Here is a 57,671-nt window from a genome sequence, read left to right on the forward strand (position 1 = left end):
TCCAGCATGGAAAGACTAACAGAAAGTAATAAACTAAAAGAACAACGAAAAATGAAGAAAACAATGAAACAGCATTCATTCGCATCACGTTTAAATTCTTTGGCACTCGTATTTGGTATCACCTTGGCTTTTGCTTCTTGTGCCAATGAAGAAATAGCGCAGAACTCAAATGGCAAAGATTACGATGTAAGCCTAACAACTTTCTCAACAGGCGACCCAGCAACCCGTACATCTATGGAAAGCAATGGTACGTTCTATTGGGAATCTGGCGATAAGATTTGGGTTAAAGATGATAATGGTGCATGGCAGCAAAGCAGCAATGCTCCAACAGAAAAGACAGCCTACTTTAAGTTTAAAGTGCCTGGCAAGTTTACTAAAGACAACACCTATAAGGTTTATTATCCTGGTAAGAATGGTAATCAAGATCAAGTCTCAATCGTTGCTAACCAGAGTCAAGCAGAGCCAAACACTACAGCTCATTTTGGTACAGCAGGCGATTGTGGTATGGCAGATGCTGCATGGTCAAATGCAAAGAATGGTTTTGCTTTTACACTCGACCATAAGGCAGCTTACCTTCTCTTCTTGCCACGTACCAGCAACACAATTTTACAGGGCTGCTACTTGACTAAGGTAGAGGTTAATTCTGACAACGACATTACCAGTACTTACACACTCAACCCAACAACAGGCGAACTAACGGGCACAGGGACAGGCAAACAGATTATCGTTTCAACAGGTGGTAGCGGAACTTACGCTAATGGCTTTCCTTTAAGCGCAGCTACCAACGGTGCATACGTCGTAATAAAGCCAGGTACGCACATACTCAAGATCCGTTATTGGCTGAAGGACGTTGCAACTGGTATAGAGGGAACTATAACGAAGACATTACCATCAGCTACCTACGACCAAAATAAGTATTACAATATCACTGCTAACCTTGACGTACGTGTTTACGATGGCGACCATTATTATATGTGGGACGCACAGGAACAGTACTGGAAGGGGCACGAATGGAGCCTTGGTGGTAGCCAGCCAACACTCAGCCAAGGTCTTACAGGCGCAACAACCTCAAATGATTACGCTAAGAGTAACGCAGACTCACGTTACTACAACGAATCATTTACTTACGGTGCAGATAATAAAGCTACCCACACATCATGTAAAGACCTTCCCAACGTTAACGAGATGACATGGTACGTCGCAAAGGGCGAACCACGTTGGGACGCAGACGAATTATGGACAACAATGGGTCGCTTATATAAAGGTGGCATGTGGTTTAAGAAGAAAGCAAATATAAGCGGATACAATCCTAACACCGCAGTAGACGGAAACGATTGGCGAACAGATATAGTATCAGGAAACATCGGGTCTATCTCTTATACTCTTCCTTCCGCAGCCGATGCTGGTAATTACTTCTATCTGCCCGCCTTGGGTGCCTACGTCTCTGGTCAGCTGCACAATGTTGGCAACGTTGGCCGATATTGGTTGTCGAGTGCTCCTACGCGCTACAGAAACAATGCGTACATCCTGTACTTCGGAAGTGGTATCCTCTTCGTGGGCGCAACCGACCGCACCACCGGGTTATGGGCGGAGGCGTTATTCGAGTAGTCCTTGCGATTGCTTTTTGCAGGTATCGCCCTCTAAAAGGCGATACCTTAAGCACCGCTGTAAGGCGTTCGACGAAAAAGGACCTCTGCCCAACTTTCCTCGAAGGGAGGGAGTGCCTAACGGACAAGGCTTCTGCTAAATGCGTATTCCGTCGCTGCGCTCACCGTATCTGCGTGTTGGCGGATGCGTATTTAGCTACTCGTAGATACGCATTGCGCAGCTGTTAGATGCGTATCTAACAGCAGCGCTCACCGCATTCAGCAGCAGCGCTCACCGTATCTAACGGCATGTAGATACGCATTGTGCAGCAAGGGAATACGTATTTAGCAGGAGAAGGATGCAGAAAGGAGGAAAGAAGAGACGATGAAAGGCAGGAAACAAACCAAGAAAATAGAATGGGGCAGCATGAAGATGCATGAAGAAAGCTGCAGAGGTGTGCTGTCCTACGCTATGATAAACAACAATAGTATTAATAAATTAAAGTCGAAAGAATCATGAAAATTCGTTTAGTACCAAAGAAAAATCCGCAGAAGCGGGAGGAAGTAAAGTTTTATGCTAACCCAGTTAACCTTGGGCATAAGTCGCTCGACGACATTGCACGTGACATTGCGGGGCGTTCGTCCTTGACTCGTGGTGATGTGTCGAACGTGTTGTATAACTTTATTGATTGTCTGCCCCATTATCTCCGTGATGGTTTCAGCATTCAGTTGGGCGAGTTTGGCTCGATGCGTGTCACACTGTCGAGCAAAGGAGCCGAGAAGGAAGAGGATTTTAAGACTGCAACCATTAAGCCTCGTGTTGTCTTCACGCCAGGCGGAGAATTGAAGCGAGAACTTGCCGCAAACTCCTACGAGTCGGTGAGGAAGAAAGAGGAAGCAGACAAGGATAAGAAAAAGGAGGATAAGAAAAAGAACGGAGGAGGAAGTGGCCCAGTAGCAGGCCAAGGATAGTAAAGGATATTGGCCTAATGGGCCTAATAGGGCTAATAAGGCCTAATAGGGCCAATAGGGCCAATAAGGCTAATAAGGCTAATGAGCCTAATAAGGCCAATATTCAAGAAAGAAAAAAGTTCGGTTTTAATAATACTGAATTGATTAATTTAGTTTTAATTATGTTTCCAGCGGGAAGGCATTGATGTGATATCAATGACGATACATCGGTAATTTAATTTTCGTTTCTTGCCCCTGTCACCATGGTTGGTGTCATGGGGCAAGTTTTTTTGGTGGTAGCTCGTTGGGAATTTTATCTCTCACCGATTTTCACAGATGAACAGAAGTCTTTCTGCGAACAGGGAGAGCCCACAAACGCCGGCAAGCGACGATAGATAACACAGAGCCTTTCTGCTAATCATCAACACCTAACAATTAACACCCAACACCCAGCAATAGCTGAAATGCTCTGTGTTATCGGTTGACTTAATGTCTCTGTGCCCCCTGTTATTCTGTTCTTCTGTGCAACTCTGTGAGAGAAAGAATACAAGGGGCTCGTTGGGAGTTTTATTTCTCACAGATTTTCACAGATGAACAGAAGCCTTTCTGCTCACAGGGAGAACCCACAAACGCCAGCAAGCGGCGACAGATATCACAGAGCCTTTCTGCTAATTTTGGTTATATCGTTCTGTGTTATCGGTTGACTTAATGTCTCTGTGTGCCTTTGTGAAGTCTGTTCTTCTGTGTAGTTCTGTGAGAGAAAAAGGAGAACATGAGAGAGAGCGGCCCCTCCCCCAACCCCTTCCCTGCGGGGGAGGGGTTGGGGGAGGGGCCGCTTCCTTTAACGTTAGCTGAAATGCTCTGTGTTATCGGTTGACTTAATGTCTCTGTGTACCTTTGTAAAATCTGTTCTTCTGTGTAACTCTGTGAGAAAAAGAAGACTCTTCAGATGTTTTGAGTGATAAGGGCATCCCTTTCCGTATTTCTGTATGCTTTATAATATAGGAGCTTTAACAAATAACCCCATATTTCGGGAAAACCTTTCTTTCCTACAGAAAAAGGAAGAGTTATGCCTTTGTGAGCGACCTCCCCGTATCCCACAGTAGTCTTTTAGCCCAGCGAAGAACGACCAACGCACTTATTACTGCTACTGCCGAGTCTATCCATGTTATATGCCAAAACATAGCGCAGAGTATTCCTATGATAGCTCCAATCTCTGTTAACGCATCTGAGAGGACATGGAGATAAGCTGCATGACTGTTGTAATCCGTTGTACCGTCGTGACCATGAAGTACAGAAGCACTAATCGTATTTGCCACTAAGCCTATGCCAGCTGTGATAAGTGCAAGTTCATAGTTGAGAATCTCCCTCTCAGCAGTGAATCGTTCTACTGCTTCTACGATTATAAAGATAGCCATAAGAATCAATAGAATACCACTTGTAAAAGCCGATAGGTTCAGTATTTTCTCTGTGTCATAATGAGTTGTTCCCTTGTTCTTCAATCTTCGTACGAGTATGTAAGCGGCCCAGTTAAGTCCGATAACCAATACGTGTGACCCCATGTGTACACCATCTGCGAAGAGTGCCATAGAATGGGAAGATAGTCCCACGATTACTTCAGCAATCATTACACAGAAGGCAAAGATTACCACAAAGGCTGTACGCTTCTCTTGTGAAGAACGTTCTATGTTATTTGACATTACTTTCTTTATTTCCTATGTTTAGAATTTGTTTACATCAATACTGACGTCTGAATGTTATAAGCTTTGTTTATGAATTATTGATGACACCAAAATGAGTAAAGGCATTGCGTATTCCATCATTGTCAACACTTGTTGTTATATAATCAGCCACAGCCTTTACGCTGTCATTCGCATTTCCCATTGCTACTCCGATACCTGCTGTTTGTAGGATACTGATGTCGTTCCCACCATCACCGAAGGCAATACATTCTTCCAAACTCAGTCCAAGATGCTTTGCCATTTGCCTTAAAGCATTCCCCTTGTCAGCTCCTTGTAAGGTTATGTCAGTAAAACTTGGATGCCAACGTGCTGATGTGCAATGTGGCATGAAAGGTAAAATACCTTTCTCTTCTTCCTCACTGAAGAAAGGGGTAAGTTGTAAGACTGGTTGATAGAGAAGCGGTTCTACAGGTTTCTGAATGTCTATATTATTCACATTCAAGTCTTGGACGAATACCTCATCAAAGATGCGTTTATGATTGTAAAGCGCCACATTAGTTCTACCACATACCAAAACAGAATAGTCACGTCGACTTGCATCGTCAAGCATAGCTCTCACCTCGTTTTCTGGGATGGGCATAAGCGTAATGTCCTTGTCGCCAACGAAAGTCCTTGCCCCATTGAAAGTGATATATCCGTCGATGAGATGACGAATAGAGTCGATATTATTTATAATCGCTACAGGGCGACCTGTAGAAATGAATATCTTCACACCTTGTTCCTTTGCTTGTTTGATAGCCTGTATTGTGGAGGCTGGAATCTGATGCGATTGGAAGGATACTAATGTTCCGTCTATATCGAAGAATGCTGCTTTTATAGCCATGATGAATCTATTTTGGTGTACAAAGATACAAAAATATCTTGTAATGAGATAAAATAATGGTTATACAGTCAGTCTAAATAAATTAAATCCTACTCCTTACAGCCTGTTCCTTATTTTTGTTGTACCTTTGCACTATGAGTAAAGGTAAGTTACAGAAATTTGCAGAAATGGAAACGTTTAAGAACGTTTTCCAATACCCTTATAGCGTTGTCAGTGAAGTTCCGTTTGAGATGCGGGGACATTGGCGAGAGCAGTATTTCCATAATGACAACCCGATTGTCCTCGAATTAGGATGTGGTAAAGGTGAATATACTGTTGGATTAGCACGTGTCTATCCAAATATTAATTTCATCGGTGTTGATATTAAAGGTGCTCGTATTTATACGGGAGCAAAGCAGGCTTTGAATGAAGGATTGGATAATGTAGCCTTTCTACGTACAAGTATCGAAATTATCGACCGCTTTTTCAGTGAAGATGAAGTGCAGGAGATATGGCTTACTTTCTCAGATCCACAGATGAAGAATGTAAATAAGCGTCTTACTTCTACTTTCTTCATGAATCGTTATCGTCGGTTCTTGGTTGATGGCGGGTTGGTCCATCTGAAGACAGATTCTAATTTCCTTTTTACATACACCACATACATGGTCAATGTGAACAAACTACCTGTCTTATATCGTACGGAAGATTTGTATAACAATGAATTAGGTGAAAAGGGTGTGACTGATTCTCAGATGGACGAGAAGACACGTGAGATTCTTGGTATTCATACTTATTATGAGAATCAATGGATTGAGCGTGGATTGAATATTAAGTATATGAAATTCCAGCTACCGAGAGAAGGAGAACTGGTAGAACCAGATGTTGAAATAGAACTTGACGATTATCGCTCGTTTAAGCGTACGAAACGTAGTAGCTTATCTACGAGTAAATAATAAGAAGGTTTCCTTTTGACTACCAATGGCGTCTTGTCCTACATGCCTTAGGAGCTGATGATATTTCTTGGTATATGTTTATTTTCCATGTTTTATCAATGTCAGGACATGCAGAGTAAAGAGTGATAAATCTTTCTGAAACAAGATAGAAACGATACTCTATATAACAAGAAAAGTTTAAATTCATTTTGCTGTCATATTTAACATTTCGCTTATTTACTCTGTAAACGAGATAGTTATGAGCCTATGAATGATGACAGATATGACAGCAAAATTATTTTTAAGAATTTTGTCGGTTAGTGATAAAACACTTATTCAGGTGTAGAATAATTGTTTTTCATAAGGGATAAAAGATATAATCCCTAATCTTTTTTCTTTTGTATATTACCTCTCGTGTGTTTTCTTTAGTGGACAAGTTTCCTGCTAACAAACTATATCTTGTTTGTCTGTCGTAGAACTCTTTTTTGCAGAATATATTCTAATTTCAGCTTAATCATTTGTCACAAAAGAATTGACCTTTTCGTAGATGATATTCGGGGGAAATGACATTGTGTAAAAGGGTGGGGGAATGTGCGATCTTAAAATCTTCTTCAAGAAATTGGTGTGTAATAAGAGGTTACTTTTACGCAATGGACTTACTTTGAGTAAACATTAATAGCCTCTTGCATACAGTTGATTATGGGATCAATAAACTAAAAGACACCAACTCCTATCTGTGCTGAAGCAGTAGATTGAAGCTGATGTCTTTTATATGTATAAAAGTTTTTAGATTAAACTTATAATGTGTGTCCGTCAAGATAATCTTGAAGGATTGTCTTATAGCTATCAGAGATTGGTAGAATAGCATCACCGATAACAATACGGAAACGGTCGATTCCATCAATCTTCTTCATGTGCACGATATAAGAACGATGAATGCGCATAAACTCTGGCTTAGGGAGTGACTCCTCTATCTTCTTCATGTTCATCAGTGTCATGATAGGCTTATGGTCATTATTAAGATAAATCTTAACATAATCTTTTACTCCTTCTATATAGAGAATGTCATCAAACATAATCTTAACCAGCTTATATTCGCTCTTTACAAATATAAAGCGGTCTGTCGAGGCGTTCTCTGCCTGATGTGTAGTCTGGAACCAATCCAATGCTCTGTTAGACGCATCTAAGAAATCATCATAGCTGATAGGCTTCATCAGATAGTCTATAGCATTTGCTTTGTAACCATCAATCGCATACTGACTAAATGCAGTTGTGAAAATAATCTTAGTTTCCTTAGGTAGAATCTTAGCAAATTCAAGTCCACTAAGTTCAGGCATCTGAATATCTAAGAATATGAGGTCAACCCTATTCTCACGGATGGCTTTTACGCCTTCTACAGCACTATTGAAAACGCCAATAAGGTTTAGGAATAGTGTTTTCTTTGCATAGCTCGCAAGCAAATCCGCTGCTAAAGGTTCGTCGTCAATGATTATACAGTTTAGTGTCATAAATGATTATTTTTGTTGAATATATTTTTCTGTTACTATCATATCCTTTTTCCCATTTGTATTTACCCGGATAGGCAAGTTCAAGGCGTCGTTCTACTTGTTTTAGACCTATTCCGTGGCCGTTTCTTTCGGCTTCTTCCTTAGGGTAATTACTGTTTTCTATAGAGAAAACAATCTTTTCATTATTTGCATCTAACCTTATATGGATAAAGTTCTTGTGCTCTGGACTAATTCCATGTTTAAAGGCATTCTCCAAGAGTGAGATAAATATCATCGGAGCAACATGTATGTTACAGTTAGAAGGAATGTTACACTGACGTTTAATCTCCACATTCTCTGGTATACGTATCATCATTAAATCAACGTAGTTGTGTAAGAACTCTACCTCTTCTTTTAAGCATACGTATGGTTGTTGATTGTCGTAGAGAATATGCCTTAACATCTTTGATAGGTCTATAATCGCCTTTTGTGCCTTTTCGGTGTCAAAGGCTGTTAGCGCATAGATATTATTCATTGTGTTAAGCAAGAAATGAGGATTGACTTGTTGACGTAGGTTTACCAACTCGGCTTTTGTCATTGCGGTCTCTGCCTCACGCTTCTCCTTTTCAGCTTTCGACCATCTTTGTGCCATCTGTATTGAGGTGGCAACACCAGCACAGATGCTTAAATTGAAGATGTTACGGATGATGAAGAACAAGTGTGGGTATAATTCCTTGTTTTCTACATATATCTGATATGGATAACTCAGTAAGTCTTGCTCGCTTGAGGTATAGTACAACAATCCATGTTGCATGACAGACAAGGATACAATGAGTAGAGTATTAATTATCCAAAATTCCTTTTTACGTCCTTTCAGTAAGATGGGGGCAAGTACAAAGTAGTTGATATATGCGACAACCATCATGGATAGTGGGATTATATATAATGAAAGGTCGTTCTGCCAAGATGTATGTCCACTCGGTGCATACAAGATGGGGATGAGGAAAAGTGGAACCCAAATAATTATTTGGCCCCAAAAGCTTTTGAATATGTTTATTTGTTTCCTCATTTACTACCTTTGTTTGTCTATATAATCTATATCTGCAAACAAAGGTAATAAAACTTTTTGTAAAATAAAATGTATTGATAGATTATATGAGAAATATTTACATTAACCTATGATAATGTATATACAAAAGCCCACTAATTAACTTATTTTTTGTAATCTAACTACCCTAAAAGACACTTAATAGCTCCTCTTCTATATTAGTTTTTCATCTTTTAGGGTAGTCTAATCGTATTCTAATAAAAATGTTTACAATACCTATTGTGATAAACGGTTTAATCTTGCAATATATTTGCCGAGTATATCGAACTCAATGTTTACGATTGACCCAATAGAAATGTCTGCAAAATTTGTGTTTTCACGTGTGTAAGGGATGATTGCAACCTTAAAGCTATCTTCTGTTGGTTCACAAACGGTGAGTGAAACACCATTCACTGTAACCGAGCCTTTGTCTACTGTAAAATAGCCACGTTGTGCCATCTCTCGTTTGTAAGGATATTTAAAGGTGAAATAGGTGCTTCCGTCTGCATCTTCCATGTTGATACATTCGGCTGTCTGGTCTACATGACCTTGTACGATGTGCCCGTCTAATCTGCCATTCATAATCATAGAACGCTCTATGTTTACACGATCTCCCACCTTAAGCAATCCTAAGTTCGAACGTTCAAGAGTCTCTTTCATTGCGGTAACCGTATAAGTGTCGTCTTGAAAACGGACTACCGTGAGGCACACGCCATTGTGAGCAATACTTTGATCAATCTTCAATTCTTTCGTAAACGAACATTTGAAAGTGAAGTGGATATTCTCTTGTTCATGTTCAATTCCTGTAAGAATTGCCATTTCTTCTACTATTCCTGAGAACATAGCTAAAGTTTTTTTTATTTCCTGTAAGATGTTTGTAAACCCGTATATACGTATTATTTGAAGGTTTTTATTGATTCACAGGCTCCTTATAGGAAATTAAGTTGTACATATATCTTTACTTTGAAAATTGAAAAAGGTGAGGTACCACTTTGGAACCCCACCTCAATCCCTCTTCTTATCAGAAATGGGAAATAGAAAAGTCGTATCGACGATGTGATGAAAAGTCCGAGTATCAATGATAAGAGAGCTCCTCGTCTTTGTAATCCACTGGCCTTGCGGCTTAGTCGCTAAGATGCGTTTTATGTGGCCCGCCATTAACAAAAGAAGTCATCTCGGGTTTTCTAATTTATTTGATGACTATCCCGATCGAATCGATACGACTAAGTCTGTATCCTTTCTGCCTGCAAAGTTAGTATAAAGATTTTTATCTTCCAAACATTTTATACTTAAAAGTAATTACTTTATTGATAGCAAATCACAGTCGTTTATACCGATGATGATCTCTGTCATGAGCGGAGAATTGTTAGATAATAGAACGGATTGAACACCATAATGATGCTTTTAGTCTTTCTTGTTTATTGTTTGTTTGATACTAACTGTTTGATTATTATTTCTTTATATTTAGTTGTTTCTTGTACGGTTTACGCTTCTGATATTGAAAGTGGTGTACGAGTTTTGTCTTATGTTTGCGCCTGTTCTTGTGTGGTTTTCGTTTCTGATATTAGAAGAGGTTGTTCCGTTATATGTGATGTAATAGCTTATAAATGTAAAAAAGGATAGTAATTCCTTTACTTTTCCACTGATGGTTTCACTATTCACTCAACTTGTTCTTTCTCTTTCTCTTTCCTCGCAAGGGTAATTTGATTAGTGAGGTTTGTCCTTTAAAAGCTGCCTTACTCCTCTATCCGAACTGACGGCCGCTGATTGGAAGGGTGTGATGAAGATTGGAGTAGTATGCGAGGTTAGCCCTATAAAACTTTTGGTAAATGGGCAATTAACGCTAACCAGGGAGACTGAATTTGTAGAGATTTTTCGGTAATCACTCTCTTCTTATTTCGGAAAGGGGCTGGAGACGATGATAGAAGAGGCCTTTCTCTGTTCAAGAATATGCCCTTCTTGCATATAGAAGACGCCCTTCTTGAGGCAAGAAGGGCGTCTTCTTTAACGCTGTATGTAAAGCATTGAATATCTGTAGATTATATTTTTCCTTATAGAGGATGTTTTATCCGTATTTTGAGATGGTTTAGAATGATACTGTGTAAAGGTATTTTACTGCTATAATGATTCCTACAAAGTGTGGAGTAGTTACCAAAATTATCATGTGAAGAGGTTGACGAAAGTAGTAGGATACTTTCGTCTCACACAGTGAAATATTACATTTTGCACACGTGTAGAGCCACAGACAAGTACCCTCAACCCCTCTCTGAGTCAATGAGCATTAATCGAAGAGGAGTAAGGATGGGGAAAGTGGCTACTAAGTTACCCCTATAAGATGCTGATAAAAGGTTAATACTAACCATACAGCTCCTCTTATAGGGGTTAGCTCATTAGTTATAAGATTGTCGGAAATATCTGAACTATTGCTTGAAAGTCCCGATGAACCTTAAATAAGTGCATCTTGAAGAATCTCACCTAATGTAGGATGAATGTGAATGATGTCACGTATCTGTTCCAACTTAGCGTTACAATTCATCAATGCCGCAACCTCCTGAATAAGATCAGCAGAGTGTGCACCAAAGCAATGAGCCCCGAGAATAGTACCGTCTTCAGCAAAGAGAATCTTTATCATACCTTCAGTCTCTTCCATACTTAGGGCTTTTCCATTAGCTCGATAGAAACCCTTCCGAGTTGTGTATGCAATCTCTTCGCCTTTGCATTGGTCTTCAGTCTTACCGACACAAGCTGCTTCTGGATAGGTGAAGATAGCGGATGGCATTATGTCAAGGCGGATATCATCTTTCTTCTTAAGTATATGATTGACTGCTCGGAACCCTTGGAATGTTGCCGCATGAGCTAACATTTGACGTGCATTAACGTCACCAATGGCATAGATTCCTTTTATATTGGTCTCCATATTGTCGTTTACAACAACAGCTCTACCATTTGTTTCTATCCCAGTTGACTCAAGACCAATATTGTCGATATTAGCTTGTCTACCCGTAGCAATCAATACAAGGTCGGTTTCTACGCTTGTCTCTTTCCCCTTCTTATCAAATATTACGGTTGTATGGGCTTGCTCATTTTCTGAAGGAGGTACAATCTTCTTAACTGCACTTTGCATATAGAAGGTTACACCTCTCTTCTCTAATATCTTTCTCAAGCGCTTTGCAATGTCGCTATCAATAGGGGGGAGACATTCCTTCATGAACTCTATGACAGTAACCTCACTACCAAAAGCAGAGAAGGCTGACGCAAACTCCATTCCTATCACGCCTGCTCCTATGATGGTAAGACGCTTAGGAAGCTTTGGAATAGAGAGTAGTTCGGTGGAGGTAACAATGTTCTGTGCTGTTTCATCTTGTTTCAAGAAGTCTTCCTCAGTCATGAAAGGTGGCATCTTTGAGCGTGAACCAGTAGCAATGATGATATACTCGGCCTCTATCTGTTCGCTATTCACTTCGACAACATGGTCAGATACAAAGCGAGCTTCCCCTTTTATGAATGTTATACCAGGTTGACTCAGTAAGGCCTCTACGCCATCTCGGAGCTGACCCATAACTCCCTCTTTTCTCTCCATGACTTTTGTGAAATCTAGTGGGGGAGGTGTGTTGTAAAGCGAAGACCCAATGAGATGTATTTCAGCGTCATGTGCAAGACACTTTGTTGGTATACAACCTGAGTTAAGGCATGTTCCACCAGGTTGTCCTTTCTCGATAATCGTTACTTCCAGACCGTTTTGTGCAGCATAGGAAGCGGTCCGGTAACCGCCAGGTCCCGAACCGATTATTAATAGATTTGTCTTTTTCATATTCAGTCTCTATTATAGAGTTAGAGTGTTTAATGTATAGTTTTATGTTTACTGTTGGCTGATAACACTTTAATAAGGATATCTTTTCGCATGTTAGTCTTCGGTAGTAGTTCCATTTTTCTACTAACATCTTACTTCCGCTATGTACTTATCTTACATGGTGTTAAGTCTACATTCCTGTCGTGTTTGCTATACGCAACACACATGCAGAATGTGAGCACATCGCTTGAAGATAGTTGAGCGGGCCACTATTAGTATAATATAATAAGGTGGCTAATGCCGATATCGACTAACATCTGCGAGATTTATTTACCAAACAGTACTCCTATTTCTATACACTCTCTTCTGTGTCGTTGATAAGCTGACGATAAGTAAGGATAGGATGCTTGGCAGCAAGCACATCATCCACACGTCCGATAGGAGTGTTGTAAGGTGCTCCTTTAACCAACTCTGGGTTTTCACGAGCCTCTTTAGCAATGATATGCATCACTTCGATAAATCCATCAATCGTGTCTTTGCTCTCTGTTTCGGTAGGCTCAATCATCATAGCCTCATGGAACAGAAGTGGGAAATAGATTGTTGGGGCATGATAACCATAGTCGAGCAAGCGTTTAGCTACATCCATTGTCGTAACCCCTGTACTCTTGTCCTTTAAGCCATCGAATACAAACTCATGCTTACAAAGTGTGTCAATAGGAAGTTCGTAATCATCCTTTAGACATTCCTTGATATAGTTAGCACTCAGTGTTGCAAACGGTCCCACCTCTTTTATATGCTTCTTACCAAGTGTGAGGATATATGTATAGGCACGGAGGATAACAAGGAAATTACCGAGATAACCACTGATACGGATGTTTGCTGTTGAGAACTCTTCTGTATTCTCTGAGTCTTCAATGACAAATCCGTCCTTTGTCTTGCTTACATGTGGCTTTGGAAGGAATGGTATCAGTTTCTCACAAACACCAACAGGGCCTGCGCCTGGTCCACCACCACCATGAGGGGTAGAGAATGTCTTATGGAGATTGAGGTGGATAACATCAAAGCCCATGTCTCCTGGGCGTGCTGCTCCTAACAGTGGGTTGAGGTTAGCACCATCATAGTAGAGTAAACCACCACACTCATGAATGAGCTTAGCAATCTCAGGAATATCTTTCTCGAATAGTCCTAACGTGTTAGGATTGGTCATCATCATTCCTGCAATGTCGTCACCTAAGAGTGGTCTTAAGTCGTTTACGTCAACAAGACCATCCGATGTACTCTTTACCTCTACTATTTCTAATCCACAAACAGCGGCTGATGCGGGGTTAGTTCCGTGTGCAGAGTCAGGTACAATAACTTTTGTACGTTTCTTGTCACCACGCTGCTGATGATAAGAAGCAATGAGCATCAAACCCGTAAGTTCGCCATGTGCACCAGCGTATGGGTTGAGTGTGACGTCAGCCATACCTGTGATAGAAGCAAGTGCACGCTGGATATTATACTCCACTTCCAATGCTCCTTGCACTGTTTCAATAGGTTGATGAGGGTGCAAGTCAGTGAATGATGCCATAGATGCGACCTCTTCGTTAATGACAGGATTATATTTCATTGTGCAAGAGCCCAATGGATAGAATCCATTGTCTACACCAAAGTTGTTTTCGCTATGGTTGGTATAATGACGCACAACGGTCATTTCGTCACATTCTGGTAGCTCAGCATCCTTCTCTCTCTTGCAGAAATCGGGTAGAGTATGATGTCCAAATTGATTTTCTGGGAGGCTGTAAGCACGTCTTCCTGAGTGTGATAACTCAAAAATCAGATTGCCATATAGTTTATTGTTCATTGTTGTTTAGATTTAGAAAGACATGGTGTTACTATAATAATCCGACGAGTGTGTCAATCTCCTCTTTAGTTCGTTTCTCTGTAACGGCAATAAGGAGTTTGTCATCATCAACCTTTATTCCTGGGAGAATACCCTGCTGTATAGCCTTATTGAAGAACTTGTCGCGGTCTTCAACGTGCACAAGGAACTCGTTAAAGAAAGGCTTGTCGTAAACAAGTTTAACTCTTTTAGAATTAAGGAGTTGCTCGCAAAGATAATGAGCAGCATCGTAACTTATCTGCGCTGCCTCTTTCAAGCCTTCTTTTCCCATTATGCTCATGTAGATAGTAGCATAAAGAGCCATCAAGCTCTGGTTAGAACAGATGTTGGAAGTAGCCTTCTGTCGACGGATATGCTGCTCACGTGCTTGCAAAGTAAGGGCAAATACGCGTTGACCACGACTATCCACTGTCTTACCAACGATACGTCCTGGGAGTTTACGCATAAGCTTTTCTGTTGAACACATATAACCTGCGTAAGGTCCACCAAAGCCCATTGGCAATCCAAGACTTTGAATATCACCGACAGCAATGTCCGCATTCCACTCCTTTGGAGTCTTTAGTAAGGCGAGGTCGGCAGTAACACTATTAATGATGAATAGTGCTTTCTTATCATGACAGGTGTCTGCAAAGCCCGTGAAATCTTCAATGATTCCATATCGATTAGGCTGCTGTACGATGACACCAGCTACACCTCCTTCTTGCATCCTTGCCTCTAAGTCGGCATGTGATGTTACACCATCAACGGCCTTGATGGCTTCCAGTTTGATGCCATGGAAGTGTGCGTATGTTTTTAATACACCAATGATATCTTTGCACAACGTTTCAGAATAGAGCACTGTATCAGCTTTTTTCGCATTGTCAAAAGCCACCATCATAGCCTCAGCAGTGGCAGTAGTGCCTTCATACATGGATGCATTGGCAATGTCCATACCTGTAAGTTCTGCCATCATACTTTGGAACTCAAATATATAATGGAGTGTGCCTTGTGATATTTCAGCTTGATAAGGTGTATATGAAGTTAAGAACTCAGAGCGACTTAGAAGGTGATTGATAACGCTTGGAGCGTAATGGTCGTACACTCCACCACCTGCAAAGCAAGTCAGTTTATTGTTCTTTTGACCGAGTTTCTCGAAGAACTTGCGTATTTCTAACTCGCTCATCGTGTCAGGGAGGTCATAGTCTCCCTTAAAACGGATACTCTCTGGTACCTCTGCATAAAGCTCATTAAGGTTCTTTATGCCGACACGTTCAAGCATCTGTTGGATATCCTCACTTGTATGAGGTAAGAATTTATGGATCATTTGTTTAGGACTGATTAGGTTAGTGTAGGCTGTTATATTAAGGAGGTGAGCGTTTATAAGTGAGGATAGGCTGTTCTTCTCTTCAGCTATTCTGTACCTATAAACGCCCACGTAGGGTGTTATAGGACTTTACTCAGCGCAGAACTCCTCGTATGCCTTTGCATCCATAAGGTTCTTAAGTTCGGCTGTGTCTGAGAGTTCAACCTTTATGATCCAGTTTTCGTAAGCGTCTTTATTCAGCAAACCTGGCTCATCCTCCAAGTTCTCATTTACTTCAATGACCTTACCAGAAACAGGGGCTTTGAGGTCGGAAGCGGCCTTCACGCTTTCAATAGCACCGAAATCATCGTCTATTTCAATGTCGTCATCAACATCAGGCATATCCACATAGACAACATTACCTAATGCGTGCTGTGCATAATCGGTAATTCCAATATAGCCAATGTTACCTACTACTTTAACAAATTCGTGTGACTCAGAATAATAGAGTCCTTCAATTACTTTTGCCATAATATGTATGTTTATGATTGTTTATTAGTTATCTTATATATGCGGGACGGATTATATTGATATTATGTATAGTCATTCTTTTTTATAAAGACTATTCAATTTCAATATAATCCTCCCATTATTGTTTCTTATCAGACCTTATTTCTTATAGTGATTGTCGTAGAATTTCTTCTTAACGACCGTTCCTGGGAATGTCTTCTTGCGTATTTGGATGTCAACTCTATCACCCATTTGAATGGACTCATCGACTAATGCAACAGCACAACTCTTATCTGTAGAGATAAGACGATAGCCTGTAGTCACTTCACCGACTTCTACACCATCCTTAAGAACCTTGTATCCGTGGCGAGGAATAGCATTTTCGTCTAATTCAATACCACGAAGACGCTGACGGACTCCCTCTTTCTTCTGTTTCAAGAGAGCTTCCTTGCCGATGAACTCATCCTTGTCAAATTTTACAAACATAGATAGTCCAGCCATGACAGGGGTTATCTTGTCAGAAAGTTCATTTCCATAAAGAGGCATACCCACCTCGAAACGCAATGTATCTCGGCAGCCCAGACCGCATGGTTTAACGCCAGCTTCCATCAGCTTGTCCCATACCTTAACGATATACTCAGGTGTTCCATAGATTTCAAAACCATCTTCACCTGTGTAGCCTGTACGAGATACGATAACGTCAACGCCATCTTGCTTTAAGCACTTAACCTCATAGAACTTCAGATCTTTACAGTCAAGACCGAGCACCTCCTCTAACATCTTCTCAGCCTCAGGACCTTGAACGGCTAATTGACCGTATGCTTCACTCTTGTTCTCAATGGTAACATTGAAGCCTTCAGCGTTTTGTTCAATCCATGCTACGTCTTTGTCGATGTTTGAAGCATTGATGGTCATCAAGAAAAGCTGGTCGGCAAGTTTACAAATACAGGTATCATCTACTACACCACCATCTGGATAGCATATCATACCATAGAGTACTTTCCCTGCAGCAAGTCCGTTCACATCGTTTGTAAAGATGTGATTAATGAACTTATCAGCGTCGGGACCACTTACAACCACCTCTCCCATGTGAGAGACATCGAACACTCCACAATGTTCTCTAACGGCATTATGCTCATCAATAATCCCTGTGTATTGAATGGGCATATCGAATCCAGCGAATGGAGTAATTAGTGCGCCTAATGCAACGTGTTTGTCATAAAGGCAAGTTCTTTTGTTTGTCATATTGTTTAGGTTTTAAGTTCTGTTCTTTTTTTGTAACCTATATGTATATTTACAATAGGTTGGCTTTAAAAATTAAGTTCGGTTGCAAAAATAAAGAAAAGTGATGATGTTACAAAATAAAATCGCAAGAAATGATGTTAATAAACTTAAAGTTAGGAATTGGTTGACTTTGTGAGTTGTATAATTAATGGTTTCCAATATTTATTAGTACTTTTGTATCTCATCAAGATAGTAAAGGGATTAGTTAGATGAAGAAGTTACAACAGATATTATTACTTATTGCATGCTTATTAGTTGTTGCTGTTGCTGCTGTACAAAGGGATAGTAAACTATTAGGAAATAGTGTGTTTAGCAATGGAAAGAAGGTCACAAAAGCTCGTGTAGATACGCTCCGTACGTTGGATGATGGGACGGTAGTTATTAATACGACTTACTTAGCTAAGGATGTGAAAGGCTTTGGCGGTGCAGTACCTTTAGATATTTACATAAAGAAAGGTAGGATAGTAAAGGTGGAAGCCTTACCCAATTCAGAAACTCCCGACTTCTTTCATGAGGCGAGTGCCTTATTGACTCGTTGGAACGGTAAGACCACTGAGCAAGCATTAGCTATGAAGGTAGATGGTGTGACGGGTGCTACATTCAGCTCAAAGGGCATCATTGGGAATATGAAGGCGGGTCTACAGTATGCTGCGAATAACGTGAAAGAAACGTCTTTACTCGATAAGTTAGATTTACGAACGAAAACTCTTGTAGGGCTTGTCGTGCTTCTCATGGCAGCTATTATTCCTTTGTTTATTAAGTCTAAGCGTTATCGTGTGTTCCAACTCCTACTGAATTTCGTTGTCTTAGGCCTTTGGTGTGGTACATTTCTTTCGTGGTCTGTCCTTGTTGGGTTCATGTCAGGCGGTGTCAACATGTGGGTTTCACTAATTCCCATCATCATGTTGATTACCGCATTCATCTATCCACTATTTGGTAAGAAGAATTATTACTGTACGAACATTTGTCCTTTGGGATCCATACAAGATTTAGCTGGAATGGCTAATCATACTAAATGGAAGATGAGTAAGCGAACGGTACAATACTTAGAACTTTTCCGTAAGATTCTCTTTTGGCTTCTAATGCTTTTGATGCTCACGGGTGTATGGTCTGAATGGATGAACTATGAGCTTTTCATAGCTTTCATTTTCAAGTCTGCTTCTTGGGTGATTATTCTTTTGGCCATCGTCTTTGTGCTACTTTCTATCTTTGTTCCACGCCCTTATTGTCGCTTTGTTTGTCCAATGGGAAGCCTCTTTAAGTTGTCGTCAACAAAGATTACAAAATGGTTGTAAACGGTGTTTTTATAGGTAAAGCAGATGTGAGAATATTGTTGAATACTTGAATATAGCTTAGTCCACATTATATATATAGATGTATGTGTTTGTTTACTTAGATCTATCTTTTGGTGAGTATTCAACTTATTTTTATTAAGTTTGCACAATAACTCCTATACTTTACTATAAAAAGAACAATTATGAAGGTCGATATCAACCGTATAAAATACTTCTTAACAGTAGGTCTCTTCTTGAAGAGGAAGCATAGCTCGAAGCGAAAGGACATTGCCATCAGAGAGTTACAGAAGTTCTATCTTGCTGTGAAATTCTTTTTTGAACGCAACCACGCAGCTTCTGCAACAGAGCTATCGTTCTCCACGATTATGGCAATCGTACCTATAGCGTCCATGATTTTCGCTATTGCGAATGGTTTTGGCTTTGGACAATTCCTTGAAAAACAGTTTCGTGAGATGCTGTCGGCCCAACCAGAGGCCGCTACTTGGCTACTTAAGCTTACGCAATCATACCTTATCCATGCTAAAACAGGCATTTTTATTGGAATAGGTTTGGTGATTATGCTTTATAGCGTATTCTCTTTGATACGAACAGTAGAAGGTGCTTTCGATAGTGTATGGCAAGTTAAGGGCACTCGTCCCCTTAGTAGGGTGATTATAGACTATACTGCCATGATGTTTCTTGTACCCATAAGTATCATCATATTATCTGGCTTGAGTATCTATTTCTATAGTTTTGTAGAGAACTTAAACCATCTTCGTTTCCTTGGGACCATTGCGAGCTTCTCACTTCGCTATCTTGTGCCGTGGATTATACTTACGCTTATGTTCATTGTACTTTATGTTTTCATGCCTAATGCGAAGGTTAAGATAACGAAAACAATTGGTCCTGCGATGATGGCGAGCTTAGCTATGCTCTGTCTACAAGCTGTTTATATCCATGGACAGATATTTCTTACCAGTTACAATGCCATTTATGGTTCGTTTGCTGCACTCCCGTTGTTTATGTTATGGATACTTGTGTCATGGTATATCTGCCTTTTTTGTGCCGAGCTTAGCTATATCAATCAGAATTTAGAGTACTATGAGTGTCAGATTGATACGGAGGATATATGTCATAACGACTTTATGGTGATGTGTGCAACGGTATTAAGCCATATCTGTCAGCGCTTTGCAAAAGGTGAGAAACCGCATACAGCTTTGCAGATAAAGGATGCAACGGATATTCCGGTACGTATCACGGTGGAGATACTTTACAAGTTAATGCAGGTAGACCTTGTTTCTGAAAACGTTTCTCCCACTTCTGATGAGGTCACTTACACGCCCACTTACGACACAACTAACATTACTGTTGGCGAGATGATAGCTCGTTTGGAGTCAGCTCCTGAGTCGTCGAGGTTGGGTCTTTTAGGCTTCTCTCCTCAAAGGATATGGAACCATGATATATATAATAAGGTGGGGAGTGTGCGTGTAGCTTATCTAAATGAACTGAAATCAATCAATATTAAGGAGCTGATAAGCAATGTTGAAGAGTAATCCCCGCAGTATGTTATGATGGGTGTTAGGTGTTGAATGTTAGGTGTTAATGGCTTGTTTAGCTGGGTGTTGGGTGTTGAATGTTAGGTGTTAATGGCTTGTTTAGCTGGGTGTTGGGTGTTGAATGTTAGGTGTTAATGGCTTGTTTAGCTGGGTGTTGGGTGTTGAATGTTAGGTGTTAATGGCTTGTTTAGCTGGGTGTTGGGTGTTGAATGTTAGGTGTTAATGGCTTGTTTAGCTGGGTGTTGGGTGTTGAATGTTAGGTGTTAATGGCTTGTTTAGCTGGGTGTTAGGTGTTAAATGTTAGGTGTTAATGGCTTGTTTAGCTGGGTGTTAGGTGTTGAATGTTTGGTGTTAATGGCTTGTTTTGCTGGGTGTTGGGTGTTGAATACTGGGTGTTAATGGCTTGTTTTGGCTATTAACTGTTGAGTGAAAGGTGTTAAAATTATAGCGAACTTTGTCCCGTTAGGCGCTCCCCTCCCTTTCGGGGAGGGGCTGTGGGAGAGGTCCCTTCTCTATTTCCTTGTCAATAATTTTCGCCATTCTCTCTCCTAACACATGCCTTTTAAGCTAATAGAAGAGGCCCTTCTACAATCAAGAACATGCCCTTCTTGGGTGTTGAAGACGCTCTTCTTGAGGCAAGAAGGGCGTCTTCTTGAATGCTATGTGTAATGTACTGATTTTGTGTAGGTTATCAACTCCTCTTTAAGCGATGATATACTCTTGGGTAGAAGGTGTTTAGTGTGATAATATGTAATGATATTTTACCATTGCACTTGTACCTTTGAGGCGTGGAGGGAAAACGTTTAAGAAAATAAGAGGAGGTGAGATTTCTCACTTACTACGGGTGAGAAGTAGAGGGAGAAGCCATCAAGTAGGCTATAAACGAACAACTATTTTATGGGAAAAATGGCTCCTGCTGTTGCATGATAGTTTGTTGTTTAGATTTCTAAAAACCTTTTTAGTGATAAGCTTTAATGGAGGTGTCAAGAAGAGTAATAGGTGAAAGGCTGAGGTTCTTATTCTCTTCAAGTTTTTAGAAAACTGTTATTTAGATTCTTTTAGATAATAAACACTAAGTGTATTAATAAATAAAAAAAGTCCCAAACTTGTTAGTCTGGGACTGAAAGATTACTTGTCTCACGACAACTAATCTTCTAACCTTAATAATCTAATACCATGAAAAACACGATACAAAGATATCTAAATCTTGTTATATACCCAAATATATAATGTTAAATAAGGTAAATATTCAGTTTTTATTCCCTATTTTCTAAAATATCTCCACATTTGTCTTTCCACTTGACTATTGTATGCTGTTAAGTAATCCGAGCTTGCCTTCATTAACTAACTTTATGATTAGCTCTCCAAACAAAGTGTTCTGCCAAGCAAACCACTCACGAGTAAACTTATTGGCATCGTCCTTATAGAAGCTTTCATGTATGAAACCTGTTCCGGCGTCAGTATTCATCAACATCTCAATACACTGTCGAATCTCCTTATCATCCTTTGAGGTAAAGGCCCTCATCATGATGGACATTGGCCATATCATGTCGTTACCAATGTGCGGACCACCAATGCCCTCGCCCGCTTTACCACGATGGAAGTAGGGGTTATCCTCGCTCCATACGTATCGACGGGTGTTCTGATAGATCGGATCATCAACGCTTACATCACCAAGATAAGGCATTGCTAACAGGCTCGGTACGTTGGCATCGTCCATTAAGAAGTAGCCTCCAAAACCATCTACCTCGTATGCATATATCTTACCATACTTAGGGTGATTGTAGACAGCATACTTTTGTAAGGCATTGCTAACCTCATTGGCAAGGTCAGTACACTGTGCGGCAAGTGCTGTGTCCTTGTTTACTTTAGTCAAAATCTCAGCTGCCTTGCGTAGAGAAGACACAGCCATGAAGTTTGATGGGACAAGGAATTGTAGCGTCGTAGTATCGTCTGATGGGCGGAAGGCAGATGCTATCAATCCAACAGGTTTGACAGGTGCGCCCCAGCCCGCATTGTTCATTGTGTCAAGTGCACGGTCTGTAACACGCAGGAATTTGTAAGTTCCTCTCCCATCTTTCTTCTGTTGTTCATGAAAAGTCTTGAGTATGTTCTCTACTGCTTTAATCCATTCAGGGCCAAAGACACTTGTGTCGCCTGTTACCTTCCAATATTCGAAGGCAAGACGGATAGGATAGCAGAGAGAGTCAATCTCAAACTTACGTTCGTGTATCTCTGGTTTCATATCCGTCTCATCGGTCATCCAACGACCTTTTGGGTCTGGCTTATGATTGAAAGCATTGGCGTATGGGTCGATATTGATACACTTCAACTGGCGATTGATTACACCAGCTAACATCTTCCTCAATTTCTTGTCTTTACCAGCCAACTGTACGTAAGGCCATACCTGTGCACCAGAGTCGCGTAGCCACATGGCAGGGATGTCGCCAGTATAGACGAATGTGTCAGGTGTTCCATCAGCTTCTTCACCATAGTGGACAGTGGTATCGAGTGTATTTGGGAAGCAATTCTCAAACATCCAAGCAAGTCGTTTATTTGTCAACTTCCTTACGATGCTTTGAATCTCTTTCTCTACAGCCTCTGAACGGAAAAGTCTTTCAGCCTCTTTAGGGCGCTTTGAGACGAGTGTTACTGCATCTGCTGGACAGGTGAGATGGTTTACTTGTACCTTATTAATATTGTCAGCATTGACAGTTTGCACTTGTAATGCCATAAGTGCAACGAATGTTGATGTAATATAGGTAATCTTTCTCATACGTTATGATTTAGTTTTATTGATACTTATTGATATGTTCAACAACCTGATAGACCTCTTCATCAGTCATTGTGGGGTTACAAGGAAGGGAGAGCTCTTGCTGATGAATGAGCTCTGTGATAGGATAATGTCGGTCGTTCCATTCCTTATATGCTTGTTGCTGATGGGGTGGAATGGGGTAGTGTATCATTGTTCCAATGCCATTCTGCCTTAGATATTGCTGCAAGCGGTTGCGAGTAGGGCAGAAGATGGGGAAGATGTGATACACATTATCCCTGTCCTTATCCTCTGTGAGGGTTATTTGTGGGTTGTTAATATTGTCGTAGTATGTCTTAGCAATATGTTTTCTCCGTTGGTTCTCACCATCGAGATAGGGTAGTTTCACGTTCAACACAGCAGCTTGAACTTCGTCTATACGACTGTTCCGACCCTTGAAAGTAAACTCATACTTACGTGTAGAACCATAGTTGGCAAGGCTTCTGATTGTCTGTGCCAACTGTTCGTCATTGGTTGTCACAGCCCCTGCATCCCCCAAGGCACCGAGGTTCTTACCTGGATAAAAGCTGTGAGCGGCTGCGTGACCAAGGCTTCCTGTCCGTTTATCTCCGTAGTGACAACCATGAGCTTGTGCGTTGTCTTCAAGTAGTAGGAGGTTATGACGCTTACAGAGGTCGCTGATGAAAGGAGTGAAGGCACATCTTCCATAGAGGTGAACAAGCATGATGGCACGTGTGCGAGGTGTGATAGCTTGCTCAATCAGCTCACTGTCAATCTCTAAAGAGTTGATATCGGGTTCAACAAGGATAGGGGTAAGGCGGTTCTCGGTGATGGAAAGGATTGTCGCTATGTAAGTATTGGCTGGAACGATGACCTCATCTCCTTCTTTAAGCAGTCCTAATTCCCTATAAGCACGGAGGATAAGGCACAGTGCATCAAGTCCGTTACCACAGGTTACGCAGTACTCCGTACCAATATAATGTGCGTATTTTCTTTCAAACAATGTCGTACACTCCCCCTGCAGATACCATCCTGAGCGTAGTACCTGATTAACAGCAGCAGTCATCTCTGCCTCATGCAAGGCTGTTATCTTTTGAAGTGAGAGGTAATCAATCATGTTTATGCTTTTATAAAGGAAGGTTTGATGTTGTGGGATTACTCGAATTATTCTATGACAGAACGTGTTTCCCACGTATAACAATCATAGCATACTCCTCGCCCTCCAAAGCCTTCTTTTTGGAAAATAAGTGTCGTATTAAGAATCTTCCCTTCCTCTTCTGTGCTCTTACCAAAGTCAAAGAAGCCTTTATGATTGGCATAGACGTCATTAAGAATATAGTCAAAGAGGAGGTCGATGGCCCCAAGTCTTTTCCCTTCTGGGGATGCTGAGATATACTGAGTATGAACGACTTGTGGCATCTCATAGATGATAGTGCCCCCAATAGCAATCCCTTTGTCATTGTAAGCCATGAATAGTCTAATCGAGTTAGGGAACCGACTGTGGAGTAAAGTTAACTCTTCAAGGGAATGTACAGGGTGAATAGCATACTTATTGGTGAGGTTCTTATCGAGAATATCCCAAAAAGTAGCAAGGTCCTGACTCTCCCGAACTGTCACGCCAGCACGTGTTGCTTTCCTAACTCCTCTCCTACGGTCCTTTCCAAACGTCATAAGTGAATCGAGTGGAATTGTACTTGATATGTCACGAGCCGTTAGCTGCGCATGACAAATATATGTTAGCGCATAGAGATCTTCCTCGGCAGGATAACAATGGTATATCCATGGCGTAGGTTTATAGATAACTCTTTGTACTCCAGAATGGTAAAGATATTCATTAATCCTAATAAATACCTCGCAAATCTCTGCTGTAGTAGCCTGTTTCTTTGTTATAAGTCCACCATAAGTTAACCCTTGATGAGAGTAAAGTGTATCGCCTAAACGGTTAGCAGGTAAGAGTGCATAGAGTTGTTCTTTACGGTAAATCATCAACGAAGCATCCTGAAATCTATCAGCATGATAATCCATATAAGAACGATTGAAGAGGAATGTTCCTTGTCGAGATTGCTCTATAAAGTCGTTCCACTCTTGCGCTTGTTTTTGCGTATATTGCTTTACCTCAATCATTATATATTAGCATTAAACGTCAGAAAGGTGTTCTTAGGCCAATTTGGTGGGGCTTCTCTTATTTCTTCTTAATACTTATATAATTAAGAAACTCCTTATAATCACGAATATAATCACCCTCATCGAAAGGGTCTTCGGCCAAGACGAGACATACAGCCCCCGAAGAGAAATCGTCGAGCGAACGCCATATATCTGTGTTGACAAGGAGCCCTTGATAGGGATGATTCAGTAGGAAAGATTGCTTACCACGTCCATCATCGAGCGTAACAGTAAAGGATCCGCTAACAGCTATGATGAACTCTCGGCAGTGTTTATGGGCATGACCACCACGGCAAGCGCCTGATGGCACATCGTATGTCCAATATACTCGAGAGATGTTAAAGGGGATGTCTTTCATTGCCTCAGCAAGAGAGAGGTTGCCACGTGGGTCAACTATCTTTTGCAAAGAGATAATCTTTCCTATTGAAGTTTCTGTTTCGTTCATTCTTACAGTCTTTTGACTTATCGTCTTTTACTTCTTCATATAGGAATCTGTACCTAATACGGTTGCAGCAACACGCTTAGTCTTATCACGAAGTGCATCCATATCGGTGCCAACCTCCCCATAGCAGAGTGCTACACCCATACGTCGTCCGACATGAGCAATAGGTTTATTGAAGATACGTAGGCGTGTCCTGTCTTCTTTGCAAGCTTCTATTAGATTGTAAGACAGAGGTTTGTTGCTCTCTGTAGGAGATAGAATAACAGCTGAACAACCTGCATGTTCAAGGTGGATAGCAGGGATTGGAAATCCCATAACAGCACGGAAATGAAGCTCAAACTCGTTGAAATTGGTTGTGTGAGCCAATGTGACCATACCAGTATCATGTGGTCGAGGTGATAGCTCAGAGAAGATTACTTCCCCCTTCTTTGTTAGGAAGAACTCAACTCCCCATATACCGTATCCTGTAAGAGCACGTGTTACCTCGTTGGCAATATGCTCTGCTTGTCGTAAAGCCTCTTCTGAGATAGCGTATGGTTGCCAGCTTTCACGGTAGTCGCCACCTTTCTGTATGTGTCCGATAGGTGGGCAGAAGAGGGTAGGACCGTCCTTCTGTGTCACAGTGAGCAGGGTAAACTCGCTCTCAAAGTCTATGAATTCCTCAATAATCACCTCCTTCACATCGCCACGTGCGCCATCCATCGCATTCTTAAACGCTTCTTCGAGTTCTTCATCATTGTGAACATAGCTCTGCCCATGCCCACTTGAACTCATCAAAGGTTTTACAACGCATGGAAAACCAATCTCATCGGCTGCTGTCCTAAACTCTTCATAAGTCTTGGCATAGAAGTATTTAGCTGTTCTCAACCCTAAGTCACGTGCTGCGAGGTCGCGTATAGCACGGCGATTCATCGTGAAGTTCACGGCACGTGCTGATGGAGCAACCTGTATTCCACGCTCTTCATAATCGAACAAGCGTTCTGTTCTGATCGCTTCTATCTCTGGAATGATGAGGTCAGGCTTGTGCTTATCGACAATAGCATCAAGTGCTGTACCATCAAGCATATCTATTACTTCAGACTCATCAGCTACCTGCATGGCTGGTGCGTTCTCATAGTTATCACAAGCAATGACGTACTGTCCAGCACGTTTAGCCGCAATAACGAACTCCTTGCCCAGTTCGCCTGAGCCTAATAACAAGATTTTTTTCATGTGAAGAGATATTGTCTACGTTTTGATTGTGAGGAGGATTAACACCCTCGTCCTTGTTGTCTTATGGATAGACGAGGGTGTAGGATTATATTTTAGTTGGTTATATTATCTACCTTTCTTGGTGTACATCATGTCATAGTACTTTTGGTAATCACCAGAAGTAACCTCTTGTATCCAGTCTTGATGCTCTAAGTTCCAACGGATAGTCTTAACGATACCATCCGCAAACATCGTTTCTGGATACCAACCTAACTCATTCTTAATCTTTGTTGGATCAATGGCATAGCGTGCATCATGGCCTAAACGATCAGGGACATGTGTGATTAACTCTTCATTAATCCAGCTGATGTCGATATCGCCATTTGCGTCTTTCACCTGCTTCTTAAGGATTGTACGGAGGTTCTTGTCTGCTGCCATCATATCATGAATAGTCTTGATAGTGAGCTTAACGATGTCGATGTTCTTCATTTCGTTATGACCACCAACATTGTAGACTTCGCCTTCGCGTCCTTCACGTACAACCATATCAATAGCTTTGCAATGGTCTTCTACATACAACCAGTCGCGTACATTCAATCCTTCACCATATACTGGTAGTTTCTTACCTTCGAGGATATTGTTGATAATTAATGGTATCAACTTCTCTGGGAAGTGGTAAGGACCATAGTTGTTAGAGCATCGTGTAATGCTGACAGGCATGTGATAAGTATCATGATAAGCCATTACAAAATGGTCCGCACTGGTCTTGCTGGCAGAATAAGGGCTGTGTGGACAGAGTGGGGTCTGCTCTGTAAAGTAGCCTTCTGCCCCCAATGAACCATATACTTCATCTGTTGAAACTTGGTGATAGCGTTTACCTTTTTTCCAAGTAGGGTAGCCCTGCTCGTCTTTACCTGTCACCCATGCACGACGAGCAGCGTCTAAAAGGTTCTGTGTACCGAGGATATTAACTGAAAGGAACAACTGTGGGTCTTCAATAGAACGGTCGACATGACTTTCTGCAGCAAAGTTTACGAGATAGTCGATATCATATTCAGTAAAGAGTTTATCGGCAAGTTCGCGATCACGAATGTCTCCTTTTACAAAGACACAACGCTCATCGTCGATATCATCTTTGATAGTACCGAGGTTACCTGCGTATGTAAGTGCATCGAGGACGATAACCTTAATTTCTTCATTCACATACTTCTTATGAAGTAGATACTTAATGTAGTTTGCTCCGATAAAGCCGGCAGCACCAGTTACTAAATAAGTTTTCATATCTTTGTTATTAATTTGTTTGTTATTCTTATGGGTAAGTTTTAATAGTCTTTATTGTATGTAACGTCTAAGACCACTATAATTCAGAGGAGTATTATATATGTTCAGATTGTTTATTACCTAATGTTATAACCTCGCAATCAGTAAATTTATTGCCCTCAATGGTTAACCTCACCAGTGTTCTTTCCTTGTGCCATCCACGTAGACCAGCTGCACCAGGATTAATATGAAGTAGGTTTAATGTCTTATCAAACTGTATCTTGAGGATATGAGAATGTCCGTCAACGAACAAGTTGGGCGGGGAAGCAAATAGCATACCCTGTACTGAGCGGTCATAACGACCTGGGTAACCTCCGATATGTTTAAGGAGTACATCAATATTCTCGCACTTGAAGCGTAGAATCTCCCGATAACGAGCACGCAGAGTATTGTCATCTATATTCCCACATACGGCTCGGAAGATGGGCTTCATGGCTTCGAACTTATCAGCAACCTCTAATGAGCCAATGTCACCAGCGTGCCATATCTCGTCACAATTGCCAAGATAGTATTCATACTTATTATCCCAGTAGCCGTGGGTATCAGAGATTATACCAATACGTTTCATTAACTGTTCTTCTTTCTGATGAAATCAGCTATCAAGTCCTTGGTCTTTTCTAAGCCAAGTATGCTGGCATCAATACAGAGGTCATAGCTTTCTGCATGTCCCCAAACCTTTGTTGTGTAGTAGTTATAATACTTAGCACGTTCGTTCTCACCATTCTCAATAAACTTTCGAGCCTCTTCTTTCGTACATCCGCGTCGCTCACATACGTTAGTAATACGGGTGTCTAATGAAGCTGTTATAAAGATATTGACCGTGTTAGGATTGTCACGTAAGACATAGTCGGCAGTTCTCCCGACAAATACACAGCGTGGGTTCTGCTTTGCCATCTCCCGAATAGCATCGCTTTGGAACTGATATAGACTTTCTTGTGAGAAATTACTCCTATAAAAGTCATTGTCTCCTAAGAGCGGGAGATGTATGTGGAAATGTCCTTTCATAAATCCCTTTTGCTCATCATTTTGCTCAAAGAACTTCTCAGAGAAGCCACTCTCCTTAGCTGCAATATTGAGTATCTCACGGTCATAGTATTGACATCCGAACTCATCTGCAAGCATCTTTGCAATGATATGGCCACCACTACCTATCTGACGACCAACGTTTATGATTAGTTCCTTTTCCATCTTTAGATTCTTTATTATGATTCTGAGTTTTGATTGTTCACCAGTTGTTTCTTCATCCGCCGCATATAAGTAACAAGGATGATGGCCGCAACTAATGATGCTAAGAAGTCACTTGAAGGCAGCGAAGCCCACACACCATCTAAGTCGAAGAAGTTCGGTAGGATGATAAGGAGTGGGATAAGAAATAGTAGTTGGCGAGAGAGTGACAAGAAGATACTTATCTTTACCTTACCAATACACTGGAAGAAATTAGTTACAACCATTTGAAATCCTACAATAGGATACATCATCATGTTTATCTTAATTGCTTTGATAGCTTGTTGAATTAGTTCTGGGTCCGTGGTAAACATGCGTGCGCAGTATTGTGGAGCTAAATGGGCTATTAGCCAAGCTGTAACCATAATCCCCGTTGCGGCAAAGATAGTCAGTTTCAGTACTCGCATCAATCTGTCATTCTGCTGAGAACCATAGTTATAGCCCGCTATTGGCTGCATACCTTGGTCTAAACCGATGATGAACATGACGAAGATCATCGCTATACTATAGGCGATGCCGAATGCTCCAACAGCCATATCGCCACCGTATCTAACAAGTTGATTATTCATGAAGATAACCACTATACAGGCACAAACATTCATCAAGAATGGAGAAATACCAATCGAAATGATGTTCTCAACCAAGTGTCTTTTAAGACGATATATTCCTCGTTTAAGGTGTAGTATCTCATCTTTATTCGTAAACTGCTTCATCTGCCAGCATAAAGCTAATGCTTGCGATAAGACAGTAGCGAATGCAGCGCCACGAATTCCCCATCCCCAAAGTCTGATAAAGATAAAGTCTAACACTATATTCATCAATACAGTGAATATGGTAGCCGTCATGGCTTGTCGTGGTTTTGACGCAGCTCGGAGTACAGCATTCATTCCAAAGTACATGTGAGAGATTACATTACCAGCTAAGATAACCTTCATGAAGCTACGAGCGTATGGGATGGTGGCATCGCTTGCACCAAAGAAGCGCAGGATGGGGTCGAGGAAGATGAGGCATATTATACCGAAGGAACTTCCTATAATCAAGTTCAGTGTTATCGTGTTACCAAGGATGTTCTCTGCTGTTTTGTAGTCTCTCTGACCTAACTTAACACTGATAGATGTCGATGCACCTATTCCTACGGCTGCTCCAAAGGCTGCTCCGAGGTTGATAAAAGGGAAAGTTATGGCCAAACCAGATATTGCCATTGGACCAACTATCTGTCCGATAAATATTCTGTCTATAATGTTATAGAGCGAGGCAGCTATCATCGCAATGATAGCAGGGAATGCATATTGTACCAATAGTTTACCTACAGGCTTCGTTCCTAACTCTAAAGTTGCACTCTTATTATCCATTTAAGATTCTATTACATGTCTATAAACGAATGAAAAACATCCTTATACCATGCTTGCAAATGTACGAAAAAAAAATGAGAAAACCTATTTGTAGCATCATGAAATGTAGGTTTATAGGGTATGTAGTGCTTATTTCTCAATGCATCTACTAAGTTCGTCGTTTTTTTTCATCATGATGAGAAATATTTATCTTCATGAAAAGAAATATTTTCAGTCACGTAAATAAATATTTCTTTTCATGAAAATAATTCGATGTTGATTGTGTTCTGATAGAGAAAACAAGTTTTAGAGGTATAAAGGAGGGTGTCTTCTTTAGCTTTAACCATGATAAGTAAATAGCTAATATACAGCTAATTATTTTATAGAACTACCCTCTTAAAATAAGCGACTCGCCTACTTCTTATTCATTCCCTCGTCTATCAATAAACTTGTTTACCCATCTCCTTGCCAACTAAACAAGTTCCACTTTATCCATTTCCTGCTCTTTGTCGCAGTAATGACACTTGAGAATACCATGTTCCTTGTCCACTATATGGAAGATGGTGTCCATTGGTTCGTTATTAGTAATGCACTTTGGATTGTTGCATTTCACAATGCTCCGAAGCTCGTCCGGTGTCACCACCTTCTTCTTCTCTACCACTTCATAGTTATTAATGATGTTCAACACCACGTTCGGTGCCACGACCGACAGACGAGAAATCTCATCATCAGTGAAGAACTTATCGCTCACTTTGATGATTCCCTTTGTGCCTACCATCTTCGATGAGAAGTTGAAACCGATAGTGACAGGTGTGGAGAGCTTCTGGAGCTGTAGTAGGTTCACAACCTGAAAAGTCTTCTCTGCTGGGATATGGTCTATAACTGTGCCGCTTTCAATGGCAGCTACCAGACGTTCTTTCTTTGACATAATCATATAAGCCTCACTCTGTCTCCTCTGTTGAAAGGTATGCCTGACAGGGTGTTCGTGGGCTGTTTTCTTTGTTCACTCATAGGCATTATGAGTATGTTTTTATTTTTCTTGGGTTATGCTAACTCTATCGATGGCATCATCTGACCTTAGCCAAAAGTTTACTTTACGAACTTTACCAGTGGTGTTAGGCTCAATGGTAATCGTGAGTGTGTTGCCTGTTAATTCTGCTGTGTACCATCTCCCTACCATACCGGTGCTGATGACCTTATCCCCATATTGTGCTGCAGATTCTTCAACAACCATACTTGCAAACCTTAAGGTTGGATAGCTGGTGCATACCAACTTGTAGGTTCCCCCATTAGCAGGAACAGTTATATTCCTTGGGTCGCCAGTATAGTCCGATGTCCAGTTCATGGTTACCCTGTGAAGGTCATCATCTGTATACTTATTACAGCTGAATATGGTAGACAAAAGAACGAACAACAATGCTGCAAACGTACCTCTCTTTAATTTACCCATGTTCATAACCTTTATTAAGTACTTATTCAAGAATCGTTTTATCGTTTTTTACCTCCTCCATTGATATTCCAAGGCAATGGCAGAAGATAGCTTCACGGGCAAAGAGACCATTGCGAGCCTGCTCAATATAGTAGGCATGTGGACTATCATCGACATCGTATGCAATCTCATTCACACGTGGAAGCGGATGAAGAATCTTCATGTTTGTACGTGCCAAAGCAAGCATATCACGGCGAAGAATATAGACGTTCTTCACACGCTCATATTCCATCAAGTCAGAGAAACGCTCTTTTTGTACACGCGTCATGTAGATGATGTCTGCATTCGCAATCACTTCTGGTGTGAAATCCTCGTGTTCTTCGAAGCGGATGTTATGCTCGTGGCAGTAAACCTTATACTCCTCTGGCATAGCGAGTTCCTTCGGTGCAATAAAGTGAAACGTTGGATTGAAATGACGCATAGCCATAAGGAGAGAGTGAACAGTCCTACCATATTTCAAATCACCCACAAGGTATATGTTTAGATTCTCCAGTGTCCCTTGTGTCTGATAGATAGTATAGAGGTCGAGTAAGCATTGTGAAGGATGTTGATGTGCACCATCACCAGCGTTGATGATAGGCACAGGTGCCACCTCCGACGCATACTGTGCTGCACCTTCTATATAGTGTCGCATGACAATAGCGTCAGCATAGTTTGAAACCATGAGTATCGTATCTTTCAATGTCTCCCCTTTACTGACACTTGACACCTTGGCATCGGTAAAGCCAATAACGCGTGCACCGAGTCGGTTAGCGGCTGTTTCAAAACTAAGTCGGGTTCGTGTAGAAGGCTCATAGAATAGTGTTGCGATGACTTTCCCCTTGAGTAACTCACGATTTGGGTGTTTCTCAAACTCCTGAGCCATCTCAATAAGATAGAGCAACTGGTCACGTTCCAACCCTTGGATATTCACAAAGTTATGCTTTTCCATATTTGTTTTGTGATGTTTTAGTTCTTTTTCTGGTGGTAAAGGTACATTATTATTTCCTATCCAACGAACGATAAAAAGGGAAATATCTATCTATTATAAAAAAACATCTATTTATTTTGCTTATCCATTGATTTAGTTTATCTTTGCATAATATTTTCACAACGTTATGAGAAGACATTTTGTACATTTCCTTTGGGGCTCGCTCCTTGCTATATTGGGTGTTATTACCGTATTTTTCATCTCTGTTTGGAATGGTTGGGTAGGGTATATGCCTAATATGGATGAATTGTCTAACCCTATAGATAAGTTTGCTTCGCAGGTCTATTCATCTGATCAACAGCTCATCGGAACATGGAATGCGGATAATAATAACCGTGTAGCAATCGACTATAACGGCTTATCACCGCATCTTGTTCATGCTCTCGTCGCTACTGAGGATGAGCGTTTTTATGAACATTCAGGTGTTGACTTCATTGCACTTGGACGTGCTGTTGTGAAGCGCGGAGTGATGGGACAAGCAAGTGCGGGTGGTGGATCAACGATTACACAACAGCTTGCTAAGCAGTTGTTCTCCGAGAAAGCGCATAGCACAGTGGAACGTCTTTTGCAGAAGCCTATCGAGTGGATCATCGCTGTAAAGCTCGAACGCCACTTTACGAAAGAAGAGATACTTGCCATGTATTTCAATTACTTCGACTTTCTACATAATGCTGTTGGTATCAAGCGAGCTGCAAATGTGTATTTTAATAAGGAACCTCGTAAGTTGACAGTGACGGAGGCTGCTATGTTGGTGGGTCTTTGTAAGAATCCATCTATGTTCAATCCGCTTCGTTACCCAGAACGTTGTAAGCAGCGTCGCAATGTTGTTTTGATGCAGATGGTTAAGTCTGGTTATGTTACGAAGGCTGAATACGACGAGTTGTCACAACGTCCATTGGGCTTACACTTCACTAAAGCAAAGCCTGTTAGCGGTGCGGCCGACTATTTCCAGGCATATCTTCGACAGTATATGATGGCTAAGAAGCCTGTACGTGAGGATTATCAAGCATGGCAAAATCGTCAGTTTGTACTCGACTCTATCGCTTGGGAGCAAGACCCACTATATGGTTGGTGTAATAAGAATACGAAACGTAATGGCGAACCTTATAATGTTAATACTGACGGTTTGCGTATCTATACAACGATTGATACCCGTATGCAGCAGTATGCTGAAGAGTCTGTTCGCAAGCATGTAGGCGGATATTTGCAGTCACAGTTTAATCTTGCAATGCGTTATAAGAAGAATGCTCCATTCTCATCAAATATCTCTCGTCGTACAATAAAGGAGATTCTCAATCGCTCTTGTCGGCAGACACTGCGTTATCAGCGGCTGAAAGAGCAGGGTGCTACACCTGATGAGATTAGGCGTAGTTTCCAAACACCGCACGAAATGACAATCTTTACCTATCATGGTGATGTAGATACGGTGATGACTCCAATTGACTCTATCCGCTATTATAAGTCGTTCTTGCGTTCTGCCTTCGTCAGTATGGACCCACATACGGGTGCTGTTAAGGCTTACGTAGGCGGTATCGACTATCAACACTTCAAGTATGATGTTGTCATGGGAGGTCGTCGTCAGGTTGGTTCTACCATCAAGCCGTTCCTTTATGCACTTGCAATGCAGAATGGTATGACTCCATGTACACTTGCACCGAACGTTCAGCGCACTTATGGTGGGTGGACTCCTCGTAATGGTTCACGTGCTCGTTATGGTCAAGAAGTGCCTTTGCGTTGGGCTTTACAGCAGTCAAACAACTGGATATCAGCCTATCTAATCAACCTCTTAGGGCCTTCTCAATTTGTGAATATCTTACATGACTTCGGATTGAACAACCCAGATATTGATAAGAACACGAGTCCGGTGTTATGTCTCGGACCTTGTGAAGCATCTGTTGGAGAGATGGCAAGTGCCTATACCACCTTTGCCAATGGTGGTATCCGTTGTGCACCATTGTTCGTAACAAAGATAGAAGATAGTCATGGTAACGTGATTGCTAAGTTCCAACCATTGATGACTGAGGTTATCTCAGAGGTTAGCTCTTATCAGATGATTGATATGTTGCGTGCTGTTATCCAAGGTGGAACAGGTAGCCGATTGCGTTATGCTTACCATCTCACGGCCGACATGGGTGGAAAGACGGGTACAACGAATAACAACGCAGACGGTTGGTTCATGGGTATTACGCCTAACTTGGTAAGTGGTTGCTGGGTAGGTGGTGAGGATCGTGACATCCATTTTGATCATACCTCTATGGGTCAAGGTGCTACAATGGCTTTGCCTGTATGGGCTTACTATATGCAACGTGTTTATGCCGACAAGCGTTTAGGGTATAGCCAGAGCACTAAGTTCACCATGCCAGCTAAGTTTAATCCTTGTCAAACTGCCGATACAATTAATGTAAACGGTATACAGGAGGAGTACTTCTAATAGGTAATAATGTAGAAGTAGCTGTCCCTCCCCCTAACCCTCCCCCCAAGTGAGGGGAGTGGTTAGTGAGGTTATCCCTATACGACTGCTGTTGAGAGGATAATACTATGTGGATATTGCCTCTAATAAAGGTAATTCAGTGATTTGTTGTCCCTCTATTATATCCCCTTGGACTGTATTCAACGCTCCTATTTATATGCCGTTCTGTGGTGGAAAGTCGTATTCAACAAGTTTGTCTACATTCTACTCCATGAAAAATAGTAGTATCCAATGCGTCTCCTTATATTCTATTTTGTAAGAAGGAGAGGACTAAGCGGGTTGTAAAAGGTAGGAGTGGATAGGATGGATTGTGTTGTCTAAACTCCTTTTACTCCCTTTTATCCCTCTAACTCCTCGATAGCTCGTAAACATTTTTCGCTCTTCTTGAACCTAACACATGCTGTTTAGGCTCATAGAAGAGGCCTGTCTGTATTCAAGAACATGCCCTTCTTGCATGTAGAAGACGCCCTTCTTGAAGCAAGAAAGGCGTCTTCTTTAACGTAGTATGTAATGTGCTGATTTATTGTGAGTTATCAACTCATTTGTAGATGATGTTACACCCTTTCTTAGAGGGCAATTATCTTGTTGTGATGTAATGATTCTTTACGAGGTTGTTAACTCTTTTGTAGAGTGGTGTGGTTATTACTATTTTCATATTAATATACTGGGAATGGTAATAAACCGACTTTTTCTCTCATAGAATCACACAGGTTTTTGCATACGAGTGGAACTCGCAGAAGGCCTTGCGCGCGGCAGACATCACGGACGTTAATACTATTATTAGCGAAAGTGTGCTATCTTCTGTCAGTCGCAAGGCCCTCTGTGAGTTTACATACATGTGCGAGTGAGTATCTGTTTTGTTTGTTGGCACTGTGAGAGGTTTGTCTCTGCATAACATATACTAATCCTCCGTACAAGGACAAAAAAGGGTAGGAAGGGTATCATAGTGCTGATGTTTAGTAAGCTGTCCATCGCCATTTTAGGATGAATGTGTTTATTAATCAGCACTATCATTATGGTGAACAAGATAAGTTTTGTTCGATGACTATATCTTTGTCATGTGATAACCCATACGTTTTAGTTGCATGGCTGCACCCATGAAGTAAAGCTGATGGAGAGCAGCCAAGTAGGCTTGAAAGGCATCTTTACTACCAGGAGCAATCGGAAGATGGCGGAGTAAGCTATTTGTTCGTGCTGCACACTTACCTACCATATCTGCAAGTGTCTTGTGCTCGTCGGCAGTAAGGAGCAATACCTTCTCACAGATGTAGTCGTCCATGTGGTCGTAGTCAATGCGATCGCGCAGATAGTTGTATAGATTTTCCACCTTATTATATAACTCCCAATCCTCATCCCAATACTTGGCAATGGCCATACCGATGTACATCATCCATCCAAGAGACACAGTAGGGTAGTCTGCAAACTCTCGCATACCGTCTGGTAAGTAAGCTTCAGCAATCCCTAACCACTTCTCCTCCATGTCGGCAATGTCTGGCAACATCATGTCTACAAGGTCTTTCCCTTGTAGATAAGTAGCTAAGTCTTCTTTGAATTTCTCCTCGAATGGGTATTTTAATTGTTCGTCTTGCATTGTTATGTATCTTAAAACATTGATTTTATACTACTCGGCCAACTTCTTCTTCACCTCTGCAAGTGCTGCTATCCAGTCAGTATCAAGGGAGAATTGAGTAAGATAGTCCTCACTATTGAAGTAAACTAAGACAAGACTCTTGTCAGGATCGTTGTAGAGAGGATGGTTGATGCTGGCATTACGAAATATCTTAAGCACCTGTTCTTTTCGCTTTTGCTTGTCGGCACGTGCATACTCCTTTGTAAAGAGATTGACATATTCGTGCATATAATATGCCATTGAGTCAAGTTGAGCGTTGAGATGAGCAATCTCCTTGTTAGATAACTGCTTTGTTGTATCAACGATAGCAGACAGTGTACGAGTATTAAGATAGGTGATTGCATCAACTTTGAAGGAAGCAGCCTTGCGGACGTTGACATCCTCTTTACTATCGGTAGCAATCTTATACGCACTTGTATATAGTTGCTTCGACACACGCTCTTGCTGGGCATTAACTGTAAGAACGGATGCAAGAAATAAGGAAAGGGCTATCATCTTATTTTTCATACGCTTGATATTGAAAGTCTTGTGTTGTTTTCTTTTTATGTCTATGACGTTATTGAAGTCTTTGGAGTATTATAGGCACAGCTATATCTTGACGTAGCTATAACCAGTGTGAAGCCCCTGTTTACCTTATTCTGTCCGCATTCTTGCGTGCAAAATCTTTCCAAGAGCCATAGTGTTTAGCGTCTGTTGCCGGTCTATTCATCTGAAGGAAATGGCAATAAGCAGCTGCAACGGCATCAGTAGCATCCATAAAATGGGGCATCTGGTCATCCCTTAGATGTAGAAGCTTTTGTAGCATGCCAGCTACTTGTTCCTTAGAAGCGGAGCCATTACCTGTTATTGCCATCTTTATTTTCAGTGGTGCATACTCCTGTATAGGTACATCATGGTTGATAGCTGCTGCAATGGCCACCCCTTGTGCACGTCCCAGTTTAAGCATTGACTGTACATTCTTTCCAAAGAAGGGCGCCTCGATAGCAACCTCATCGGGTAAGTATTCGTCTATAATACCCGTTACACGCTCGAAAACCCTGCCTAAACGGAGGTAGACATCTTTCTCCTTGCGCATGTCAATGACCCCCATAACAACAAGCTCAGCCTTATTCCCACAGACACGCAACACTCCATAACCCATGACATTTGTGCCAGGGTCGATACCGAGTAGTATCTTTTCGGGTTGTGAACTTCTTGCTTTCATTTTTAGGAATTGGTTGATATCCGTTTTATCGGTCCATATAAGGGTTGTGAGCAAGCTCGAAACCTATAGAAGTCTGCGGACCGTGCCCTGGATAAACGACTGTTGTATCGGGAAGCTGTGCGAGTTCTCGAAGACTACTTATAATCTGGAACATACTACCACCAGGGAAGTCTGTTCTGCCAATACTCCCTTTAAATAATGTGTCACCCGTGAACAAGACCTCTTCTTCCGCACAATAGAAACATACAGAACCACCAGAGTGTCCCGGAGTACGCATGACTTTTAAGGTATGAGAACCGAATTCTATTAATTGTCCTTCGGTTAGCTTTAACTCACCAGCTGGTAAATCATGGCCTAATTCCATCCCAAGCATCTGCGCTGCAGCCTGCTTTGGATTGTTCATAAACACTGCGTCGCCCTCAGAAACTTCTGGTTGAAGATTATAAGTAGCAAGGATGATGGCGTCTCCAAAGTGGTGATCAAGATGTCCGTGAGTACCAAGATTATGAACAGGAGTGAGTCCCTCTTTCTTTATATACGCTATGATAGCGTCTTGTTCACTTTCAGTAAGTGCGCCACAGTCTATGATGACACATTCTTTGGTCTCATCGCTGACTACGTAACAGTTCTCTTGAAGAGGATTAACCTCGAAAGTCTGGATTTTAAGCATAAGTGATAATGTGGATAAGAAATGGTGATAATTGAGTAGTATAACACTTTCAAGTGTGCGGAGAGGGTTATCCTGGTACGTAAATGAGGTATTTCTCCTTAAACCACTCTTCGTCAAACCATTGTGAGAGTTCCGTCTTCTCGACAATCTTCTTGTATGGTTTCAATTCGTCGTTGAGGTTTCCACCTTTTAAAACAATGACACCATTGGGCAAAGTATTGTGTTGATCGGGTGCAATATTCTTCTTTACAATCTTCATCAAGTCGGGCAATGGCATAACAGCACGTGACACAATGAAATCGAACTTACCTTTCTCCTCTTCTCCACGCAAGTGTGCTGGAAGGACATTCTCAAGCCCAATAGTATCAGCAACTTCCTGTGCTACCCTTACTTTCTTGCCTGTTCCATCAATGAGTTTGAAGTTGGCTTCTGGGAAGAAAATAGCGAGAGGAATACCAGGGAAGCCCCCACCAGTCCCAAAGTCAAGCACGTTGGTACCCTCACGGAAAGTGATATACTTGGCAATAGCAAGTGAGTGAAGGATGTGATGCTCATAGAGATTATCAATGTCTTTGCGTGAGATGACATTAATCTTACTATTCCAATCATGATAGAGTGCATCAAGTGCTGTGAACTGTTCTATCTGTTTAGCAGAGAGATGGGGGAAGTATTTCTTTATTAGTTCAATCATATTCTTCGTATATGGGGAGTGTGGTGGAAAGTAAAGAGCAAGTTAATTATCGATAGCCACCCTGACCTCCTTCTGATTAATCTCACCTGGAGTATAGATGAACACCGTAGAGTCATCTGTAAGGATGAAGTTATCAGAAGGATAAGGGGCAATCCCTGTAAAATAGCCTTTAGCTTGTAGCCCTGTAAGGTCATCTTCCTCAAGGTCTTCTTGGTCGGCTATTCGCTCAATGATTTCCTTTGTTAGTTTCTCTTTATAGTCTTTACCGAATTGTTCTTGGAGTGTGGTAATGTGTCCATCTTTGATGTTGAAGTTACGAACAATCGTGTATTTCGTTAATTGTCCATTACCATTATTAATGGAGATATGGGAGAGAGCAGTTACATAGTTGTCTATTGAAGCCCTCAGCTCAGTCTTGATAGATAGTTCACCGATGAGCTGGCTCTTGCTTTTCTCCCTTTGACGAATAAGCTGTGCAATCTCTATATAGTCTTTAATATACTGCCTTACAAACGTAGGGATGGCTTTTTGAGGCGTAAGCTTATCATAATTAATAGCGAAATAGTCTGGCTGTAAAAGGCCCATCCTAAGTAGAGAGTCATTGGCAACAGCGTATTTATTCCCTTTAAGATAAGCAAACTCAACGTGAACATGACATTGTATAGCTTCTGAAGGATGAGCTACGGTATCTACAGAAACCACACCTGTGGGTATATCCAACCTCTTTGGTGTTGTTGATTTATGCCCACAACTGCTCATCAAGAACAATAGGATGGCTAAGAACCCAAATCTTATAAATAAATTCTTCATCATATATAGGCTACAAAGTTACGAAAAGTTTTGTAACTTTGCATTATATATTTAATAATTAATGAGCAATTATGGTAAAAGCATGTCTGTTTGATTTGGATGGAGTAGTATTTGATACAGAACCTTTATATACGTTATTTTGGAATAATATAGGGAAGAACTTTCGCCCTAATGTGCCTAACTTCGAGTATATTATTAAGGGTCAAACATTGGTGCAGATATTTGATAAATACTTTGCTGATGACGTTGATGCACAAAAAGAGATTGTTCGGTTATTGAATGAGTACGAACGTCACATGTCTTATAACTATATACTTGGTTTTGAGTCTTTTATTGATAAACTTAAAAGAAAAGGTATAAAGACAGCGGTTGTGACAAGTTCTAACCTCGAGAAGATGCAGAATGTTTACAAACAGCACCCAGAATTTAAGGGATATTTTGATGAGATACTCACCTCAGAAGACTTTGATGAGAGTAAACCATCACCTGATTGCTATCTCAAGGCAGCTGCTCGTTTTGGAGTGTCGCCTAAGGACTGTGTTGTTTTTGAGGATAGTTTCAACGGCTTACGTTCTGGTATTGCCTCTGGAGCACGTGTGATAGGGCTTGCAACAACCAACTCTGTCGCTGAGATAGAACCCTTTACAAAGGAGGTAATTAGTAATTATGATGGTTTTACTTTGTCAGACCATTAAAAAGAGGTAACTTTGCATCCCAAAACAAAAAACAATGTTCGAGCGTATTGATGACGGTCGGCAAATTCAGACAAATAGTCTTGGAGTTTGAATGAAAGATAGATTATGGGATATTTAACAACAGATAAGAAGAAAGTAACAGCAAAGACATTATTGGAAATGAAGGCTTCTGGCGAAAAGATAACCCAGATGACTGCATACGATTTCACGACAGCAGGGATTATAGATGCTGCTGGTATTGATAGCATCCTTGTTGGTGACTCAGCCTCAAACGTGATGGCTGGTAATCAAGACACTACGCCTATAACCATTGATCAGATGATTTATCATGCACGTTCTGTTGTTCGTGCGTGTCAGCGCTGCCTTGTTGTTTGTGATATGCCATTTGGTTCTTATCAAGTGAGCCGTGAAGATGGAATCCGTAATGCTATCCGTATTATCAAAGAGACAGGTGCTGGTGCGCTCAAGATGGAAGGGGGTAAGGAGATTGCTGACACTGTTAGAGGAATAGTAGCAGCAGGTATTCCTGTTATAGGCCACCTTGGCCTTACTCCTCAAAGCATCCATAAGTTTGGTGGTTATGGTCTTCGTGCAAAAGATGATGCTGAGGCTGAGAAGCTAATAGAAGATGCACTTGCCCTTGACGCAGCAGGTGTTAGTGCTATTACTCTTGAGAAGGTGCCTGCAGCTCTGGCTACTAAAGTGACCTCAATGGTCAAAGCTGCAACGATAGGTATAGGTGCTGGGTATGGTACCGATGGTCAGGTCCTTGTTTATGCAGATGCGCTTGGTATGACACAAGGTTTTAAGCCAAAGTTTCTCCGCCATTTTGCGAATGTGAACAAATGTATGACAGAGGGCGTACAAGAGTATATTAAGTGTGTGAAAGAAGTAAGTTTCCCTTCAGAGTCAGAGTCTTATTAAAAACTGATTAAAGGGAAAATTTATGATTAAAGGTCATGATTTATTAAATAGATAAGTCTGAATAAAAAGTTAAGTTAATACTGTTCTGTTTGCTTAACTCCATGTAAGCAAGCGTCACATATTTCATGTTATAACTTATAACGATAAATTCTGGGTAATATAGTATGGATACTCAAAACATACCCGTTCACGTTCGGTTGTGGAATAAGCACTTTTGGTTATTAGCAATGGCCAATCTCTTGTTAGTTATGTCTTCCTATATGCTGGTAGCTACCATACCTTTGCGTATGGAGGTTAGGGGATATTCAATATTACAGATAGCTTTGGTAATGGGAGTGTTCTTCATTGGAATCTACCTTTTCGGTAGCCTTTCCGGCTATCTTGTTCAACGCTATCGTCGCAAGAATGTGTTTAATCTTTCAATATTATTGCTCTTAGCCGTTACAGGTGTACTTTATTATCTGAGTAGTCTACCTTATAATTCCTTCGATTACATGCTACTCGTTGGTCTTCGTTTTATGCAAGGAGCCTTCTATGGACTCTCGCAACTGGTGCTACTTAGTACGTTGATAATTGATACAGTAGAAGCTGTACACAGAACAGAGGCTAATCATGCAGCGACATGGTTTGGGCGTTTTGCCCTCTCTCTTGGTCCGCTGGCTGGAATCTACGTATATCAGTCGATGAACTTTGGTTCTGTACTCATCTTGTCATGTATTTGTCTACTTGTAGCCTTTGTCTTTGTCAATCTAATCAGGTTCCCATTCCGTATGCCAAGTGAGGATTATTCCCGCTTTTCTTTCGACCGATTCCTATTAAAGGGGAGCCATTGGCTTTTTGTCAATGTAGTCCTTGTCACATCTGTAGTAGGAGTTCTTTTAAGCATTGAACATACTCCACGTTTTTACGGGATGATGATGTTGGGTTTTGTGATTGCTATTCTTGCAGAGCGTTTTGTGTTTGCTGATGCTGATCTCCGCAGTGAAGCAACGACAGGGATGATAGTTATTGGTATTGCTGTACTATTGATGATAACGCGCAGGCAGGAGAGTGTTAGTTATATTGTGCCTATTCTCGTTGGTTTGGGCGTAGGATTGATAGGAAGCCGATTCTTACTTTTCTTTATAAAGATGTCTGACCATTGTCAGCGCGGAACCAGTCAGAGTACTTTCCTACTCGCATGGGAAACAGGTATAGGTATAGGCTTGGTTTTTTCTTACGGTTTATTCCATCTTGAGCAACCGCTTGTCTTATGGGTTTGCCTTGGTATTTTAGCAGCCTCTTTGATACTCTATGATACATTCATCCATAGTTGGTATATAAAACATAAACATCGATAGATTTACTTGAAAGCTTTGTTATCATATCTTTGACTATTAGTATGTTATAAACATGTGTGGTAAGATACTTTTAGTAAATATATTAAGGAGATTGTTAATAGTATTATAAGTAAGCATTTCTTAGCGTATAAGGAATGCTTACTTGCGAATATTACTATCTGAAGAAAGGTGAATACTTCGTTTTGAATAAACCTGTATCCTTTGTCCTTAGTAATAAAATGTATTTCTAATAACCATTGAATGTTACTTTATATTTCATCATAAAGTAAGGCGTCAGGCCCTCGTGCGATAAGTGGTGAACAATAATATGTCAATAGAAGGTGAACTCTGATGCAGGTTTTTGTCGTAAGGAAGACTATAATTTGACTAAAAAACTTAAATTGTAACATAAATATTTGTAGGATAAAACTAAATTTCATTGTGTTGTAAAGCAAATTTGCTTTTTCGTCAACTTTTTATTATCTTTGCAACAAATTAGCTAATTATATGGGATTATTCGGTTTATTCGGTAAGAAAAAAAAAGAAACACTTGACAAAGGACTTGAGAAGACAAAGGAAAATGTGTTCTCAAAACTGGCACGTGCAGTGGCAGGAAAGTCAAAAGTAGATGATGAAGTCTTAGATGACCTTGAAGAGATTCTTGTTACATCGGATGTAGGTGTGGACACAACTATCAAGATTATTCATCGTATTGAAGAGCGTGTTGCTCGCGATAAGTATGTTTCAACAAGCGAGCTGAACGGTATTCTCAAAAGCGAGATAACCGCATTGCTGACAGAAAACAATACAGGAGACAATGGCGAATGGACACTACCAGAAGGGACACACCCATACGTAATACTTGTTGTAGGAGTAAATGGTGTTGGTAAGACCACAACGATAGGTAAGCTTGCTTGGCAATTTAAGCAGGCTGGGAAGAAAGTCTATCTTGGTGCAGCAGATACCTTCCGTGCTGCTGCTGTTGAACAGATTCAGATATGGGGTGACCGTGTAGGGGTGCCAGTGGTGAAGCAGCAGATGGGAGCAGACCCAGCAAGTGTGGCTTTTGACACATTACAAAGTGCGAAGGCAAATGGTGCTGACGTAGTTATTATTGATACAGCTGGTCGTTTGCATAATAAGATTGGCTTGATGAACGAGCTGAAGAAAATTAAAGATGTCATGAAGAAGGTTGTTCCTGAAGCTCCACATGAGGTACTTTTGGTACTTGATGGTAGTACAGGTCAGAACGCTTTTGAGCAGGCTCGCCAGTTTGCTGCCGTGACACAGATTACCTCACTTGCTATCACAAAACTCGATGGGACAGCTAAGGGTGGAGTTGTGATAGGTATCAGTGACCAATTGAAGGTTCCTGTTAAATATATTGGTTTAGGTGAAGGTATGGAAGACTTGCAGCTCTTTGATAAGGTGCAGTTTGTTGATAGCCTATTTAAATAGGGTGTTAGGTGATAAATGTTAGGTGTTGATGAATTGATATTATATTCCTACAATTCATCAACACCTACCCCGCGACACCCATCACCAAACCAAAGAACAAATGAAGAAAAATCAGATAGATATAGTTACAATGGGATGCTCTAAGAATCTTGTAGATTCAGAGCTTATCATGAAACAATTTGAAGCAAACGGCTACCATTGTACGCATGACTCAAAGCGTCCACAGGGTGAGATTGCTGTTATCAATACGTGCGGTTTCATCGAAGCCGCAAAGGAGGAGAGTATCAATACAATCCTTGAATTTATCAATAGAAAGAAGAATGGACAACTCAATAAACTTTATGTGATGGGTTGTCTCTCACAGCGTTACAAAGATGAACTTGAAGCAGAATTACCAGAAGTAGATAAGTTCTATGGTAAGTTTAATTATAAACAACTGCTGACAGATCTTGGGAAAGCTGATGTGCCTGCATGTAATGGTGTGCGTCATCTAACAACACCACGTCATTATGCTTATGTTAAGATTGCTGAAGGTTGCGATCGGCATTGTGCTTATTGTGCTATTCCTTTGATAACGGGTCGGCATCGCTCACGTCCTGTAGAGGAAGTGTTGGAGGAAGTGAAAGGACTTGTAGCCGAAGGAGTAAAGGAATTTCAGATAATAGAACAGGAGTTAACTTACTATGGTGTTGACCTTGATGGTAAGCATCATATTACAGAGCTTATCTCTCGGATGGCTGATATAGAGGGAGTAGAGTGGATACGCTTACATTATGCTTATCCTAATCAATTCCCACTCGACCTGCTTGATGTGATTGCAGAGAAACCAAATGTCTGTAAATATTTAGATATAGCTTTTCAGCATATCTCTGATCACATGCTTGACCGTATGCATAGGCATGTTACTAAGCAAGAAACACTCGATTTAATAGCAGAAATACGGCGTCGAGTGCCAGGAATACATCTTCGTACGACGCTACTTGTTGGTTTCCCTGGTGAGACAGATGAGGACTTTGAAGAATTAAAAGAATTTGTTACCGAAGCTCGCTTTGAGCGTATGGGAGCTTTTTCTTATTCGGAAGAAGAAGGTACCTATAGTGCAAATCATTATAAAGATGATGTCTCAGAGGATGTTAAGCAGGCTCGCCTTGATGAGCTAATGGCTATTCAACAAGGTATTTCTGAAGAATTGGAAGAAGAAAAAGTTGGTAAGACCTTTAAGGTTATTATAGACCGTAAAGAAGGTGATTACTACATTGGACGAACAGAGTTCTGCTCGCCAGAAGTAGACCCAGAAGTCTTGATATCATCCAAAGGTAAATCTCTTCGAGTTGGTAAATTCTATAATGTACATATAACAAACTCCGATGAGTTCGACCTTTTTGGTGAGGTTGTTGAGTAAAAAGGTAGTAGGCTAATAATTCTGAATTTGAATATAGGGAGAAAACAGGATGAACAATAAAGAATTCATTGCTACATTAGCAGCAAAGACTGGATACACACAGGATGAAAGTCAAAAGATGGCGAAAGCTATTGTTGATTTGATGGGTAAGTCCTTCGAATCAGGAGAGCCTGTTCCTGTGGTTGGTTTTGGTACGTTTGAAGTAAAGAAACGACTGGAGCGTGTGATGGTCAATCCTTCTACTGGTTTGCGTATGTTGGTTCCTCCTAAGTTGGTTCTTAATTTCAAACCTGCAGCAACAATAAAAGGACACGTAAGAAAGGGAGGTACGGAAAATGGCTAAGACGACAATACAACTTATAGCTAACGGATTGGCTAAGGATTTCAACCTATCTGCTGTAGAGGCGACTACTTTTGTTGAAGCCTTTTTCAATATAGTAAGTGAGGAACTGAAGAATGGTAATCAAGTTAAGATTAAAGGACTTGGTACCTTTAAGGTTCAATCCGTTAAACCTCGTGAGAGCGTAAACGTTAATACAGGTGAGCGTGTACTTATTGAAGGTCATGATAAGATTACGTTCACTCCTGACGCTGTCATGAAAGAACTTGTCAACAAGCCATTCTCACAGTTTGAAACTGTTGTTATTAATGATGGTGTTAATACAGAAGAGTTAGAACGTGTTCCTGTTGAGGATAGTTCAGAAGAGGTAAAGTCTGAAGCAACAAATGAGACTTCAACTACTACTATTACAGATGTACAATCAGATAGTATTAGTGAGGAAAAAGACAGAGAGAAGGAGCTTGCTAAAGAGACGAACCAGCATGTAGAAAAAGAGTCTCTGCCAGTAGAGAAGGTTATTGAAGACAACTTGAGCACAGTAAGTTATTCAAATGAAGCTGATGAAGAACCTTCTTTACTAAAAGACGAAAATCTCTCAACAGTAATCGAACAACCTTCGACACAAGATGAAATCGAAGATGTGTTACAAGAAGAGACGGTTGATGCTGCTGTGAAATGGGCTGAGGAGGTTTCTAAAGTAGAACAAACTAATTCAAAGAAACCAGCTGAACAGAAAGAACCTCCTTTGAATGATAATCCGATAGTTGTAGAACAGTCACAGCAGGAGGTGCCTTCGAAGATTATTAATGAAGGAGTTGGAGAAGATTCAAAACAGTCAGAATCACCGAAAGTTAGCAATGAAGTTGTAGAAGACCCACAGAGAGAAGAACCTTCGCAGGACGAGAATGTAGCAGATGTTGCAAATCTTTCTAAGCAGGAAGAGCCTTCAAAGCTGTCAAATGAAGATGATGGTGATGAGGAAAGCTCTGCAAATGGTACATTAAAGAAGGTTGCCTTGATAGCTTTCCTTGTAATTGTATGTCTTGGTATTTTCCTTTGGACACGAATAGGTAATAAAGAAGTAAGGAAAACGTCGACTGATGTTGCGGAACAAACAAGTAAGAAAGAAGATAACCCTTCACTTGGAACAAAAACGGTTCCAGCAGATACAGTTAGTAAGACTAAAGCTAAGAAGGTATTAGAAAAGAAAGAAACATCTGATGCAGAGTCGTTTGCAGCACTAAACCATGACGCTCGTATCCGTTATGGGGCATATAACATTGTTGGTATAGACCGCATTGTTGTATTGAAGAAGGGTGAAACAATGGAGAAATATAGCCGCAAGACGCTTGGTGCAGATATGGTTGGCTATTTCCAAGTACTTAATGGTTGTAAGACAATGCAAGCTGGTGATACAATGAAAGTACCTAAGGTTGAATTAAGACCCGAGTATAGGAATAGGTAAAGTTTCGTTGTTTTATATAAAATTATAACCACCTTGCGCAGGTGTGATTATGTAGAAAAGAGGGTGTGTCAAAATGCAAATTAATAACTTGACAACTTTCAATCTATAAGTAGGATTCTTCTAAAGGCAAAGAAAAGACCATTTCTTTACTCAAAATCGAGTATAGAAATGGTCATTTTTTATTGGATTGTTTCAAACTGTAAGATTATCAAAATGATATTTGCATTTTGACACACCCTCTTTTTAATATAATTTAGACACTATTCTTCGCTTCATCCGCATTTATGTTGTACTTTTGCGACTAATAGAATAAGAATATAATAGTACAATAATAATTCGTAAGATAATGGCAGAATCTATTGATATTAGAGAGTTAAATGAGCGGATAGAAAGACAGAGTACATTTGTTACCAACTTGACGACGGGAATGAATCAAGTCATTGTTGGGCAAAAACATCTGATAGATTCATTATTAATATCACTGCTCAGTGATGGTCATATTCTCCTTGAAGGAGTACCAGGTTTAGCAAAGACGCTTGCAATTAAAACGTTATCACAGCTCATAGATGCTCGTTATAGTCGAATTCAGTTTACTCCAGACCTTTTACCTGCAGATGTTATTGGTACGCAGATATACTCACAAAAGGATGAGGCTTTTCATGTAAAGAAGGGTCCTGTGTTTGCTAACTTTGTGCTTGCAGATGAGATCAATCGAGCTCCAGCGAAAGTTCAGAGTGCTTTGTTGGAAGCAATGCAAGAACATCAAGTTACTATAGGTGAGACTACCTTTGAACTTCCTAATCCTTTCCTTGTTATGGCAACTCAGAACCCAATAGAGCAGGAGGGAACCTATATGCTGCCAGAGGCACAAGTAGACCGCTTTATGTTAAAGGTTGTTATAGACTATCCTACGATAGAAGAGGAGAAACTTGTTATACGTGAGAACCTTCAAGAGAGTATGCCTGTTGTGCATCCTGTCGTTAGTGCCAATGAGATTCTTGAGGCTCGTCGTGTAGTTAAGGATGTATATATTGATGAAAAGATAATGCAATATATTGCAGATATAGTATTCGCTACGCGTTATCCAGAACGTTATCAGTTACCAGAATTGAAGCAGATGATGACATTTGGAGGTAGTCCGCGTGCAAGTATTAATCTTGCAAAGGCAAGTCGGGCATACGCCTTTATTAAGCATCGTGGTTATGTTGTCCCTGAAGACGTGCGTGCTATGGCTCATGATGTGCTACGTCATAGAATAGGACTATCATACGAGGCTGAGGCTGCTGACCTTACTACCGAGAAGATTATAAGTGAAATTATTAATAAAGTACAAGTGCCATAATCTCTATATTAGGCTTTAGAAGTATTTAGAAAGCATTATCGTCATTTTTTATGGAGACTACTGAATTATTAAAGAAGGTCCGTAAGATAGAAATCAAGACCTTAGGACTAAGCCAGAATATCTTTGCTGGGCAGTATCATTCTGCCTTTAAAGGTCGTGGTATGGCTTTTTCTGAGGTGCGTGAGTATCAGTATGGTGATGATGTTAGAGATATTGATTGGAATGTAACAGGCCGTTTCCATCGTCCGTATGTAAAGGTATTTGAAGAAGAACGTGAGTTAACAGTGATGTTGCTAATAGATGTTAGTGGCTCACTTGATTTCGGTACTTTAGGTCAGTTAAAGCGAGAATGTGCAACAGAAATAGCTGCTATTTTAGCTTTTTCTGCTATTCAAAATAATGACAAGATTGGTGTTATATTCTTCTCAGACCGTATAGAGAAATATATCGCTCCAAAGAAAGGGCGTAAGCACATCCTTTATCTTATTCGTGAAATGTTAACTTTCACACCTAATAGTAAGAAAACAGATGTAGGAGTAAGTCTTGAATACCTTAATAAAGTGATGAAGCGACGTTGCACTGCATTTGTTATTAGTGATTTCTATACGCGTAAGGATTTTAGTCAAGAACTTCGAATAGCTAATAAGAAGCACGATGTCGTTGCGATTCAAGTATATGATCCTCGTGCAAAGGATATGCCTGATATAGGATTAATGAAAGTTATTGATGCTGAAACTGGGCATGAGATGTATGTTGATACACATGATGTGCGCTTAAGAAAGGAACATAAACGGTATTGGATGGAGCGTGAGAAACGCCTACATGATACGTTAAGCCAGAGTCGTGTAGATAGTGTGGCGATAGCAACGGATGATGATTATGTTAAAATGTTGATGTCGTTGTTTGCAAAGAGAAATCGATGAAAAGATATATTATACTATTTGTATTGCTAATTCTGACTGTTATATGTCATGCACAGGTACAGGTAACGGCAAGTGTGGATTCTGCCCAGATATTAATTGGGGGACGTTCACACTATTACATTACTGTAAATGTACCCAAGGGTAAGACGGTTTCTTTCCCAGAATATAATAATAAAAAGGACATAGCAGCAGGAGTGGAAGTTCTCCAGACTAAGAGCGATACAACAGAAGTAAATAACGAATTAAGAATAAGAAAGATATATACTATAACAGCTTGGGATGCTAAGCATTATACAATTCCTGCACAGAAAGTTGTTGTAGGAGATGCTACAACGATGACAGGAAAGGTTGGCTTGAATGTTCAAGCTATTCCTGTAGATACAGTAAAGAACATGCCAATGCCACCAGATGACATACAGAAAGTTCCTTTCTCTTGGCATGAGTGGATACCAGTATTTATCTTTATCTTATTGATGATCCTATTTCTTGGTGTTGCATTCTATCTCTATCGTATCCTTCGTCATAAGAAGTCAGGATGGAAACCAAAGAAATCAAAGACTTTATCTTTTTATGAACAAGCTAAACACGACCTTACTGAGATTGCGACAAAGAAACAGATATATAAAGAGCAAAAGGATTATTATACAGATGTTACAAACGTGTTAAGGACATACATCTATCGGAGATTCAATATCAATGCATTGGAAATGACTTCTCATGAAATGTTGGATTCTCTTAAAGAGACGTGTGACGCATTGAAGATTGACGACTTAAGAGCGATACTGACAACTGTTGATTTGGTTAAATTCGCTAAGTATTCAACTAACTTGAATGATATGGATTATTATCTTAATAGTATTGAGCATTTTATTGATAGTACGAAGATAAATGAACCTGTTGAAGTTGTAAGCGAACCAAAAGAGGATATAAAAGATAAACGTTCACGTAAGATGCTAAAACTTACAATTGCGTTGTTAATTGTTGCGTCTGTAGTAGTATTTCTTTATACACTGTCAGAAGTGTATACTCTCGTAATGTAATATAAATATGATATAAGGAATGGAATTTGCCAATATAGGATATCTACTTTTGCTACTATTACTGATACCATATATTTTATGGTATTTCTTTCGTGGTAAAGGTAAAGAGCCAACCATGAGGATGAGCGATACATTTGCTTATCAACATGCTCCCAAGAGTTGGAAGGTAAGATTAATTCATCTTCCTATGGTTTTGCGTTGTATTGTTTATACTTTGGTGGTTATAATATTGGCACGCCCTCAGACCTATAATACTTGGGATGATAAAGATACGGAAGGTATTGATATAATGTTGGCAATGGATGTTTCTGCGAGTATGTTAACAGAAGATGTATTCCCTAATCGCTTGGAAGTAGCTAAGGAAGTAGCGTCTGAGTTTATTAATAGTCGACCAAATGATAACATCGGACTTACGATATTTGCTGGTGAAGCCTTCACGCAATGTCCAATGACACTTGATCATACAGCCTTATTAAATCTACTTCATGGTGTGCGTACAGATTTAGTTACGAGTGGACTGATGCAAGATGGTACTGCTATTGGTATGGGCTTGGCGAATTCTGTTAGTCGTTTGAAAGACTCAAAGGCAAAGAGTAAGATAGTCATCCTTTTAACTGATGGTAGTAATAATGTTGGTTCTATCTCTCCGATGACAGCAGCTTCTATTGCTAAGAAATTCGGTATCAGAGTCTATACGATTGGTCTTGGTAGAGAGACAGGTGAGGATATAGGTGCTATTGACTATAAGACTCTGCAGGACATAGCCGTTTCAACACATGGAGAATTCTATAGAGCACAAAGTCAGGCAGAGTTATCTAAAATTTATCAAGATATTGATAAACTTGAAAAAACTAAGATGAAGGTAAAGGCTTATGACCATCTGCATGAAGCTTATATGCCTTTTGCATGGTTAGCATTGATACTTTTTTGCTTTGAGCTATTACTTCGTTGGACAGTCTTTAGACGTTTACCATAAGTTTATCTCTTTGTAATGTCAATAATAGATCAATTGCATAACAAGAATATTTGAAGAATGTTTAGATTTGATAATCCTATATATCTATGGTTGTTGTTACTGATACCTTTATCAGTAATGATTTACTTGTATTCTATTCGTAAGCGTAAGCAACGAATAGCAAGATTTGGGAATCCCACACTTGTACGCCAACTATCTCCAATGACAAGTAAGAAACGTAGTTGGATTAAATTTGTGTTACTTGAATTGTCATTGCTTTTTCTCATACTTATTCTTGCTCGTCCACAAATAGGAAGTAAGCTTGCAACTAACAAGGAGCGAGAAGGAATAGAGACTATTATAGCACTTGATATTAGTAACTCTATGTTGGCAGAGGATGTTGCTCCGTCTCGTTTAGAAAAGAGTAAGTTGTTGGTAGAGAACTTAATGAATAAGTTTAGCGAGGATAGAATAGGGTTAATAGTCTTTGCTGGAGATGCTTTTGTTCAGTTACCGATAACAAGTGATTATGTTTCTGCTAAGATGTTTTTAGATAATATCAACCCTTCATTAATTGAAACACAGGGTACTGACATAGGAAAAGCACTCCAACTTTCTATGAATAGCTTCACACCTAATTCAAAAGTGGGTAAGGCTATTATCTTGATAACAGATGGTGAAGATAATGAAGGTGGTGCTGAAGAAATGGCAAAGCAGGCACAAAGTAAGGGTATAAAAGTCTTCATTTTGGGTATTGGCTCAAAAGAAGGGGCCACTATCCCAATGCCAGATGGAGGATTATTAAAGACTTCGACTGGTGATGTTGTTAAGACACATCTTAATGAAGAGATGTGTAAACAAATTGCTGACGCAGGTCATGGCGTTTATCTTCATGTTAATAATAGTAGTACTGCCGATGCTGTGCTGGGTAGAGAACTCGATAAACTTCAAAAAGGAAAAATCAATAATATTGCTTATAGCGACTTTGATGAGCAATTTCAAGCATTAGCATTGCTTGTTGTTATTTTATTGATTGCAGATGCTGTATTACTTGAAAGAAAAAGACGATGGTAAGAGTATGACAAAACGACTTTATATCATAGTGTGTTTATTGATGATGTTTGTTGAAATGAATGGACAAACATCTAATCAACTGATAAGGGAAGGGAATAGACTCTTTTCCTCAAAGAAGTATGCTCAATCTGAGATACTTTATCGCAAAGCAGTAGATAAGGATGTCAACAATGCTATTGCTAATTATAATTTAGGCCGAAGCCTACAAGAACAGAAGAAGAACGCAGAAGCAAAGAAATTTTATGAAGCTGCAGCAAAGTTAGAGAAGGATCCTATTCGTCAGTCAAGTAGTTACAATAACTTAGGAACTATCTTCCAAAACGAAAAAGACTACACAAAGGCGATAGAGGCTTATAAAAATGCGTTACGTCATAATCCAAACCACAATAACGCACGATATAATCTTGAATTGTGTAAACAAAAGCAGAAGCAACAAAAGCAGAAGCAACAATCATCAAACGATAAGAAGAATAAATCCAATAAGGATAAAGATAAGAAGAAGCAGTCTCAGAATAAGAATCAAAAGAACAATCAGAAAAAGAATAATCAGCAGAAAGATAAGCAAGATATGAGTAAAGAGAATGCTGAGCAGCTTCTTAATGCTGTTAAGCAACAAGAGAAAGAGACTCAAGAGCGTTTATCAAAAGCTATGCGTCAGCCTTCTGATAGAAAACTTGATAAAAACTGGTAATATTGGAAATATGAAACGATATATATTTTTATTATTTTCTCTCATGAGTGTTTGTTTCTTACAAGCACAACGAGTACGAGTAGCTGCACCTAAACAAGTAACTGTTGGAGAGGAGTTCCAAGTTGAATATGTTGTATATACTCAAGATGTACGTAGATTTCAGTTGGGAAGATTGTCAAACGGTGTTGAAAAAGTATTTGGGCCGGCAACTTCATCACAATCCAATTATCAATTTATTGATGGACATGCAAGTAGTTCATCTTCTGTATCATTCACATACGTATTTGTAGCTACAAAGAAAGGTAGCGTAAGTATTGGCCCTGCACATATCTTTGTGAATGGTCAGGAATTAGCTTCAACACCTGTAAAGATTATGGCTACTACAGGGTCTCATGGCTCTATGAGTAATGGATATTATGATACGCGAAGTGATTCTCGTTCAGCTGCTTCAAAGGTAACAGCTAAGGACTTATTCATCAAGGTAAGTGCAAATAAGACCACTGTATATGAGCAGGAGCCAGTCTTACTTACATATAAGGTATATACAACAAAGAACTTACGTCAGCTTATTGGTAAAATGCCCGATTTGGCGGGATTTCATGTACAAGAAATAGATTTACCACAACAAAAGACTTTCCATAAAGAACGTATAGGAAAACGTGTGTACAACTGTGTCACTTGGAGTCAGTATGTTATGTATCCACAAATGACGGGTACATTAAAGGTTCCTCCTTTGACTTTCCATGGTGTCATTCAGGTACCAAATAGTTTCAATCCTTTTGAAGCTTTTGGCATCGATGGAGGGAGTACAAGTTTCAAGAAAGATGTCGTAGCGCCAGAATTAGCTATAAAGGTTCTTCCTTTACCTAATCGTCCTGCTAATTTCTCAGGTGGTGTTGGACATTTCAATCTCTCGGCACAATTAAATAAGAAGGAAGTTAAAGCTGGCAATCCAATTACTATTCGTGTTGTTGTCAGTGGAGCAGGCAACTTGAAACTAATTAAGCAGCCTATTATTCAAATTCCTAAGGGAGTTGAATCTTATGATGTTAAGGTAACAGACAAAACTCAGCTTACTACAAAAGGAGCTGAAGGAAACATGATTTATGATCAGGTTGTAATACCTCATCAAGAAGGTCTTGTAGCTATTCCTCCTGTAAAGTTCTGTTATTATGACTTATCACAAAAGAAGTATATTACGTTACAGACTGAGCCAATGGACTTGGTTGTATCTCGAGGTGATGGTTCCTCAAAAGACATTCTGTCTGTTGATTTGCCTAATGAGGACATATTACCTTTGAAGAAGGGTGACAGCACTCTTGATAATATTGGTAATTTATTCTTCGGTTCTACAGTATATTATATTATTCTAATTCTACTGTTAAGTATAGGTGGTGGTTTGTCTTTCTACTATCGTAAACGTTTTGCTTATCGTGTAGATATGGTTTTTAAGCGAGGTAAGAACGCAAATCGTATAGCTTCCAGTCGTTTACGTGCTGCTGAACTCTTGATGTTAAAGAATAAGAACCTTGATTTCTATGATGAGGTATTACAAACTTTATGGGGTTATGCGAGTGATAAGCTAAATCTGCCGGTAGAACATTTGTCACGTGAGAATTTGAGTGAACAATTTAGTAAGATAGATATAGCAAAGGAAGTAATAGATAATTATATCTCTGCTATTGATGAATGTGAGTTTGAGCGTTATGCTCCAGGAGACGAAAAAGGTAATATGAAACGTACTCTAACTGTTGCAATGAAGGCTATTGCTGATATGGAAGAGGCTATTAAGAAATTGAAATCCTCAAAGAAAAAGGCATTCCTCTTTTTGCCTTTACTCTTCTGTCTGTCGTTCTTCTTCTCTGCGCAGCTTTCTGCACAGACTAAGTCAGATGTAGATAATCTCTATCAGAAAGGAAATTATGTACAAGCAGTGAAGGGTTATGAGAAGTTATTAAAGCAGGGAGAGTCTGCCGCTTTATATTATAACCTTGGTAACTGCTATTATCGACTTGATAATATTCCTCACGCTGTATTATCTTATGAGCGTGCACAACGTCTTGCCCCAAGTGATGAAGATATTCGTTTCAATCTTCAGTTAGCGCAGTCTAAGACAATAGACAATTTAACTCCTGAGTCTGAGATGATTTTTGTTACTTGGTATAAGGCATTGGTTAATCTCTTTAGTATAGATAGCTGGGCTTATCTTAGTCTTGTTTGTCTATTTATTTCTATTGTGGCACTTGTTGTTTATTTATTTGTTGATATAGAAATTCTTAGAAAGTTATCTAAGATAGTACTGCCTTTGTTCTTTTTCTTCTTCCTTATCAATACTTTCTTTGCTATACAACAGGTATATCTATTAGACTCAGAAACCCATGGTATTATCATGTCGCCTTCTGCTGTTGTTAGAAAGATGCCCGATCAGAAATCTGCTGACTCCTTTATTCTCCATGAAGGATCGAAAGTGAGAATCATAGATAATAGCATGAGTCAATGGACTGAAATCAAATTAAGTGATGGTCGCCAAGGCTGGATAAAGGCTGATAATGTTGAGGCTATTTAAGTCTGTTGTCAGTTAACATTTGTTTTAATCGAAGGATGAATTTAGACGCTTTACAGACATTTGATAAGTCAATTTTACTCGCATTCAATGGAGGTGAGAATATCTTTCTTGACTCTTTTGTGCTCACGTTGACGTCTGCTTACACGTGGATTCCTCTTTATGCGTCTTTACTTTATCTGGTTATAAAGAATAATGAGAATTGGCAGAAGATAATGCTTATTATTGGTACTGTTGCATTAGGTCTTTTCATAGTGAATGGCACCAATCTTGGTATTGTCAAACCACTCATCGCAAGGGCACGACCGCTTAATAGTCCTGACTTACAAGGGATAGTTGTTTCCGTAAACCATTACGTGGCCGATGGCTACAGCTTCTTCTCTTCTCATACGGCAAACGCATTTGTTCTTGCTGTTTTTTTCAGTTTATTAGTACGCGACCGTACCTTTTCTATCTTGATGATAGTGTGGAGTATTATCGTATCACTAACCCGTCCTTATCTTGGAGTCCATTACCCTTCAGATGTACTTGTAGGTATGATATTTGGCTCAAGTGTCGCTGTTCTCATTTATTTTTTATACCTTCGCATGTATATTCGGTTTAGTGATAAGTTACACTATATCTCTACGAAATATACGCGAACAGGTTATAGCTTCGCAGATATAGACGTTGTTATCTGTGTACTTATATTGTCATTCATTTATGCGGCATTTCGTGCCGTCTTATCTATATAAATTAAATTATGTCTGAAGATACAAAACATATTTGCATTACTGATTATAACTACCCACTCCCCGATGAGCGCATCGCTAAGTTTCCATTAACAGAGCGCGACCATAGTAAGCTGTTGCTCTATAAACATGGTGAAGTATCGGAGAACATTTTCTATAATCTTCCAGAATATTTGCCTAAGGGTGCATTAATGGTTTTCAACAAT

General features: G+C 40.2%; 50 protein-coding genes (1 of these 50 running past the window's edge). 22 read left to right on the forward strand and 28 right to left on the reverse strand.

The genetic code is table 11. The annotated features are described in order from the left end of the window. The first annotated feature begins 51 nt into the window (after window positions 1-51). The gene (locus CHB62_RS06215) at window positions 52-1,608 is read left to right on the forward strand and encodes a hypothetical protein (RefSeq protein ID WP_089366135.1); all 1,557 of its coding nucleotides are present in this window, start codon (window positions 52-54) and stop codon (window positions 1,606-1,608) included. A gap of 494 nt (window positions 1,609-2,102) precedes the next feature. After that, the gene (locus tag CHB62_RS06220; protein WP_089366136.1) at window positions 2,103-2,558 is read left to right on the forward strand and encodes an HU family DNA-binding protein; all 456 of its coding nucleotides are present in this window, start codon (window positions 2,103-2,105) and stop codon (window positions 2,556-2,558) included. A gap of 1,046 nt (window positions 2,559-3,604) precedes the next feature. On the opposite strand, the gene CHB62_RS06225 is transcribed toward CHB62_RS06220, so the two are convergent. Then, window positions 3,605-4,237: a cation diffusion facilitator family transporter gene (locus CHB62_RS06225; RefSeq protein WP_089366137.1), complete on the reverse strand. Its 633-nt coding sequence runs from the start codon at window positions 4,235-4,237 to the stop codon at window positions 3,605-3,607. A gap of 70 nt (window positions 4,238-4,307) precedes the next feature. Beyond that, window positions 4,308-5,102: a Cof-type HAD-IIB family hydrolase gene (locus tag CHB62_RS06230; protein WP_089366138.1), complete on the reverse strand. Its 795-nt coding sequence runs from the start codon at window positions 5,100-5,102 to the stop codon at window positions 4,308-4,310. Window positions 5,103-5,236: 134 nt separating this feature from the next. Here CHB62_RS06230 and trmB point away from each other — a divergent pair, with 134 nt between their 5' ends. Continuing rightward, window positions 5,237-6,034: a tRNA (guanosine(46)-N7)-methyltransferase TrmB gene (trmB, locus tag CHB62_RS06235; protein ID WP_089366139.1), complete on the forward strand. Its 798-nt coding sequence runs from the start codon at window positions 5,237-5,239 to the stop codon at window positions 6,032-6,034. Window positions 6,035-6,810: 776 nt separating this feature from the next. Here trmB and CHB62_RS06240 read toward each other — a convergent pair. The 8 genes from CHB62_RS06240 to gcvT all read right to left on the reverse strand — a co-directional run bounded on the left by CHB62_RS06240 (window position 6,811) and on the right by gcvT (window position 17,296). Continuing rightward, window positions 6,811-7,521: a LytR/AlgR family response regulator transcription factor gene (locus CHB62_RS06240; RefSeq protein ID WP_089366140.1), complete on the reverse strand. Its 711-nt coding sequence runs from the start codon at window positions 7,519-7,521 to the stop codon at window positions 6,811-6,813. Next, window positions 7,496-8,569 (reverse strand): sensor histidine kinase, encoded by a 1,074-nt coding sequence (locus CHB62_RS06245; RefSeq protein WP_089366141.1) that lies wholly within the window; start codon window positions 8,567-8,569, stop codon window positions 7,496-7,498. The genes CHB62_RS06240 and CHB62_RS06245 overlap by 26 nt, the downstream gene beginning before the upstream one ends. 255 nt (window positions 8,570-8,824) lie before the next feature. Then, window positions 8,825-9,430 carry a riboflavin synthase gene (locus CHB62_RS06250; protein WP_009010620.1) on the reverse strand — a complete coding sequence of 202 codons (606 nt, stop codon included), beginning with the start codon at window positions 9,428-9,430 and terminating at the stop codon, window positions 8,825-8,827. Window positions 9,431-11,033: 1,603 nt separating this feature from the next. Next, complete coding sequence (lpdA, locus tag CHB62_RS06255; RefSeq protein ID WP_089366142.1) at window positions 11,034-12,398, reverse strand: dihydrolipoyl dehydrogenase; 1,365 nt, start codon at window positions 12,396-12,398, stop codon at window positions 11,034-11,036. Between the two features lie 331 nt (window positions 12,399-12,729). Next, window positions 12,730-14,220, reverse strand: coding sequence for an aminomethyl-transferring glycine dehydrogenase subunit GcvPB (gene gcvPB / locus CHB62_RS06260; RefSeq protein WP_089366143.1), 1,491 nt, complete (start codon window positions 14,218-14,220; stop codon window positions 12,730-12,732). Window positions 14,221-14,251: 31 nt separating this feature from the next. Continuing rightward, window positions 14,252-15,562 (reverse strand): aminomethyl-transferring glycine dehydrogenase subunit GcvPA, encoded by a 1,311-nt coding sequence (gene gcvPA, locus CHB62_RS06265; RefSeq protein ID WP_089366144.1) that lies wholly within the window; start codon window positions 15,560-15,562, stop codon window positions 14,252-14,254. Between the two features lie 129 nt (window positions 15,563-15,691). Then, window positions 15,692-16,072: a glycine cleavage system protein GcvH gene (gcvH, locus tag CHB62_RS06270; protein WP_089366145.1), complete on the reverse strand. Its 381-nt coding sequence runs from the start codon at window positions 16,070-16,072 to the stop codon at window positions 15,692-15,694. A 138-nt stretch (window positions 16,073-16,210) separates the two neighbouring features. Next, window positions 16,211-17,296: a glycine cleavage system aminomethyltransferase GcvT gene (gcvT, locus tag CHB62_RS06275; RefSeq protein ID WP_089366146.1), complete on the reverse strand. Its 1,086-nt coding sequence runs from the start codon at window positions 17,294-17,296 to the stop codon at window positions 16,211-16,213. Between the two features lie 248 nt (window positions 17,297-17,544). On the opposite strand from gcvT, the gene CHB62_RS06280 reads away from it, so the two are divergent. Together CHB62_RS06280 and CHB62_RS06285 are read left to right on the forward strand one after the other, a co-directional pair. Beyond that, the gene (locus CHB62_RS06280) at window positions 17,545-18,630 is read left to right on the forward strand and encodes a 4Fe-4S binding protein (protein WP_089366147.1); all 1,086 of its coding nucleotides are present in this window, start codon (window positions 17,545-17,547) and stop codon (window positions 18,628-18,630) included. Between the two features lie 182 nt (window positions 18,631-18,812). After that, window positions 18,813-20,162 carry a YihY/virulence factor BrkB family protein gene (locus tag CHB62_RS06285; RefSeq protein WP_089366148.1) on the forward strand — a complete coding sequence of 450 codons (1,350 nt, stop codon included), beginning with the start codon at window positions 18,813-18,815 and terminating at the stop codon, window positions 20,160-20,162. 1,306 nt (window positions 20,163-21,468) lie between these two features. On the opposite strand, the gene CHB62_RS06290 is transcribed toward CHB62_RS06285, so the two are convergent. From CHB62_RS06290 to pyrB, 12 genes are all read right to left on the reverse strand, one after another. Further along, complete coding sequence (locus tag CHB62_RS06290) at window positions 21,469-22,941, reverse strand: glycoside hydrolase family 125 protein (protein WP_089366149.1); 1,473 nt, start codon at window positions 22,939-22,941, stop codon at window positions 21,469-21,471. A gap of 16 nt (window positions 22,942-22,957) precedes the next feature. Continuing rightward, on the reverse strand, window positions 22,958-24,055 hold the full coding sequence (locus CHB62_RS06295; RefSeq protein WP_089366150.1) for a DegT/DnrJ/EryC1/StrS family aminotransferase: 1,098 nt from the start codon (window positions 24,053-24,055) through the stop codon (window positions 22,958-22,960). A 47-nt stretch (window positions 24,056-24,102) separates the two neighbouring features. Continuing rightward, window positions 24,103-25,062: a GNAT family N-acetyltransferase gene (locus CHB62_RS06300; protein WP_089366151.1), complete on the reverse strand. Its 960-nt coding sequence runs from the start codon at window positions 25,060-25,062 to the stop codon at window positions 24,103-24,105. A gap of 58 nt (window positions 25,063-25,120) precedes the next feature. After that, entirely contained in the window at window positions 25,121-25,546 is a 426-nt protein-coding gene (locus CHB62_RS06305; RefSeq protein ID WP_089366152.1) for a sugar 3,4-ketoisomerase, read from the reverse strand. Window positions 25,547-25,573: 27 nt separating this feature from the next. Continuing rightward, window positions 25,574-26,755, reverse strand: a complete 1,182-nt coding sequence (gene purT, locus CHB62_RS06310; RefSeq protein WP_089366153.1) for a formate-dependent phosphoribosylglycinamide formyltransferase — start codon at window positions 26,753-26,755, stop codon at window positions 25,574-25,576. 105 nt (window positions 26,756-26,860) lie between these two features. After that, entirely contained in the window at window positions 26,861-28,015 is a 1,155-nt protein-coding gene (gene rfbB, locus CHB62_RS06315; protein WP_089366154.1) for a dTDP-glucose 4,6-dehydratase, read from the reverse strand. A gap of 94 nt (window positions 28,016-28,109) precedes the next feature. Then, complete coding sequence (locus CHB62_RS06320) at window positions 28,110-28,622, reverse strand: metallophosphoesterase family protein (RefSeq protein WP_089366155.1); 513 nt, start codon at window positions 28,620-28,622, stop codon at window positions 28,110-28,112. Then, window positions 28,622-29,242 carry a cytidylate kinase-like family protein gene (locus tag CHB62_RS06325; RefSeq protein WP_089366156.1) on the reverse strand — a complete coding sequence of 207 codons (621 nt, stop codon included), beginning with the start codon at window positions 29,240-29,242 and terminating at the stop codon, window positions 28,622-28,624. Before CHB62_RS06325 ends, CHB62_RS06320 begins: the two co-directional genes overlap by 1 nt. 14 nt (window positions 29,243-29,256) lie before the next feature. Next, window positions 29,257-30,630 carry an MATE family efflux transporter gene (locus CHB62_RS06330; RefSeq protein ID WP_089366157.1) on the reverse strand — a complete coding sequence of 458 codons (1,374 nt, stop codon included), beginning with the start codon at window positions 30,628-30,630 and terminating at the stop codon, window positions 29,257-29,259. 451 nt (window positions 30,631-31,081) lie between these two features. Beyond that, window positions 31,082-31,537 carry an aspartate carbamoyltransferase regulatory subunit gene (gene pyrI / locus CHB62_RS06335; protein ID WP_089366200.1) on the reverse strand — a complete coding sequence of 152 codons (456 nt, stop codon included), beginning with the start codon at window positions 31,535-31,537 and terminating at the stop codon, window positions 31,082-31,084. 102 nt (window positions 31,538-31,639) lie between these two features. Next, complete coding sequence (locus CHB62_RS06340) at window positions 31,640-32,059, reverse strand: BACON domain-containing protein (protein WP_240616307.1); 420 nt, start codon at window positions 32,057-32,059, stop codon at window positions 31,640-31,642. Window positions 32,060-32,081: 22 nt separating this feature from the next. Next, window positions 32,082-33,029: an aspartate carbamoyltransferase gene (gene pyrB / locus CHB62_RS06345; RefSeq protein WP_009010641.1), complete on the reverse strand. Its 948-nt coding sequence runs from the start codon at window positions 33,027-33,029 to the stop codon at window positions 32,082-32,084. Window positions 33,030-33,195: 166 nt separating this feature from the next. On the opposite strand from pyrB, the gene CHB62_RS06350 reads away from it, so the two are divergent. After that, window positions 33,196-35,499: a transglycosylase domain-containing protein gene (locus tag CHB62_RS06350; RefSeq protein WP_009010642.1), complete on the forward strand. Its 2,304-nt coding sequence runs from the start codon at window positions 33,196-33,198 to the stop codon at window positions 35,497-35,499. Window positions 35,500-36,583: 1,084 nt separating this feature from the next. On the opposite strand, the gene CHB62_RS06355 is transcribed toward CHB62_RS06350, so the two are convergent. The 6 genes from CHB62_RS06355 to CHB62_RS06380 form a co-directional block, all read right to left on the reverse strand. Continuing rightward, entirely contained in the window at window positions 36,584-37,129 is a 546-nt protein-coding gene (locus tag CHB62_RS06355; RefSeq protein WP_089366158.1) for a hypothetical protein, read from the reverse strand. A gap of 30 nt (window positions 37,130-37,159) precedes the next feature. Further along, the gene (locus tag CHB62_RS06360; RefSeq protein ID WP_176414848.1) at window positions 37,160-37,675 is read right to left on the reverse strand and encodes a hypothetical protein; all 516 of its coding nucleotides are present in this window, start codon (window positions 37,673-37,675) and stop codon (window positions 37,160-37,162) included. Between the two features lie 121 nt (window positions 37,676-37,796). Then, a complete protein-coding gene (gene ruvC, locus CHB62_RS06365; protein ID WP_009010645.1) occupies window positions 37,797-38,372 on the reverse strand; it encodes a crossover junction endodeoxyribonuclease RuvC in 576 nt (191 codons plus the stop codon). A 25-nt stretch (window positions 38,373-38,397) separates the two neighbouring features. Beyond that, window positions 38,398-39,042 carry an MBL fold metallo-hydrolase gene (locus tag CHB62_RS06370; protein ID WP_089366159.1) on the reverse strand — a complete coding sequence of 215 codons (645 nt, stop codon included), beginning with the start codon at window positions 39,040-39,042 and terminating at the stop codon, window positions 38,398-38,400. A gap of 67 nt (window positions 39,043-39,109) precedes the next feature. Beyond that, a complete protein-coding gene (gene rsmG, locus CHB62_RS06375; protein WP_089366160.1) occupies window positions 39,110-39,733 on the reverse strand; it encodes a 16S rRNA (guanine(527)-N(7))-methyltransferase RsmG in 624 nt (207 codons plus the stop codon). Window positions 39,734-39,775: 42 nt separating this feature from the next. Beyond that, entirely contained in the window at window positions 39,776-40,546 is a 771-nt protein-coding gene (locus CHB62_RS06380) for an RsiV family protein (protein ID WP_176414849.1), read from the reverse strand. Window positions 40,547-40,614: 68 nt separating this feature from the next. On the opposite strand from CHB62_RS06380, the gene CHB62_RS06385 reads away from it, so the two are divergent. From CHB62_RS06385 to CHB62_RS06460, 16 genes are all read left to right on the forward strand, one after another. Further along, entirely contained in the window at window positions 40,615-41,238 is a 624-nt protein-coding gene (locus CHB62_RS06385; RefSeq protein WP_089366161.1) for an HAD family hydrolase, read from the forward strand. A gap of 105 nt (window positions 41,239-41,343) precedes the next feature. Further along, on the forward strand, window positions 41,344-42,162 hold the full coding sequence (gene panB, locus CHB62_RS06390; protein ID WP_089366162.1) for a 3-methyl-2-oxobutanoate hydroxymethyltransferase: 819 nt from the start codon (window positions 41,344-41,346) through the stop codon (window positions 42,160-42,162). 164 nt (window positions 42,163-42,326) lie between these two features. Further along, window positions 42,327-43,502, forward strand: coding sequence for an MFS transporter (locus CHB62_RS06395; RefSeq protein WP_089366163.1), 1,176 nt, complete (start codon window positions 42,327-42,329; stop codon window positions 43,500-43,502). 486 nt (window positions 43,503-43,988) lie between these two features. Beyond that, entirely contained in the window at window positions 43,989-44,939 is a 951-nt protein-coding gene (gene ftsY / locus CHB62_RS06400; protein ID WP_009010653.1) for a signal recognition particle-docking protein FtsY, read from the forward strand. 100 nt (window positions 44,940-45,039) lie between these two features. Continuing rightward, complete coding sequence (rimO, locus tag CHB62_RS06405; RefSeq protein ID WP_089366164.1) at window positions 45,040-46,341, forward strand: 30S ribosomal protein S12 methylthiotransferase RimO; 1,302 nt, start codon at window positions 45,040-45,042, stop codon at window positions 46,339-46,341. 49 nt (window positions 46,342-46,390) lie between these two features. Further along, complete coding sequence (locus CHB62_RS06410) at window positions 46,391-46,684, forward strand: HU family DNA-binding protein (protein WP_089366165.1); 294 nt, start codon at window positions 46,391-46,393, stop codon at window positions 46,682-46,684. After that, entirely contained in the window at window positions 46,677-48,146 is a 1,470-nt protein-coding gene (locus CHB62_RS06415; RefSeq protein WP_089366166.1) for an HU family DNA-binding protein, read from the forward strand. Before CHB62_RS06410 ends, CHB62_RS06415 begins: the two co-directional genes overlap by 8 nt. A 346-nt stretch (window positions 48,147-48,492) precedes the next feature. Further along, the gene (locus CHB62_RS06420) at window positions 48,493-49,488 is read left to right on the forward strand and encodes an AAA family ATPase (RefSeq protein WP_009010657.1); all 996 of its coding nucleotides are present in this window, start codon (window positions 48,493-48,495) and stop codon (window positions 49,486-49,488) included. A gap of 50 nt (window positions 49,489-49,538) precedes the next feature. Next, a complete protein-coding gene (locus CHB62_RS06425; protein WP_089366167.1) occupies window positions 49,539-50,411 on the forward strand; it encodes a DUF58 domain-containing protein in 873 nt (290 codons plus the stop codon). Further along, entirely contained in the window at window positions 50,408-51,451 is a 1,044-nt protein-coding gene (locus CHB62_RS06430; RefSeq protein WP_089366168.1) for a DUF4381 domain-containing protein, read from the forward strand. The genes CHB62_RS06425 and CHB62_RS06430 overlap by 4 nt, the downstream gene beginning before the upstream one ends. Before the next feature lie 19 nt (window positions 51,452-51,470). Next, the gene (locus tag CHB62_RS06435) at window positions 51,471-52,427 is read left to right on the forward strand and encodes a vWA domain-containing protein (RefSeq protein ID WP_009010660.1); all 957 of its coding nucleotides are present in this window, start codon (window positions 51,471-51,473) and stop codon (window positions 52,425-52,427) included. 57 nt (window positions 52,428-52,484) lie between these two features. Further along, window positions 52,485-53,480 carry a VWA domain-containing protein gene (locus CHB62_RS06440; protein ID WP_089366169.1) on the forward strand — a complete coding sequence of 332 codons (996 nt, stop codon included), beginning with the start codon at window positions 52,485-52,487 and terminating at the stop codon, window positions 53,478-53,480. Window positions 53,481-53,484: 4 nt separating this feature from the next. After that, window positions 53,485-54,171 (forward strand): tetratricopeptide repeat protein, encoded by a 687-nt coding sequence (locus CHB62_RS06445; RefSeq protein WP_009010662.1) that lies wholly within the window; start codon window positions 53,485-53,487, stop codon window positions 54,169-54,171. Between the two features lie 10 nt (window positions 54,172-54,181). Next, window positions 54,182-56,737, forward strand: coding sequence for a BatD family protein (locus tag CHB62_RS06450; RefSeq protein ID WP_089366203.1), 2,556 nt, complete (start codon window positions 54,182-54,184; stop codon window positions 56,735-56,737). A gap of 35 nt (window positions 56,738-56,772) precedes the next feature. Then, a complete protein-coding gene (locus CHB62_RS06455) occupies window positions 56,773-57,468 on the forward strand; it encodes a phosphatase PAP2 family protein (RefSeq protein ID WP_089366170.1) in 696 nt (231 codons plus the stop codon). An 8-nt stretch (window positions 57,469-57,476) separates the two neighbouring features. Continuing rightward, window positions 57,477-57,671: the start of an S-adenosylmethionine:tRNA ribosyltransferase-isomerase gene (locus CHB62_RS06460; RefSeq protein ID WP_089366171.1), read on the forward strand. It continues 1,077 nt past the right edge of the window; 195 of the gene's 1,272 nt are visible here — the first part of the coding sequence; the start codon lies at window positions 57,477-57,479; the stop codon falls past the right edge of the window.

The organism is Prevotella jejuni, assembly GCF_900187995.1.
Classification (GTDB): Bacteria; Bacteroidota; Bacteroidia; order Bacteroidales; family Bacteroidaceae; genus Prevotella; species Prevotella jejuni.

Excerpts from the sequence above, each read along its gene's own strand:
- CHB62_RS06215 (WP_089366135.1), top strand. The coding sequence starts at position 52 with ATGAAGAAAACAATGAAACAGCATTCATTCGCATCACGTTTAAATTCT.
- CHB62_RS06220 (WP_089366136.1), top strand. The coding sequence starts at position 2,103 with ATGAAAATTCGTTTAGTACCAAAGAAAAATCCGCAGAAGCGGGAGGAA.
- CHB62_RS06225 (WP_089366137.1), bottom strand. The coding sequence starts at position 4,237 with ATGTCAAATAACATAGAACGTTCTTCACAAGAGAAGCGTACAGCCTTT.
- CHB62_RS06230 (WP_089366138.1), bottom strand. The coding sequence starts at position 5,102 with ATGGCTATAAAAGCAGCATTCTTCGATATAGACGGAACATTAGTATCC.
- trmB (WP_089366139.1), top strand. The coding sequence starts at position 5,237 with ATGAGTAAAGGTAAGTTACAGAAATTTGCAGAAATGGAAACGTTTAAG.
- CHB62_RS06240 (WP_089366140.1), bottom strand. The coding sequence starts at position 7,521 with ATGACACTAAACTGTATAATCATTGACGACGAACCTTTAGCAGCGGAT.
- CHB62_RS06245 (WP_089366141.1), bottom strand. The coding sequence starts at position 8,569 with ATGAGGAAACAAATAAACATATTCAAAAGCTTTTGGGGCCAAATAATT.
- CHB62_RS06250 (WP_009010620.1), bottom strand. The coding sequence starts at position 9,430 with ATGTTCTCAGGAATAGTAGAAGAAATGGCAATTCTTACAGGAATTGAA.
- lpdA (WP_089366142.1), bottom strand. The coding sequence starts at position 12,398 with ATGAAAAAGACAAATCTATTAATAATCGGTTCGGGACCTGGCGGTTAC.
- gcvPB (WP_089366143.1), bottom strand. The coding sequence starts at position 14,220 with ATGAACAATAAACTATATGGCAATCTGATTTTTGAGTTATCACACTCA.
- gcvPA (WP_089366144.1), bottom strand. The coding sequence starts at position 15,562 with ATGATCCATAAATTCTTACCTCATACAAGTGAGGATATCCAACAGATG.
- gcvH (WP_089366145.1), bottom strand. The coding sequence starts at position 16,072 with ATGGCAAAAGTAATTGAAGGACTCTATTATTCTGAGTCACACGAATTT.
- gcvT (WP_089366146.1), bottom strand. The coding sequence starts at position 17,296 with ATGACAAACAAAAGAACTTGCCTTTATGACAAACACGTTGCATTAGGC.
- CHB62_RS06280 (WP_089366147.1), top strand. The coding sequence starts at position 17,545 with ATGAAGAAGTTACAACAGATATTATTACTTATTGCATGCTTATTAGTT.
- CHB62_RS06285 (WP_089366148.1), top strand. The coding sequence starts at position 18,813 with ATGAAGGTCGATATCAACCGTATAAAATACTTCTTAACAGTAGGTCTC.
- CHB62_RS06290 (WP_089366149.1), bottom strand. The coding sequence starts at position 22,941 with ATGAGAAAGATTACCTATATTACATCAACATTCGTTGCACTTATGGCA.
- CHB62_RS06295 (WP_089366150.1), bottom strand. The coding sequence starts at position 24,055 with ATGATTGATTACCTCTCACTTCAAAAGATAACAGCCTTGCATGAGGCA.
- CHB62_RS06300 (WP_089366151.1), bottom strand. The coding sequence starts at position 25,062 with ATGATTGAGGTAAAGCAATATACGCAAAAACAAGCGCAAGAGTGGAAC.
- CHB62_RS06305 (WP_089366152.1), bottom strand. The coding sequence starts at position 25,546 with ATGAACGAAACAGAAACTTCAATAGGAAAGATTATCTCTTTGCAAAAG.
- purT (WP_089366153.1), bottom strand. The coding sequence starts at position 26,755 with ATGAAAAAAATCTTGTTATTAGGCTCAGGCGAACTGGGCAAGGAGTTC.
- rfbB (WP_089366154.1), bottom strand. The coding sequence starts at position 28,015 with ATGAAAACTTATTTAGTAACTGGTGCTGCCGGCTTTATCGGAGCAAAC.
- CHB62_RS06320 (WP_089366155.1), bottom strand. The coding sequence starts at position 28,622 with ATGAAACGTATTGGTATAATCTCTGATACCCACGGCTACTGGGATAAT.
- CHB62_RS06325 (WP_089366156.1), bottom strand. The coding sequence starts at position 29,242 with ATGGAAAAGGAACTAATCATAAACGTTGGTCGTCAGATAGGTAGTGGT.
- CHB62_RS06330 (WP_089366157.1), bottom strand. The coding sequence starts at position 30,630 with ATGGATAATAAGAGTGCAACTTTAGAGTTAGGAACGAAGCCTGTAGGT.
- pyrI (WP_089366200.1), bottom strand. The coding sequence starts at position 31,537 with ATGTCAAAGAAAGAACGTCTGGTAGCTGCCATTGAAAGCGGCACAGTT.
- CHB62_RS06340 (WP_240616307.1), bottom strand. The coding sequence starts at position 32,059 with ATGGGTAAATTAAAGAGAGGTACGTTTGCAGCATTGTTGTTCGTTCTT.
- pyrB (WP_009010641.1), bottom strand. The coding sequence starts at position 33,029 with ATGGAAAAGCATAACTTTGTGAATATCCAAGGGTTGGAACGTGACCAG.
- CHB62_RS06350 (WP_009010642.1), top strand. The coding sequence starts at position 33,196 with ATGAGAAGACATTTTGTACATTTCCTTTGGGGCTCGCTCCTTGCTATA.
- CHB62_RS06355 (WP_089366158.1), bottom strand. The coding sequence starts at position 37,129 with ATGCAAGACGAACAATTAAAATACCCATTCGAGGAGAAATTCAAAGAA.
- CHB62_RS06360 (WP_176414848.1), bottom strand. The coding sequence starts at position 37,675 with ATGAAAAATAAGATGATAGCCCTTTCCTTATTTCTTGCATCCGTTCTT.
- ruvC (WP_009010645.1), bottom strand. The coding sequence starts at position 38,372 with ATGAAAGCAAGAAGTTCACAACCCGAAAAGATACTACTCGGTATCGAC.
- CHB62_RS06370 (WP_089366159.1), bottom strand. The coding sequence starts at position 39,042 with ATGCTTAAAATCCAGACTTTCGAGGTTAATCCTCTTCAAGAGAACTGT.
- rsmG (WP_089366160.1), bottom strand. The coding sequence starts at position 39,733 with ATGATTGAACTAATAAAGAAATACTTCCCCCATCTCTCTGCTAAACAG.
- CHB62_RS06380 (WP_176414849.1), bottom strand. The coding sequence starts at position 40,546 with ATGATGAAGAATTTATTTATAAGATTTGGGTTCTTAGCCATCCTATTG.
- CHB62_RS06385 (WP_089366161.1), top strand. The coding sequence starts at position 40,615 with ATGGTAAAAGCATGTCTGTTTGATTTGGATGGAGTAGTATTTGATACA.
- panB (WP_089366162.1), top strand. The coding sequence starts at position 41,344 with ATGGGATATTTAACAACAGATAAGAAGAAAGTAACAGCAAAGACATTA.
- CHB62_RS06395 (WP_089366163.1), top strand. The coding sequence starts at position 42,327 with ATGGATACTCAAAACATACCCGTTCACGTTCGGTTGTGGAATAAGCAC.
- ftsY (WP_009010653.1), top strand. The coding sequence starts at position 43,989 with ATGGGATTATTCGGTTTATTCGGTAAGAAAAAAAAAGAAACACTTGAC.
- rimO (WP_089366164.1), top strand. The coding sequence starts at position 45,040 with ATGAAGAAAAATCAGATAGATATAGTTACAATGGGATGCTCTAAGAAT.
- CHB62_RS06410 (WP_089366165.1), top strand. The coding sequence starts at position 46,391 with ATGAACAATAAAGAATTCATTGCTACATTAGCAGCAAAGACTGGATAC.
- CHB62_RS06415 (WP_089366166.1), top strand. The coding sequence starts at position 46,677 with ATGGCTAAGACGACAATACAACTTATAGCTAACGGATTGGCTAAGGAT.
- CHB62_RS06420 (WP_009010657.1), top strand. The coding sequence starts at position 48,493 with ATGGCAGAATCTATTGATATTAGAGAGTTAAATGAGCGGATAGAAAGA.
- CHB62_RS06425 (WP_089366167.1), top strand. The coding sequence starts at position 49,539 with ATGGAGACTACTGAATTATTAAAGAAGGTCCGTAAGATAGAAATCAAG.
- CHB62_RS06430 (WP_089366168.1), top strand. The coding sequence starts at position 50,408 with ATGAAAAGATATATTATACTATTTGTATTGCTAATTCTGACTGTTATA.
- CHB62_RS06435 (WP_009010660.1), top strand. The coding sequence starts at position 51,471 with ATGGAATTTGCCAATATAGGATATCTACTTTTGCTACTATTACTGATA.
- CHB62_RS06440 (WP_089366169.1), top strand. The coding sequence starts at position 52,485 with ATGTTTAGATTTGATAATCCTATATATCTATGGTTGTTGTTACTGATA.
- CHB62_RS06445 (WP_009010662.1), top strand. The coding sequence starts at position 53,485 with ATGACAAAACGACTTTATATCATAGTGTGTTTATTGATGATGTTTGTT.
- CHB62_RS06450 (WP_089366203.1), top strand. The coding sequence starts at position 54,182 with ATGAAACGATATATATTTTTATTATTTTCTCTCATGAGTGTTTGTTTC.
- CHB62_RS06455 (WP_089366170.1), top strand. The coding sequence starts at position 56,773 with ATGAATTTAGACGCTTTACAGACATTTGATAAGTCAATTTTACTCGCA.